At 55.9% G+C, this 57,671-nt stretch carries 45 protein-coding genes (2 of these 45 running past the window's edge); 25 read left to right on the forward strand and 20 right to left on the reverse strand.

The annotated features are described in order from the left end of the window. The 5 genes from hpt to VNX88_00500 form a co-directional block, all read left to right on the forward strand. On the forward strand, window positions 1–551 hold the 3' portion of the coding sequence (gene hpt, locus VNX88_00480; GenBank protein HWY67102.1) for a hypoxanthine phosphoribosyltransferase. It extends 4 nt beyond the left edge of the window; 551 of the gene's 555 nt are visible here — the last part of the coding sequence; its start codon lies beyond the left edge, outside the window; it ends in the stop codon at window positions 549–551. Between the two features lie 20 nt (window positions 552–571). Further along, entirely contained in the window at window positions 572–1,297 is a 726-nt protein-coding gene (gene deoC / locus VNX88_00485) for a deoxyribose-phosphate aldolase (GenBank protein ID HWY67103.1), read from the forward strand. 152 nt (window positions 1,298–1,449) lie between these two features. Beyond that, window positions 1,450–3,243, forward strand: a complete 1,794-nt coding sequence (locus VNX88_00490) for a SpoIIE family protein phosphatase (GenBank protein ID HWY67104.1) — start codon at window positions 1,450–1,452, stop codon at window positions 3,241–3,243. Window positions 3,244–3,531: 288 nt separating this feature from the next. Further along, entirely contained in the window at window positions 3,532–4,818 is a 1,287-nt protein-coding gene (lysA, locus tag VNX88_00495) for a diaminopimelate decarboxylase (GenBank protein ID HWY67105.1), read from the forward strand. Between the two features lie 372 nt (window positions 4,819–5,190). Next, window positions 5,191–5,523: a hypothetical protein gene (locus VNX88_00500; GenBank protein HWY67106.1), complete on the forward strand. Its 333-nt coding sequence runs from the start codon at window positions 5,191–5,193 to the stop codon at window positions 5,521–5,523. A gap of 63 nt (window positions 5,524–5,586) precedes the next feature. Here VNX88_00500 and VNX88_00505 read toward each other — a convergent pair whose 3' ends face one another. After that, window positions 5,587–8,784, reverse strand: a complete 3,198-nt coding sequence (locus VNX88_00505) for a carboxypeptidase regulatory-like domain-containing protein (GenBank protein HWY67107.1) — start codon at window positions 8,782–8,784, stop codon at window positions 5,587–5,589. 313 nt (window positions 8,785–9,097) lie between these two features. Here VNX88_00505 and pnuC point away from each other — a divergent pair, with 313 nt between their 5' ends. Beyond that, window positions 9,098–9,688, forward strand: a complete 591-nt coding sequence (gene pnuC / locus VNX88_00510) for a nicotinamide riboside transporter PnuC (protein ID HWY67108.1) — start codon at window positions 9,098–9,100, stop codon at window positions 9,686–9,688. Further along, window positions 9,685–10,215 (forward strand): ATP-binding protein, encoded by a 531-nt coding sequence (locus VNX88_00515; protein ID HWY67109.1) that lies wholly within the window; start codon window positions 9,685–9,687, stop codon window positions 10,213–10,215. The genes pnuC and VNX88_00515 overlap by 4 nt, the downstream gene beginning before the upstream one ends. A gap of 386 nt (window positions 10,216–10,601) precedes the next feature. Here VNX88_00515 and VNX88_00520 read toward each other — a convergent pair whose 3' ends face one another. Together VNX88_00520 and VNX88_00525 are read right to left on the reverse strand one after the other, a co-directional pair. After that, the gene (locus VNX88_00520; GenBank protein ID HWY67110.1) at window positions 10,602–11,474 is read right to left on the reverse strand and encodes a hypothetical protein; all 873 of its coding nucleotides are present in this window, start codon (window positions 11,472–11,474) and stop codon (window positions 10,602–10,604) included. 148 nt (window positions 11,475–11,622) lie between these two features. Continuing rightward, complete coding sequence (locus VNX88_00525) at window positions 11,623–12,321, reverse strand: hypothetical protein (protein HWY67111.1); 699 nt, start codon at window positions 12,319–12,321, stop codon at window positions 11,623–11,625. Window positions 12,322–12,676: 355 nt separating this feature from the next. Here VNX88_00525 and VNX88_00530 point away from each other — a divergent pair, with 355 nt between their 5' ends. The 3 genes from VNX88_00530 (at window position 12,677) to VNX88_00540 (ending at window position 20,422) form a co-directional block, all read left to right on the forward strand. After that, window positions 12,677–15,655: a POTRA domain-containing protein gene (locus VNX88_00530; GenBank protein HWY67112.1), complete on the forward strand. Its 2,979-nt coding sequence runs from the start codon at window positions 12,677–12,679 to the stop codon at window positions 15,653–15,655. A 14-nt stretch (window positions 15,656–15,669) separates the two neighbouring features. Next, a complete protein-coding gene (locus VNX88_00535) occupies window positions 15,670–19,695 on the forward strand; it encodes a translocation/assembly module TamB domain-containing protein (protein ID HWY67113.1) in 4,026 nt (1,341 codons plus the stop codon). Window positions 19,696–19,852: 157 nt separating this feature from the next. Further along, window positions 19,853–20,422 (forward strand): DinB family protein, encoded by a 570-nt coding sequence (locus tag VNX88_00540; protein ID HWY67114.1) that lies wholly within the window; start codon window positions 19,853–19,855, stop codon window positions 20,420–20,422. 98 nt (window positions 20,423–20,520) lie between these two features. Here the strand turns inward: VNX88_00540 and VNX88_00545 are convergent, their stop codons facing one another. The 4 genes from VNX88_00545 to VNX88_00560 form a co-directional block, all read right to left on the reverse strand. After that, window positions 20,521–20,982, reverse strand: coding sequence for a nuclear transport factor 2 family protein (locus tag VNX88_00545; protein ID HWY67115.1), 462 nt, complete (start codon window positions 20,980–20,982; stop codon window positions 20,521–20,523). A 107-nt stretch (window positions 20,983–21,089) separates the two neighbouring features. Further along, complete coding sequence (locus VNX88_00550) at window positions 21,090–22,847, reverse strand: DUF885 domain-containing protein (protein HWY67116.1); 1,758 nt, start codon at window positions 22,845–22,847, stop codon at window positions 21,090–21,092. 139 nt (window positions 22,848–22,986) lie between these two features. Further along, a complete protein-coding gene (locus VNX88_00555) occupies window positions 22,987–24,090 on the reverse strand; it encodes an NAD(P)-dependent alcohol dehydrogenase (protein ID HWY67117.1) in 1,104 nt (367 codons plus the stop codon). A gap of 182 nt (window positions 24,091–24,272) precedes the next feature. Continuing rightward, window positions 24,273–25,166: a GntR family transcriptional regulator gene (locus VNX88_00560; protein HWY67118.1), complete on the reverse strand. Its 894-nt coding sequence runs from the start codon at window positions 25,164–25,166 to the stop codon at window positions 24,273–24,275. Between the two features lie 180 nt (window positions 25,167–25,346). Here VNX88_00560 and VNX88_00565 point away from each other — a divergent pair, with 180 nt between their 5' ends. The 5 genes from VNX88_00565 to VNX88_00585 all read left to right on the forward strand — a co-directional run bounded on the left by VNX88_00565 (window position 25,347) and on the right by VNX88_00585 (window position 31,068). Next, window positions 25,347–26,093 (forward strand): sterol desaturase family protein, encoded by a 747-nt coding sequence (locus VNX88_00565; GenBank protein ID HWY67119.1) that lies wholly within the window; start codon window positions 25,347–25,349, stop codon window positions 26,091–26,093. A gap of 6 nt (window positions 26,094–26,099) precedes the next feature. Further along, complete coding sequence (locus VNX88_00570) at window positions 26,100–27,257, forward strand: alpha/beta fold hydrolase (GenBank protein HWY67120.1); 1,158 nt, start codon at window positions 26,100–26,102, stop codon at window positions 27,255–27,257. A gap of 18 nt (window positions 27,258–27,275) precedes the next feature. Further along, window positions 27,276–29,150: a DUF2339 domain-containing protein gene (locus VNX88_00575; protein ID HWY67121.1), complete on the forward strand. Its 1,875-nt coding sequence runs from the start codon at window positions 27,276–27,278 to the stop codon at window positions 29,148–29,150. Continuing rightward, complete coding sequence (locus VNX88_00580) at window positions 29,147–30,355, forward strand: DUF3999 family protein (protein HWY67122.1); 1,209 nt, start codon at window positions 29,147–29,149, stop codon at window positions 30,353–30,355. The genes VNX88_00575 and VNX88_00580 overlap by 4 nt, the downstream gene beginning before the upstream one ends. A gap of 245 nt (window positions 30,356–30,600) precedes the next feature. Further along, complete coding sequence (locus VNX88_00585; GenBank protein ID HWY67123.1) at window positions 30,601–31,068, forward strand: VOC family protein; 468 nt, start codon at window positions 30,601–30,603, stop codon at window positions 31,066–31,068. Window positions 31,069–31,151: 83 nt separating this feature from the next. On the opposite strand, the gene VNX88_00590 is transcribed toward VNX88_00585, so the two are convergent. The 5 genes from VNX88_00590 to VNX88_00610 form a co-directional block, all read right to left on the reverse strand. Further along, window positions 31,152–32,546 (reverse strand): efflux transporter outer membrane subunit, encoded by a 1,395-nt coding sequence (locus VNX88_00590; GenBank protein ID HWY67124.1) that lies wholly within the window; start codon window positions 32,544–32,546, stop codon window positions 31,152–31,154. Between the two features lies 1 nt (window position 32,547). Then, a complete protein-coding gene (locus VNX88_00595; protein ID HWY67125.1) occupies window positions 32,548–35,742 on the reverse strand; it encodes a multidrug efflux RND transporter permease subunit in 3,195 nt (1,064 codons plus the stop codon). A 3-nt stretch (window positions 35,743–35,745) separates the two neighbouring features. After that, entirely contained in the window at window positions 35,746–36,984 is a 1,239-nt protein-coding gene (locus VNX88_00600; GenBank protein ID HWY67126.1) for an efflux RND transporter periplasmic adaptor subunit, read from the reverse strand. A gap of 394 nt (window positions 36,985–37,378) precedes the next feature. Then, on the reverse strand, window positions 37,379–37,972 hold the full coding sequence (locus VNX88_00605) for a tetratricopeptide repeat protein (GenBank protein ID HWY67127.1): 594 nt from the start codon (window positions 37,970–37,972) through the stop codon (window positions 37,379–37,381). A gap of 57 nt (window positions 37,973–38,029) precedes the next feature. Continuing rightward, complete coding sequence (locus VNX88_00610) at window positions 38,030–38,968, reverse strand: chromate resistance protein ChrB domain-containing protein (protein ID HWY67128.1); 939 nt, start codon at window positions 38,966–38,968, stop codon at window positions 38,030–38,032. Between the two features lie 124 nt (window positions 38,969–39,092). Here VNX88_00610 and VNX88_00615 point away from each other — a divergent pair, with 124 nt between their 5' ends. The 3 genes from VNX88_00615 to VNX88_00625 all read left to right on the forward strand — a co-directional run bounded on the left by VNX88_00615 (window position 39,093) and on the right by VNX88_00625 (window position 41,956). Next, window positions 39,093–40,406, forward strand: a complete 1,314-nt coding sequence (locus VNX88_00615; protein HWY67129.1) for a cysteine desulfurase — start codon at window positions 39,093–39,095, stop codon at window positions 40,404–40,406. A gap of 133 nt (window positions 40,407–40,539) precedes the next feature. After that, the gene (locus tag VNX88_00620) at window positions 40,540–40,977 is read left to right on the forward strand and encodes a chromate resistance protein ChrB domain-containing protein (protein HWY67130.1); all 438 of its coding nucleotides are present in this window, start codon (window positions 40,540–40,542) and stop codon (window positions 40,975–40,977) included. A 160-nt stretch (window positions 40,978–41,137) separates the two neighbouring features. Beyond that, the gene (locus VNX88_00625; GenBank protein HWY67131.1) at window positions 41,138–41,956 is read left to right on the forward strand and encodes a DUF1259 domain-containing protein; all 819 of its coding nucleotides are present in this window, start codon (window positions 41,138–41,140) and stop codon (window positions 41,954–41,956) included. 18 nt (window positions 41,957–41,974) lie between these two features. Here the strand turns inward: VNX88_00625 and VNX88_00630 are convergent, their stop codons facing one another. The 5 genes from VNX88_00630 to dnaX form a co-directional block, all read right to left on the reverse strand. After that, window positions 41,975–43,414 carry a glycoside hydrolase family 30 beta sandwich domain-containing protein gene (locus tag VNX88_00630; GenBank protein HWY67132.1) on the reverse strand — a complete coding sequence of 480 codons (1,440 nt, stop codon included), beginning with the start codon at window positions 43,412–43,414 and terminating at the stop codon, window positions 41,975–41,977. A gap of 43 nt (window positions 43,415–43,457) precedes the next feature. Then, window positions 43,458–43,676, reverse strand: a complete 219-nt coding sequence (locus VNX88_00635; protein ID HWY67133.1) for a hypothetical protein — start codon at window positions 43,674–43,676, stop codon at window positions 43,458–43,460. 296 nt (window positions 43,677–43,972) lie between these two features. After that, window positions 43,973–44,572: a recombination mediator RecR gene (recR, locus tag VNX88_00640; GenBank protein ID HWY67134.1), complete on the reverse strand. Its 600-nt coding sequence runs from the start codon at window positions 44,570–44,572 to the stop codon at window positions 43,973–43,975. Between the two features lie 33 nt (window positions 44,573–44,605). Further along, on the reverse strand, window positions 44,606–44,905 hold the full coding sequence (locus VNX88_00645) for a YbaB/EbfC family nucleoid-associated protein (protein ID HWY67135.1): 300 nt from the start codon (window positions 44,903–44,905) through the stop codon (window positions 44,606–44,608). Between the two features lie 18 nt (window positions 44,906–44,923). Then, window positions 44,924–46,813 (reverse strand): DNA polymerase III subunit gamma/tau, encoded by a 1,890-nt coding sequence (gene dnaX, locus VNX88_00650; GenBank protein ID HWY67136.1) that lies wholly within the window; start codon window positions 46,811–46,813, stop codon window positions 44,924–44,926. 108 nt (window positions 46,814–46,921) lie between these two features. On the opposite strand from dnaX, the gene VNX88_00655 reads away from it, so the two are divergent. From VNX88_00655 to VNX88_00675, 5 genes are all read left to right on the forward strand, one after another. After that, entirely contained in the window at window positions 46,922–48,592 is a 1,671-nt protein-coding gene (locus VNX88_00655; GenBank protein ID HWY67137.1) for a ribonuclease J, read from the forward strand. A gap of 47 nt (window positions 48,593–48,639) precedes the next feature. Beyond that, complete coding sequence (locus VNX88_00660) at window positions 48,640–49,602, forward strand: threonine/serine dehydratase (protein ID HWY67138.1); 963 nt, start codon at window positions 48,640–48,642, stop codon at window positions 49,600–49,602. A gap of 77 nt (window positions 49,603–49,679) precedes the next feature. Then, window positions 49,680–50,639 (forward strand): signal recognition particle-docking protein FtsY, encoded by a 960-nt coding sequence (gene ftsY / locus VNX88_00665; protein HWY67139.1) that lies wholly within the window; start codon window positions 49,680–49,682, stop codon window positions 50,637–50,639. Between the two features lie 6 nt (window positions 50,640–50,645). After that, a complete protein-coding gene (gene ribD / locus VNX88_00670; protein ID HWY67140.1) occupies window positions 50,646–51,818 on the forward strand; it encodes a bifunctional diaminohydroxyphosphoribosylaminopyrimidine deaminase/5-amino-6-(5-phosphoribosylamino)uracil reductase RibD in 1,173 nt (390 codons plus the stop codon). A gap of 19 nt (window positions 51,819–51,837) precedes the next feature. Continuing rightward, window positions 51,838–52,476, forward strand: coding sequence for a riboflavin synthase (locus VNX88_00675; protein ID HWY67141.1), 639 nt, complete (start codon window positions 51,838–51,840; stop codon window positions 52,474–52,476). 24 nt (window positions 52,477–52,500) lie between these two features. Here VNX88_00675 and VNX88_00680 read toward each other — a convergent pair whose 3' ends face one another. Then, entirely contained in the window at window positions 52,501–52,737 is a 237-nt protein-coding gene (locus VNX88_00680; protein ID HWY67142.1) for a hypothetical protein, read from the reverse strand. A gap of 49 nt (window positions 52,738–52,786) precedes the next feature. Here VNX88_00680 and VNX88_00685 point away from each other — a divergent pair, with 49 nt between their 5' ends. Continuing rightward, window positions 52,787–53,302, forward strand: coding sequence for an acyl-CoA thioesterase (locus VNX88_00685; GenBank protein HWY67143.1), 516 nt, complete (start codon window positions 52,787–52,789; stop codon window positions 53,300–53,302). A gap of 156 nt (window positions 53,303–53,458) precedes the next feature. Beyond that, window positions 53,459–56,440 carry a preprotein translocase subunit SecA gene (gene secA, locus VNX88_00690; protein HWY67144.1) on the forward strand — a complete coding sequence of 994 codons (2,982 nt, stop codon included), beginning with the start codon at window positions 53,459–53,461 and terminating at the stop codon, window positions 56,438–56,440. Between the two features lie 12 nt (window positions 56,441–56,452). Here the strand turns inward: secA and VNX88_00695 are convergent, their stop codons facing one another. Beyond that, window positions 56,453–57,172 (reverse strand): tetratricopeptide repeat protein, encoded by a 720-nt coding sequence (locus VNX88_00695; GenBank protein ID HWY67145.1) that lies wholly within the window; start codon window positions 57,170–57,172, stop codon window positions 56,453–56,455. 132 nt (window positions 57,173–57,304) lie between these two features. Further along, window positions 57,305–57,671 carry the 3' portion of a PBP1A family penicillin-binding protein gene (locus VNX88_00700; GenBank protein ID HWY67146.1) on the reverse strand. Its footprint extends 2,249 nt past the window's final position, so only the last 367 of its 2,616 coding nucleotides appear in the window; its start codon lies off the right edge, out of view — the gene reads right to left on this strand; its stop codon occupies window positions 57,305–57,307.

Genomic DNA, 57,671 nt, shown 5'->3' on the forward strand with positions numbered 1-57,671 from the left:
CCGCTGCAACGATTCACACAGGACTGGAAATTCTCTACACGCGCGATCAGATTTCCAAACGGGTTGCCGAGATGGGCGAGCAGATCTCGCGAGATTTTGCCGGACAAAAAGTTGTCCTGGTCGGAGTGCTCAAAGGAGCAACGATCTTCCTCGCTGACCTGGCTCGCTGCATTAGTCTCGATGCGACATTCGATTTCCTGTCCACTTCAAGTTACGGCAAGGGCCATCAACAAAGCGGCGAAGTCCGCCTGCTGAAGGACGTTGACCACTCCGTGGAGGGCCAGAACATTATTTTGGTGGAAGACATCCTCGACACAGGACTGACGTTGAGTTATCTGCGCAGAGTTCTGAGCGCGCACCAGCCGAGAAGTTTGAAGATCGCCGCCCTGCTCGACAAACCGGCGCGGCGGATCCAGAAGATCGACGGTGATTACATAGGCTTTACGATTCCAAACAGATTCGTCGTCGGCTACGGACTTGACTATGCAGAGCGCTATCGCAATCTGCCGGACATCTGTGTGATTCCACCCTCCGCTCTGGGTGACGAGTGAGTTAGAATCGTATTTCGGTCATGCCTATTGAGATTTCGGAAGCGCCACAGATCGCGGTAGCTCCGGCGCAAGCGGATTGGCAACGCCTGGCTGCAATCCTCGATCACACTCTTCTCAAGCCAGAGTCCACGAATGCAGAAGTAGAACGACTTTGCCGTGAGGCCTTGGACTATGGCTTCGCTTGCGTAATGCTGAATCCAACTTACATCGCCCTGGCATCCTCATTCCTGGCTGGAACTGGAGTGAAGATCGGATGCGTCGTTGGATTTCCCTTTGGCGCCAATACCACTAATGTGAAGCGGTATGAGGCTCTGGATGCCATACGCTTGGGAGCCCATGAAGTCGACATGGTGATGAACATTGGGGCACTCAAATCTGGTGATCGCGTGCGTGTGCAAGCGGACATGCAGGGGATGGTGCAAATCGCTCATGACAACGGGGCCATACTGAAGATCACCATCGAAACCGCATTGCTCTCCCTGGAAGAAAAAATCTTGGCCTGCCAGCTCGCAGTGGCGGCCGGTGCCGACTTCGTGAAGTCGAGCACGGGATTTTCTCATGCAGGGGCAGTGCCAGCCGACATCTCCCTCATGCGCGGGGTGGTGGGCGAGAAGCTCGGAGTGAAGGCTTCTGGCGGAATTCGCACCTTTGAAGACGCTCAGACCATGGTTGAGGCTGGTGCGAACCGAATCGGAACCAGCTCAAGTGTCTCCATCGTAGAGTCCGCTCGCACGAAATCCGTCTAGGCTCTCGTCTCCACACCCCGCTCGCGCGCACTTCTGCACACTTCGCTGCATAGACGGCGACCTGAGACGCATCTCGCGCTATCATCGAATGCTGCATTATGAGTTCCACTCGCACAAAGTCTCCCGCACAGAATGCGCCAGCTGAGGCGACAATGCCAGCTGCTGGGAATGGTGCGCCCGTGCAGGACAAGCTGGCCCCGAGCGCTGCGATCGTGGGAAATGCCGCAGCCATCTCCATGCGGCTCGAGAATTTTCTTATCGAGGTTGCCGACACTCTCAATAGCACCCTCGAGATGGACAAATTGTTGGGACGAGTGGCTGAGCTGGTTCGCCAAGTCATCGACTATGAGATCTTCGCCATCCTCCTGCTGAATGAACGCACACAGGAATTGCGCATCCGGTTCCAGATTGGGCATACACCCGAGACAGAGCGTCTAAAGATAAAAGTCGGTCAGGGCGTCACCGGGATGGCCGTTGAGCGACGCAGCTCGGTTCTGGTCGACGATGTCCGCAAGGAGCCGCGGTATATCAACGCCGATCCAATCGTCCGCTCGGAACTCGCAGTGCCGCTCATCGCAAAGAAGCGCGTGATCGGCGTGATCGATATCCAGGCAAGCAAGGAAGGTTATTTCACCGACGAACATAACCGCATCCTCACGATTGTCGCTTCGCGAATCGCCGCCGCGATCGAAAATGCGCGCTTGTATACCCGGGTAGCACGGCAGGCGCAAACGCTGACAGTTCTGAACGAGATCAGCCGCGAACTCACGTCGATTCTTAACGTCGATCAGTTGTTCAAGCGAATCGGTGAGCTGCTCACGCGCGTGATCGAATACCAGATGTTCTCCATCCTGCTCGTCGACGCCGAACGCGCTGTGCTCGTGCACCGGTTCTCGCTGCGATATCAGGAGAACATCCACCTCAAGCACGACATTCCCCTTGGACGGGGGCTAGTGGGCTATGCGGTTCAAGAGAAGACTGCGGTGTTAGCCCCGGACGTGAGCAAAGATCCACGCTACATCCAGCTCAATCCGGAAACACGCTCGGAACTTTGCGTCCCACTGCTCTACAAAGGGACTGCGATCGGCGTGCTCGATCTTGAGAGCACTCGCCGCAACTACTACAACGAGGATCATGTACGCACCCTCACGACACTGGCTGGACAGATCGCAATCGCGATCGAGAATGCACGACTCTATGAGCGCATCGCGCGCGAAGAACAGAGGCTGGAGCGTGATCTCTCCATGGCGCGCGAGATTCAGATTCGGTTGCTGCCGCAAAGTCTTCCACGGCTCAAGTCTGCTGATATCGCGGCTAAATTCGAGCCCGCGCTGATGATCGGCGGCGACATGTTTGATTTTCTCGAGTACAGCGGCGATCGCGTGGCGCTGGTGCTTGGGGATGTAAGCGGAAAAGGTGCGCCCGCTGCTCTTTACGCAGCGCTAGTCAGCGGTCTTCTGCGATCGACAGCATCGTTGGAGCCACATCCGGCGCAAATGCTCTCCGCGATCAACCTATCGCTGAACGAGCGTAGGATCGAAGCTCAGTATGTCAGCCTCGCCTACGCAGTTTGGGACGACGATTCCCGCACAATGACGTTCGCCAACTCCGGCCTTCCGCGGCCTTTTCTTTGCAAAAATGGGATCATCAGCCGCATTGAGAGCACGGGACTGCCTCTCGGCTTGTTCGAGGAAGCGGATTACGACGAGGTGACTGTCCACGCTGAGTCAGGCGATGTCTTCGTTCTGGTAAGCGATGGAATTCTGGACGCAATCAGTGCCTCCGGCGAACAGTTTGGTCCGAAGCGCGTCGAGGAGATCGTACAAAAGAATTGCAGCATGCAGCCAAACGAACTGGTGCAATTGATCTTCGATGCCGTCGATACGCATCGCGGCACTCGCGCAACTTTCGATGACGAAACCGTATTGGCCGTGAAGGTGAGATAACGCGCCAGAATGGGTTTTCCAGTCGTCTTGTTCGTTGCGTACCGTTCTTCTTGGATTGTCATCCCTCGCGCCGCTGCGACAATTCTCATCATCGAGAACGTTGTTTTTGCGGCGCGGGGGATCTGCTGTTTGGAGAGTGATCAAAAAGCAGATCCCCCAGGCCGCTGCGACGTTGCTGACATCCGAAACAACTATGCGGCGGCCTGGGGGATGACAGTGTCTATATAGTTCGGAACAAGTGATGAACCTTCTGCATCTACACTTACTCTGAAAGCGATCTATCCAACCTTGAAGATTCCACAACGTCCGTTCCACTATCGCGATCATCCCAATAGCGGCACAGCAGAACTCTTCTGCGACGAGCTGCCGCTTGCCGCCCTGGCCGAAAAGTACGGAACCCCGCTGTACGTGTATTCCGCTACGCACATCGCTGATCGCTTCAAAGCATTCACCTCAGCGTTCCGGCGCATGCCACACACCATCTGCTACTCGGTAAAGGCGAACTCAAATCTCAGCATTCTGAAAATGCTTGCCAAAATGAAGGCGGGATTCGACGTAGTCTCCGGAGGAGAGCTCGAACGCGTGATCCGCGCCGATAAGAGCGCCGTGCGACGAGTGGTGTTCTCAGGCGTGGGTAAGACCCGCGACGAAATCGATCTTGCATTGAAATCGGGAATTCTGGTCTTCAACGTGGAGAGCGAGAGCGAGCTGGCCGTCTTAGCAGAGCGCGCGGCTGCCTTGAAGAAACGGGCGCGCATGGCTTTACGCGTGAATCCAGATGTCTTTGCGGAGACTCACCCTTATATCTCGACGGGGCTGCGCGAACACAAATTCGGCGTGCCCATTCAAAGAGCGTGGGACCTCTACTCGGAGGCAGCTCGCTCCAGGTGGCTTGAGGTGGCAGGCGTGAGCGTCCACATCGGATCCCAGATTCTAAGCGTGGAACCATTCATGGCAGCGATGAAACGCGTGGCCGATCTAGTGCGAGAACTCCAGAGCAGCGGGCACGATGTTCGTTATGTGGACGCCGGCGGGGGTCTGGGAATCTCTTATTCGCCACAAACGGAATTCGACTTCGAGGCAAGAGTTTCTGATTATGCCCAGGCGCTACTGCAAGGACTCGATGGCCTTAAGGTGCATATCCTGCTGGAACCAGGAAGGACGATCGTCGGACCCGCCGGAGCACTGCTTACGCGCATCATTTACGTCAAACAAAACGGCGCCAAGCGCTTTATGGTTACCGACGCTGCCATGAACGACCTTCTGCGTCCTTCTTTATACAAAGCACACCACGAAATCGTGCCGGTCCGTCAGCAGCAGAATTCGAGCAAAGGCGTGTTCGATGTTGTTGGTCCCATCTGCGAGACGGGAGACTTCTTCGCCCACGATCGCGAACTGCCGGAAGTAGCCGAAGGCGAGCTGCTGGCGATCCTCGACGCTGGCGCTTATGGAATGTCGCTCAGCTCCAACTACAACACCCGTACCCGCCCTGCAGAGGTGCTGGTGAAAGACAAGTCCGCAAAACTCGTGCGCAAGCGTGAAACAATTTCCGATCTGCTGAAGCCTGAGTTGTGAGCACGAGCTAACAAGAAGAGCAAAAACTCACGCGGATAAACGCGGATTCTGCGGATGCACGCTGATTTTCAAAATGCTCGGGGCAGCTCCGCTCACCACGCGTTCAGGAATGGAAGACAATCATGAAGCTCGCACTCCTGACGTAGTTCCATTCCAAAACAATCTGCGTAAATCCGCAGAATCCGCGTTTATCCGCGTGAGCCTTTGCTCTTGGTTTTGCGTTTTGCCCTCGGCCGAGAATGTTCCGGCAGCTCGCGTTCGTCTCCAACTCCCTGTTCTCGCGCCTCATCCAACAAAACAACAATTAGCATTCGACAACACCGGCCGACGTTCACGCGCATGGACCGTTGTTTGTTTCGGGAGGGATCTCAAATGAAGCAGCCCAAATGGGTTCTTTCAAGTATGTTGCTTGCAGCGATCAGTCTGCCAGCACAAAATTTCGAAGGCGCACGGCTCGTGCAGAACTCGCAACCAGTCGTCTCGCCAAGTCATTATTATCTTGAGACTGCCGCTAAAAAGACAGTGCCGAAGCGGCGTTCCAAAAAGAAATCTGCCATGATCGTTGGGGGCTCGGCCCTGGGTGGCGCCGCAATCGGCGGACTCGCCGGCGGCAAGAAGGGTGCGGCAATCGGGGCACTCGCTGGCGGCGGAGGCGGTTACGTGTACGACCGCAAGAGCCAGAAGAAGCCTGTAATTCCAAAGTAGCTCACGCTCGCACAGCAAAAGAAAAGCCCGGTCCCAAGGGGACCGGGCTTCGTCTTACGTATCTCAGAAAATCATCTTTGCCGCGAATTGTAGCTGCCGTGATGAACCAGAGTCTCCATTCGGGAATCGAGTAGAGCTGATCACCCCGAAAGTGTTTCCAGCGCTTGTTACTGCAGTACGGTTCGGGTTGCCGAAGTTGGGATGATTGAAGAGATCGAACGCTTCCGCCCGAAGCTCCAGGCGCAGACGCTCTGTGAGTCTCGTTGTTTTTGCCAAAGAAAAATCCAGGTTCTTGAAGTCTGGACCGAGGACGGAATTTCGTCTCACATTCCCGAAATGATAGATGTTCACGCCGTTAACCACTTGAACTGGCAACGCGAATGAAGATCCCGAAGCGCACGCACCGAAACGAGGATCACATATCGGCGACAGCCACAGGATATTGCCAGCCTGCGTACCAGAGGTAATGATCTGGTTCACAATCGACACCGGAGCGATCTGATCTACCCGGTTTGTCGCAACGCCAGTAAACAAAGTGGACGAGCCCACGGGAATTCCACTTCCCGCCGGCCCAGCAATAGGAGCACCCGCCAAAATATTCAACGGGTTTCCGGACTGCAGTGTGAGGACGCCACTCACGCGCCAGCCTTCGACCAGCCGATTGGCCTTGAACGGCAGTTCATACAAACCGGTAAAGACGAAGCGGTTGCGTGCGTCGAAGTCCGACAGACCATAGTCTTGCCGAACGCTTAAACTGTTCTCGGGTACCGCTGCTCCGGTTTGCGAGGCATAGTCCAGAGACTTTGACCAGGTATAGTTCGCCGAGAACTGTAATCCTGCGGCGAGCCTGCGCGTGCCTGTGACCCACAGAGCGTTGTAGTTAGAGTTTCCGTTGCTAACTCGGTCGGTAAGCGAAGTTCCAAGCGTAAGGTTGGGAGCTATCGGACTGTTGGCGGCAACGCTAGGAAAGGGCCGTGACTGTGCACCGGTAGATGTATTGGTGTAGAACGGCTGGTTGAGGTTGATGTTCTGCCGCAGGTGTGTTCCCTTCGACCCAAAATATCCAATCATGACTGCCGTCGAAGGTGTGATCTCCTGCTGGATGTTGAAGTTGTAAGACTGAACGTAAGCGTTTTTATAATTCTGGTCAACGGTGCTCACGGAGGCCCCACTGGCTGCCGCGTCAGATGCCAGAGTTGCGAACGTCGTGAACGGTTTGGCTGTAGTTGTAGAAAAACGCGACGCGGTTGCAAATGGGGGATTGCCGTTCAATTGTAGAGGTAATGGCTGGTCGACTGCCCAACCGTACCCAGAACGCACAACCGTCTTCCCGTTGTGAAACACATCCCAGGCGAACCCTAGCCGCGGTTCAAAGTTCTTATTGTTTTGTTGATAAAGCAACGGTAGGGCGCTGGTGCCGACTTGGACGAGCGTGGCGGTCGCGGGTAGGAATTCGCTTTGTCGGTTGTCCTTCTCGAATGGCGTCATGTTCCATTCGTACCGCAGGCCAAGTTCCAGGGTGAGATACGAAGCTACCTTGTAACTGTCCATCGCGAAAAAGCTAAGGGCGCGTTGAATGACGTGCGGACTCACATCGCCGCCGTTTGTGTATAGGCTAGCGTTACCATTGATAAAATCCGTTGGGTTACTGAACTGAACAAATCCTATGTCGTGGCTAAAGGTTCCATTGTCATTTACCTGGCGGCCTTCCCACCCGAACTTGAAACTGTGCTTGGCGCGTAGATACGTGACGCTATCGCTCAGTACGGAGGTGAGATCGCCACGTCCCTGCGGGAATCCCGATACGCCACCAAAGTCCAATCCAATGGATTGAACGAATATCTCAGGGATGCCGACCGGGCCGCTGCGGCCATTGTTGATTCCGAACTTCGTAGGATCCAGATTGTTCACTGGCTGGAACGTAATATGGATGCGGTTGAAACCGAGCCTGGCTTCATTGACCACGTTAGGACTAAACACATGGCTCTCGTTTAGAGTGAACAGTTGACGCCGCGCTACGCGCTGATCCCCATATCCTGGGACAGTGCTACCGGCTCCGGCATCGGTCGGTTCAGTCCGGACGTCTTTCTGTAGTGCGTAATAGCCGTGGACTCGGTCTTTGTCGCTCACGTTGTAGCTAATGTCGCCAGTCCATTGGTCGAGTTTCACTGGTGCAGATGCCGAACCTAGGAACTTCGAACCCGTGGAATCATTGGCTTGCGGAATCAGCGGAACCAATTGCCGCACCGTCGCGTCGGAGGAAGCCAGCGCCGCGTTGCGCTGGGCTGCGTTGAGCACGGTTGTACTCAGAGTGAGTCCTTGTCGTTGCCGCAACCCTTCGTAGGCGCCGAAGAAAAACAGTTTGTTCTTAATAATCGGACCGCCGACAGCTCCACCAAAATTGTTCCGAATGAACTGCGATTGCTGCACTCCGACTTTATTGAAAAAGTTTCGCGCATCGAAGTAGTTGTTGCGCATGAAATCGAAAGCTTCTCCGTGGAACTGGTTCGTTCCTGAGCGGGTCGCCATATTCACAATCGCGCCGGAGTTGCGGCCCTCATCTGCGCTGTAGGTTGAGTTATCAACCTTGAATTCATCAAGTGTCGAGATCGCTGGCTGAAATGTGATCTGGCCGTTGCCCATGTCGGCTAGGTTGATGCCGTTGACCATGAAGTTGACCGTATCTTCTCGCTGCCCAGCAGTATTGAATGCCAACGAACCTTGTCCGCGAATTGGCTGAGCTAAGAAGCCGTTTGACGGCGGGGTAACAGAGCCAGGAATAAGAAAGCCCAGATCGACGAAGTGGCGGCCATTCAGCGGGATCTGCTGCACGTTCTTCGGATCCATAACTTGGCCCACTGTCATCGTCGTCGATTCAACAACCGGAATCTCACTCTCAACGGTAACCACCTCGCTCGCCTGAGCAATCTTCAGCTGAAAGTTCTGTACACTGGTTCGTCCAACTTCAAGGATCAGGCTCTTTGCGCGCTGTCGTTCCAAACCTGAGGCCTGGACTTCCACGTCATATGTGCCAATCGGAAGTGCCGGAATCCGGTAATTTCCACTCGAATCCGTTTTCGCGGTTTGCGAAACCGAAGTCGCGGTGTTCGTCACCGTTACCGTCGCGCCGGGTATCACCGCCCCGCTCGGATCGGTCACCTGACCCTGCACGGTCGCCAGCGTCTGCCCAAAGACGTTGCCGGCAGTGAGTAAAGCGACTCCGATAGCGATGAATCGAAGAATGCTGGAGAGCCTTTGCATGTACCGTCTCCTGTATCGGTGGATCTCTTGAATACCACCGGGATGAGTTTTTGATTTTGTCGAGGAACAGCCAACTGCTTATCAGCAAACTCCCTACCAATCACGAATCGCTATAACTTATTGATTGCGATGGACTAACTTTCTGCTGTCATTCTGAAATATTACAAACGGGACTCGTCTACAAAATTCAGGAGCTTCGAATTCCAGTTTTGGGACGAAAATACAGGAACGCTTCTACCCTCCTCAAAATCCGTCCCTAGGCCGTCCGCGATTCCCCTCCCATCGATCGGATGTTAAGCTGCCTACCTGTCTCATGAATTGGACCGAGCTTCTGGGTTTTGTTACCGGAGCCATCTGTGTCTGGCTGCAGGTGAAGGAGAACGTCTGGAACTGGCCCGCAGGCATCGCCAATAACATCTTCTATGTCGTCGTCTTTTGGCGCTCCGGCTTATACGCGGATTCTCTGCTGCAGTGGTTTTATATTTTGATCTCGATCTACGGGTGGTGGAACTGGCTGCGGGGTGGGACAGCCCAATCGCGTTTGAAAATAAGCCGTACTTCGCGAGTGGGAATGCTCGTTTACATCGCGCTCACCGCCACGGGAACCGTGCTCTTTCAAGAGCTGTTACGCCGATACACCAATAGCACGGTTCCACTATGGGATGGGCTCACGACCGCAATGAGTCTCACCGCTCAGTACATGTTGACTCGGAAAGTCGTTGAGAACTGGTGGTGGTGGATCGCCGTCGATGTGATCTACATCGCGCTTTACAGTTACAAGCGGTTGTATCTCACGAGCGTTCTCTACGCCATCTTTCTGGGAATGTGCATCGTTGGCCTGCGCCAATGGCAGCTAAGACTGTCGCTTCGCCAAACCCTAAGCGGCAAAGAAGTCACGGCATGATCAAGCGAGTAGCGATTGTCGGCGCCGAGTCCACAGGCAAGACTACGCTTGCTCAGGAATTGGCCGCGCATTTCAAGACCGTCTGGGTTCCCGAATACGGGCGTGAGTACACCGAAGTCAGGGTCGGGACTGAGGCCATCTTCGATTACAAGTGGAGCAACGAAGAATTCGTTCTGATCGCGCGTAAGCAGATAGTCCTCGAAGATCAGTTGGCGAAAGGCGCGAATCGCGTACTCATCTGCGATACCGACGTGCTTGCAACCTGCATCTGGCAGGAGCGCTACATGGGAGCTTGCTCCGAGGAGGTCGCGAGGATCTCCAGCGAGCGTCACTATGATCTCTACCTACTTACCGACTGCGATATTCCCTTCACGCAGGATGGACTGCGAGACGGGGAGCATCTGCGCCAGTGGATGACCAATCGTTTTCGCGATGAACTGGATCGCCGGGAGCTGCCGTGGATCTTGATAAATGGCAGCCGGGAGCAACGTCTCCGCATGGCCATCGGTGCGGTCGAGCAGCTGTGATGTGTTGGTTCTGTGGAACAGGCCTCATTGGGGTGGAACCCAATCCACTTTTCACGGGTTGAAAAAAACGTCGTCACAATTCGCTGATGTTCCCTGTTATTTTTTTGAATCCTGGGCGAAACACCACTAAGTGCTTGCTGAAGGTTGGGTTAGGGAGAAATCCACAGAACTCCCTGTTATTTCCCTGCGTTACAGAAGAATTTGCGAAATTTGGGCAGAATTCGACGATTTCGCGACCGCATTCAAAAATTCCCTTGTTATTGTCGCTGTTCCACTGGTTTTTCGCTTTGGCTGATGCATTTTCTGCAGTAGAGCGGAGGTCTCCGGAGCCTTGAAAAAAGGGGCGCCATCCACCCGATGGTTTGGAGACAATCAGAGGAAAAGGGCTAAGGCTGAATTCGAGCCAGTTCCTTGCGATACAAGTCGTTCCCTGGAAATTCACGCGACAATCCGGCAAGGAGATCACGAGCAGTGCTCCGATCTTTGTCGCGGAGAGCTGCAACAGCCAGCAGCAGACGCGCGAAAGGGGCGAAGTAGTGCCCCTTCTCCGCCGTGAGACGTAGCTTATCCAGTCCCTCGGCTTTGTCGGTTTGCGCGCCACCAAGGTGCAGGATCCAGCGGATCGGAGCGGGGTTGAGGCTCAGAAGATAATTTTCTACACCGATAGCGAGGTAGGCGTCGTAGTAGGACGGATCGGCCGCCAACAGCCTCTCTGCCATCGCCCGCGAACTCTTCGTATAGCTGAGCGCCAGGAGATTTTTCTTCTCGATCATGGCCGTGTAGTCGCTACGCAGGCCGTTGATCATGACCAGTGAAAACATAGCGTGGAGGTCATTCGGCGCGGTGGTCAAGCGCCGGCCTGCGATTCGATCGCCACGTTGCAATTCATTCTCAAACGACGTTTTCACTGACTCGTCCGGCGAGAGCTTCGGACGCTTCTCGAACTTGTCATTCTGAGTAAAGAGATCGAACTCCAGAATCTTCAGCCGATTGAATTCCGCAAACAGATACGCCGCGGCGTTCGAGACTGGCCCCATGGGATCGTCGGGATGAGCTTGCTCCCATCGCGCGAAGGTTAGGTGGGCGCCCTCGAAGTCAAGGTTGTACATCTGCTGAAAGCCGCCGTTCAGGTCAACAGCCGGTGCAGAGTCAGCGGCGAGAGAGGCGCTTACCAGGGAGAGCACAACAAAAAATAAACACGAACTGCTCTTCAGCGAGCGCGCCAGAGCCCAACGTGATTGCGCACAATTTTTCCTCAAACGAGTGGCAGCTCAATTGATGCTACAGGTGTGAACCGAGGAAGGAAAGTAAAGTTGTGTTACCCCTAAAGATACACAGGGAACAAGCGGCGCCATTCGCTCCAGCGCATTCGTGAGAGCTGCGCCGGGGCGAATCTGCGTTATAGCTCTAGATACGAGGGATTGTGGAGTTTGTCGTCGAAGAACAGTTCGTCGAATTTGTTCCCGTCGTTGAGCTTGTTCCGGTCGTGCCGCTGGTATTACCTGGAGTGGAAGAGCTGCTGCCAGATGTTCCCGTATTTGGAGTGGTTTGAGAACAGTTGGTCGTACCCGCTACTCCTGTCGTAGCGCCCCTAGTTCCGGCTGTTGAGCCCGTGCTCCCCGTGGTCATCGTCGTGCCCGTGGTTCCGGGAGAGCCAACCGAGCTTCCCGTCGATCCGGTTGTGCCGGTTGTACCAACCCCGGCAGCTGTACCAGCGCTACCTGTGGTGCTGGGCAGGGTAGCTGCGGTTCCAGTCGCCGTGCTCGGAGTCGTCATTGTTCCGGTCGTCCCGGCGCTTCCTGCGGTGTTCTGATTCGCGGATGTCGATCCAACTCTGCTCTGGCTGTTTCCCGTCGTGGCACTGTTTGGACTTGTCGTAGTTGATTGTCCCGCAGTGGTAGCGTTCATCGGACCCGCGCCTGTACCCGTCGGACCTGCGGCCGTGTTGTTCTGCGAACCCACCATACCCGTGCTGTTTGTTGTTGTGTTCGGACCAGCGCTGGTGCTGCTTCCGCCCATTGCCGATCCACTCGATCCGGCTGTTTGCGCTCCTGCCCAGGCAAAGGCCACGAGCAAAACCGGAGCCGCTAACCATGTTCGCGTCATGTGTTGGAATTCCTCTCTGGTTGATAGTGGAGCTTCGGGCAGTTCTGCCCGCGTTTAGAAAATTGAATGCTCACTTAGAGCCTGTCGGAGAGAACGATTCCCGAACCAGGAATCAATAACTTACAGAGACTCGATTATTTGTAAGTTGTTGATTCTTCGTTCGCAAAAATCTATCTCCGACAGGCTCCTTATTTGATCCGATTAATTCGATTCAATCGTCGAAGCGACCAGATGCTTGAAATCGAGTACTGCTGATCTGAGGTAGATCGCGCCGCTGACCAGCCGAACCCACGCCCTGAACCAGTATGGCGAGCGTGAGACAAACACTGAGCTTCTCCCCTCATCTCACAGAGTCGTGCTCGCTTCCGGCTATTCAGGCTGGCGCTATCGATGCGCAGCCCTGTTCGATCTGATCCTCTGCGCCACTTTTTTCTGCGCGCAAACCGGACCGACCGCCACTCCGGCGCAAACACCTCACACTTCGCAGCAAACGAAGGAAGTCCTCCCTTCCTACGAAGGACAGAACGTTTCTTCAGTCGAACTCGCTGGACAGCCCGACCTCGACACAGAGAGTTTGCTGCCATTAGCCGCGCAGAAGCCGAACCAACCGTTCTCGCAAGCCAAAGTCGATGAAACCATCGCTGCGTTGAAGCAGACGAGACGCTTTCACGATGTCCAGATCCAGATCCGCCCTGAGCCCGCAGGAGTACGCGTCCTCTTTGTCCTCGAACCTGCCGTCTACTTCGGCGTGTACTCATTCCCTGGAGCCGAGCAGACGTTTGCATATGCGCGCCTGCTGCAGGTTGCCGCATATCCTCCGCGCGGACCTTATACGTCAGTCGATGTCGCTACGGCACAAGAGGCCTTGGAACGGTTTCTACACCGCGAAGGATATTTCCAGTCTCAGGTGAAGACTCGCGTCGTAAGTGACAAGGTCCACGGCCTCGCGAATGTGTACTTCGACACTGTGCTCGGACGCAAAGCGAAATTTGGCACCGTCACGCTCACCGGCGCGACACCGCAGGGCACGGCCCTTCTCCACTCAAGAGTCCAATCTTTCAGGGCCCGGCTGCGGAACGCAGCGATTCGCACGGGAAAGACCTATTCCCTCAAGACTCTGCAGAACGCTACCAACTATCTGCAAAATTCACTCATGAGTAAGGATCGCCTCGACGCCAAGGTGAAACTGATCTCCGCCAATTACGACGCCGGCACCAACCGCGCGAACATCACCTTCAATGTGCAGAGTGGACCGTTCATTCATGTGCAAGTTGAAGGCGCGCACGTGTGGAGTTGGACCAAGAAAAAACTGCTGCCGGTTTATCAGGAGGTCGGAGTCGATCCCGAAATCATTCAGGAAGGGCGCAAGAACCTGGTCTCGCACTTCCAGTCAAAGGGTTACTTCGATGCAAAGGTGAACGTCACAACGCAGGCGCGGCCGGACGGTGAAACGATTCTCTATCAGATCACCAAGGGGCCGCGACACAAGGTAAAAGATGTTGATATCGCCGGCAATCAGAGCCTCAAAGAAGATGAACTACGGTCGCATGTCCCGGTGAAGAAAGCTCATATTCTCTCGCACGGCAGCTACAGCGAGAACCTAGTTCATACCAGCGTCAAGAACCTGCAACGCGTTTACCAGGCGAATGGTTTTAGCGACGTTAAGGTGACTCCCGAAGTTGACAACGAAGCCGGAAATATAGGGGTTACCTTCCGCGTGGTTGAAGGCGAACGCGACATTGTGGAAGCGATGCACATCGAGGGTATCGACACGCAATCGCTTTCAGTACTTGCTCCTAAAGGACTGAATCTGGCAACGGGCAAGCCGTACTCACAAACTTTTGTCCAGGAAGATCGCAACACTCTGATGTCGAACTACCTGAAGCTCGGCTACCTCAACGCCAGCTTCCGCCAGACCGCTAAGCCGCTGGATAAGGACAAACATCGGCTTGAAGTGACTTATCTCATCGAAGAAGGTCCACAGGTAAGGACTGCGAGCGTGGTCACCCTCGGTCGCGGCGAAACGCAACAGGCGGTGATTAATAAGGCCGCTCCGATATCGACCGAGGCTCCTTTGCGGGAAGACGACATGCTCACCAACGAGACCCAACTCTACAACCTCGGAGTGTTCGATTGGGCAGAGATCGATCCGCGGCGCCGCATCACGACGCAATCACAGGAAGATGTTCTCGTGAAAGTCCACGAGGCGAAGAAGAACGACTTGGTTTATGGCTTTGGCTTTGACGTTATCAACCGCGGCGGCAACATTCCCAGCGGGACAGTCGCCGTGCCAGGACTTCCCGTAGTGGGACTCAACAAAAACTTTAAAACCAGTCAAAAAACGTTCTATGGTCCGAGAGCCCTGATTCAGTACACGCGTAAAGACCTCTGGGGCAAAGCCCAGACCATCAGCTTCAACGCTCTGGGTTCGCGACTCGATCAGCGCGGGCAAATCGCGTACACCGATCCATATTTTCGCGGAAGCAATTGGGCATCGAGCTTCAACATTGGTGGAGAGCACGACGCGCAAAATCCAATCTTCACTTCCGTTATTGGGCAGGCAGGATGGCAACTGCAACGTGCGCTGAATCAGGACAAGACGAGGAACCTGTTCCTCCGCTATAACTATTCGCAGACCGGCCTAACCGAGTTACTCATTCCCGATCTGGTACCTCCATCGGATCGGCACGTGCGTTTGTCCACACTGTCGGCCGTGTACGTGCGAGATACGAGGGATTTTCAGCTCGATGCTCACAAGGGCATCTACCAAAGCTTTGAGACCCACTTCAATCCATCGTTCCTGGGCTCGAACTTCAATTTCGGTAAGTTTCTGGCCCAGACCGCTTATTACAAGAGCATCACGAAACAAAAGATTGTATGGGCGAACAGCGTTCGCTTCGGATTCGCGGAAGCGTTCAGCGGACACGTTCCCCTCAGCGAGACCTTCTTCACCGGCGGTCCGAATACCCTGCGAGGTTTCGCTCTGAACGGCGCTGGACCGCAGCACGTAATCCCTGCTTGCGGGAATCCTAGCGATCCGAGTACGTGCTCGAAAATCACGGTTCCGGTTGGCGGCAACCAGTTGTTCCTGGTCAATTCCGAGTTCCGCATCCCTGTGCCGCTGAAAGAGGGACTTGGCATAGTTCCCTTCTACGACGGTGGCAATGTATTCCGCACGATTGGCTTTCACGGGCAATACACAAACAGCGCAGGACTGGGATTTCGCTATGCCACGCCCGTAGGCCCGATCCGCGTGGACTTCGGTTACAACTTCAATGCTCCTCTTGGAGTCAAATCATGGCAGTACTTCATCACCATCGGGCAGGCATTCTGACGGGAGTCTAGGCATTGAGCGCAGCGCCAAATTTACCCCCTTATTACCACGAGCCGCCTGAGAAACCCCGGCTGGTTGATCAGCCTGCACGCCGCAGACGTTGGAAGAGAGTAGCTGCCTGGACAGCGGGTATTCTCCTGTTCCTCATCCTCGCGGCAGTGCTCACGGTTTATGTCCTGCTGCGCAACCCTTCCGTTCATCAATACGTACTGCGGACCGCTCAAGAGAAGATCACGGCCGCTTTGGGCTCTCAGGTCCGAGTACGCGATTACGCGCTGAACTTCAATGGCATTTCGCCGAGCCTCGACCTTTACGACGTCGTAGTGAACGGAGCCAATCCGTATCCGACTCCGCCGTTGCTTACGGCCGATCATCTCCATGCCGGCATTCGCATCGTGTCGTTGGTCAGTAAGACCTGGTACATGGATGACGTTACGGTCAATCATCCGGTCGTCCACCTGTTCGTCGACGCCCATGGCACCGACAATCTGCCGCAGACCAAGAGCAGCGGGCAAAAGAGCAGTACCAGCATCTTCGACCTGGGAGTTCGGCACGCGCGGGTCGATAACGGAGAGGTCTACTACAACAATCGCAAGAGCGTGATGAATGCGGACCTGCACGACCTGAACTTTCAGTCTGCCTTCGATCCCGCGCAGAAGAAATATTCAGGCACGCTGAGCTATAAAGACGGTCACCTGAACCTCGAGAACTTCAATCCCATACTGCACGACTTGAGTGCACAGTTCGACGTGACTGCCCAGGAGTTCAAGCTAACGAATGCAGCGCTAAACAGCGGCAACTCGCACTTCATTCTCAACGCAACGCTCACTGACTTCGTCCATCCGCACCTGAATGCCACCTATCAGGCAGTGCTCGATGCCGGGCAGATCCGCAAGACCTTGAAAAATGCTTCCCTGCCAATCGGCATCTTGCAGGCAGATGGATCAGTTGAATACCAGGCAAAACCGGACGCGCCGATGTTGGCGCTGATCGTTGTCGATGGTGGACTGTCGAGCCGTGCACTTCAAGTTGTTACGCCGACGCTGCGCACCAACGTCCGCAACATCGCAGCGCGCTACACAGTTCGGCAGGGCAACTTGGAAGTCAAAAACATTTATGCCAGCCTGCTGGGCGGCGAGCTAACCGGCAACTTGAAGATTCGCGATTTGGTGGGCAAATCACAATCGCATCTGGTGGCCGATCTTCGAGGAGTCGACGTAGCCGAGCTGAAGTCGATGATGAACTCGCCGGCGCTCAAGCAAGTGGCGCTTAAAGGCAAGATCAATGCCAATGCCGATGCCACGTGGGGACGTACCTTCGACGATCTGGCGGCAAAGACGAATGCAACGGTGAAGGCAAGCATTGCTTCGGCGAATGGTAATGCGCCACCGGTTCCGCTCGACGGTGTAATTCATGCAAGCTACGTGAACGCGACAAAATTAATCGCGTTAAAGGACAGCTATGTTCGCTTGCCGCAGACTTCGCTCAATCTGAACGGAACCGTAAGCGATCGTTCCGCGTTGCAGGTACGTCTGCAATCGAACGATCTGCACGAACTTGAGAACATCGCCAATCAGTTCCGTGCCCCTGGATCACAGCCGTTCGGTCTTGCCGGCACCGCCAGCTTTAATGGAACTGTCCGCGGATCGATGGCCGCTCCGCACTTAAATGGAGCGCTTAACGCCAGCAACTTGCAGGTGCACGGCACACAATGGAAGCTGCTGCGGACGAATGTCGACGCCAGTACGAATTCCGCAAGCCTTCGCAATGGTGAACTCGTTCCTGCCGACAAAGGCCACATAACCTTTGATCTGAGTACCGGCTTGCGTAACTGGGCATTCTCGAACACCAGCCCCATCCAAGTTGCGCTGAACGCCAACAATCTGAACGTTGGAGAGCTGGCGAAGGCGGGCGGAGTTACCACGCCCATTAAGGGAACGCTGGCGGCAAATGTGGCGGTACATGGCACGGAGTTGAATCCGATCGGTCAAGGAACAATTAATTTGACCAACGCTGAGATCGCTGCAGAACCGATCAATTCATTGAATGTCAATTTCAATGGCACGGGTGAGGTGGTAAACGCGAAGCTTGCGGCGCGTATCCCCGCCGGAAACGCTAACGGCAATCTTGTCTATTACCCCAAGACTCAAGCCTATGACCTGAAACTGCAGGCGCCCAGCATTCAGCTAGCGCAACTGCGGACCGTGAAGCAGCGAGGGATGAATCTGTCCGGAGTGCTGAACCTGGTGGCCAACGGACACGGAACGGTTCAGAATCCGCAGCTTACAGCTTCATTACAAGTTCCCGAACTGGTGATCGATAAGCAGACAGTAAACGCGATCGCTCTAAATGCGAACGTCGCCAATCACGTTGGAACCTTTGATTTGAATTCGCAGGTACTCGACACCTCAATCCGCGGTCACGGAAAGGTTAATCTCACCGGCGATTATTACGCGGACGCGACGCTGGACACGCAGACGATTCCTCTCGCAACAATTGTTGCCGCTTATGCGCCTGCACAGGCCGGAAAGCTTTCTGGACAGACGGAGCTACACGCGACTTTGCGTGGCCCGCTGAAGGATAAGAACCGAATCGAAGCGCACGCGCAGATTCCGATGCTCAACATGAATTACACGAACACCGTACAGATCGCGGCGGTGAGCCCGATTCGTGTTGATCTGGTGAACGGCGTTTTGTCCCTGCAGCGTGCGCAACTACGCGGCACCGGAACCGACCTCGCTTTTCAGGCAACGGTCCCGATGAACAATCCCAACGCACCGGTTTCCCTGCTGGCGCTCGGCACGGTGGATCTGAAACTCATCGAGCTCTTTGATCCCGACGTCGTTACGTCCGGGCAGCTCAAGCTGAACGTCAATTCTTATGGAAACCGTGCAAATCCCGACGTGCAAGGACATATCCAGGTAATCAACGCTGGATTTGCCGGCGGCGATATCCCACTCGGATTGCAAAATGGGAACGGCGTACTCACGCTTACAAAGGACCGCCTCAATATCAACAGCTTTAAAGGAACGGTTGGCGGGGGAGAAGTTACAGCCAGCGGAGGCGTGGCCTATCGACCGGCATTGAACTTCAACCTGGCCCTGGCTGGACGCGGTATTCGCCTGCTTTATCCAGATGGAGTGCGTACCGGCTTGGGGATGAGCCTCACGCTTACGGGAAATCCGAATTCCGCGCTGATCAATGGGCAGGTCCGCATAAACCAGCTTTCCTTCGCTCCTGATTTCGATCTCATGGAGTTTGTCGGTCAGTTCTCGGGGGACACCGTTCCCGCTCCCGCCCAGGGTTTTGCCGACAACGTGAAACTCGATATCACTGTAGCGGCCACGAATGGCATTAATCTCACCAGCCGCACGTTGACCCTGGATGGAACGGCGAACCTCGAAGTTCGCGGTACAGCAGCCGATCCCGTAATTCTGGGCCGGCTGAACCTCACGGGCGGCGATCTCATATTGCAGGGCAACCGCTACATTTTGGAAGGTGGCACGATCGATTTCGTGAATCCTTATCAGACGCGGCCGGTCGTGAACGCTGCCATAAGCACCACGATCCAGGAATACAACATCATGATGCGCTTCGATGGACCGGCGGACCGTCTGCATACGTCCTACACATCGGTTCCGTCGCTGCCTCCTTCGGACATCATCAATCTGATCGCGTTCGGCAAGACCACGGAAGCCTCTGCTGCCAATCCGACCCCTGTCGGCAGTTTGGGCCCCGAGTCGCTGGTGGCGTCGCAGGTGAGCAGCCAGGTGACGAGTCGGCTGGAAAAAGTGGCCGGTATATCCCAGCTGACGATCGATCCCGAATTGGGAGATAACCAGCAGAACCCGGGCGCGCGGGTTGCTATTCAGCAGCGCGTTACGGGCAACCTCTTTGTCACCTTTGCCACTGACGTTACCGAAACGCAGGACATGACGATCAGAATGGAGTATCGAGTAAGCCCCAGAGTTTCCTTAAGTGGCACACGCGACCAAACCGGCGGTTTCGGATTCCTCACCAAGATTCACAAGAGCTGGTAGACCTGGCCTGCTTCCTGACATGCGACTCATTGACGCGAACGGCACGAAGTGAGTTCCGAGAACTAAGACCAGAACCTCACCTGCGCACACATCCTGCCTACAATGAGAGATCGTTGACTCTCGAAGAGGAACGTCTTGGGATACAAGGGGAACGATCATGGAAGACGACTCGCAGCACATAGTAAGCAAAGTCCCAGTCTGGTTTGACCGGAAGTTTGAGTTCACCTTTCCTGTGGAACAGTATCCGAACCTTTGCGTTCGACTGCGGGGCACTCCGGTACGGCTGGAAGAGATGTTACGCGGCGTGTCGCGCGATGTGCTGGTCCTCAAGCCCGACGATAAGTGGTCGGCCCAGGAGCACGCGGGACATCTGCTCGATTTGGAGTCTCTATGGGTGGCGCGTGTCGATGACTTTCTTAAAGGTGGAGACACCCTCACCGTCGCGGACTTAACCAATCGCAAGACGCACGAAGCTAACCACAATGCGCGGCCCTTGGCAGAGATTTTGGCTGAGTTCCGCAGAGCGCGGCTCCTCTTCGCGGATCGTTTGGAGAAGTTTGAACCTGATCTCTTTACGCGCTCGATGTTGCACCCGCGTCTGAAGCAGCCCATGCGGCTCGTGGATCATTTGTACTTCGTTGCCGAGCACGACGACCATCACATGGCGACAATCTGGGAGATGATCAGAAAAGTAAAGGTGCTAAATCGGGAAGAGCAGACAGCCTAAGAAATCTGAGAGGCCAGGCAGCCGGAAGCTGATCGCTTTTGCGAACTATCAGCTTCCGTTGTGACTGCCATCGAGCTTTTGCGATTTCAGACTAGCGGCTATGGAGCGGGAGCAGCGGCTGTTTCCTGGTGGAAGGCTCCGAGCCATTTGCCGTTCTTCTTGACCCAGAGACTGGCAGCATACACGGAAGGTGGCGTCTTCTGGCCGCCGCAGGTTGCGTCAGATTCTGCTTTATAGGTGAGCAAGGCCATGTCTTTGTCGATCCAATCTACTTTCATGTCACCCAGCGCGTAGCTCTTCACGTCGCATGGGTTCTTGGTCATGAAATCCACGGCTTTATCCTTGCCCTGAGTTATGCCGCCGGGATCGACCATTACGGTGTCGTCGGTGAGGTGCTGCTTGAAAGGCCCCATGTCTTTGTTCTTCCAGGCCTCCCACAACTGCTTCTCCGCGCTGGTCAGCTTCTGCTCCACGTCGGAGTTCTTGCCCTTCGCTGCCTGAGAAAATCCCAACGTCCCAAACGCCAACAATCCAACAGCCACAACTACAAGTCTTTTCATTTGATCTCTCCTTGGAATGTGTACGCGTTTTACTCTTCGGTGCTGGTGGTGTCAATAAAGGGTGCCATCGGGTTAGAAGCATTCACTACGGGTCTCTCAAGCGCGCCTCACTTTGATTTTTGTTCCGCGATCCACTTGTCGGTGCGAGCTTCGAGAAGGTCCAGCGGGAGGCTTCCGCCATTGAGCATTTCGTCGTGGAAGGTGCGGATATCAAACTTGGGACCGAGTTCCCTGCGGGCGCGCTCGCGGAGTTCGAGGAACTTGAGCTGGCCAATCTTGTAACTGCAAGCTTGTGCGGGCCACGCAATGTAGCGATCGGTCTCCGACTGGATGGTGGGCTCATCGACTGCGCCAGACTTTCGCATGAACTCGACCACCTGATCGCGCGGCCATCCTTTGGCGTGAATTCCCGTATCGACGACGAGACGCACGGCGCGGAAGAGCTCCGACGACAGCCTGCCGTAGTCCGAAGCGGGATCCTGGTAGAAGCCAACTTCTTTACCGAGTTGCTCTGCGTACAGTGCCCATCCTTCGGTGTACGCATTGAATCCCAGTCCCTGGAGCCGAAACTTGGGGAGACCGGTGAGCTGGCGCTGCACCGACTGCTGCATGTGATGTCCGGGGATGCCCTCGTGGTAGGCAACTGCCTCGTCGTTGATGAGTGAACGATCAGCAGAGTTGGACGTGGCGACGACAACGCGCCCAGGCCGCTTGCCGTCCGGAGTGCCGGAGACGTAGTGAGTTGCTGCCGCTGCCTGAAAAGCGGGGATCGGTTCCACAGTTACGGCCGACTTCGGCATCAGCGTGAATAGCTCCGGGAGTTTCGGCTGCATCTGAGCGATGTAGTGGCGGAAGTCATCGACGATCTGCTCGGAGGAAGTGGGCTTGTATTTGGGATTGGTTTTGAGCGAGTTCCGAAACGACACGAGGTCCGTGAAGCCTTCCTTCTTGGCGATCACCATCATCTCGGCCTGAATGCGGTCGATCTCGCGTAGACCGAGCTGGTGTATTTCATCCGCGGTCATGTGAGTGGTGGTCCGGCCGTAGATGTCGTTTTGGTATCTCTTCTCTCCATCAGGCAGAGAGGTGACAGAGAGAGTAGTGCGGCCTTGCGGTGCGTATTCCGTGCGGATGAAAGCGGCGAAGGTCTTGTAGGCGGGGATCACGTCGGTGTTCACTGCATCGGTGATCTGCTGCGTCAACCTTTTTTGGTCTTCAGCGGAGATGCTCGCCGGATACTTCTTCGTCGGGAGCAGAAACGGATTGGCGTCGATAATGCCCTGACACTGGATTGGGACCTTCTCCAGAAGAAATCGGACCGGCATCAGCTTGTCCTTCATGCCGGCACGCATGACTTCGGTTGTCTGGCTCAGGACGCGTGGAATCTGGTGCAGGCGCGCGATGTAGTCCTCGTAATGCTTGACGGAGTCGAGCGGCACGGAAAGTGGAAGATCCGCGAGTGACGTATGGACGCCGTTAAATTGGCTGATGGGCATCTCGTACTCTTTGAGCTCGAAGTCCGCAATCCGCTGCTGCAGGCCGCGCACAAGCAGGTCGTGCGAAAGCTGGTCCTGATCGGAGAAGCCTGCAGTCGAGATGGACTGAAGTCGCGCATAAAAGCTCTCGGTCGTCTTCTCGCGCTGGACAATGGCGGCGAGTGAATGGTCGGCTAGCTTATCGTTGTAACGGTAGTCGCCGAAAGCGGTTGCCCGCTCAGGAAATTCTCGAAGGTCGGACTCATACTGCTCGTCGAAAAGAGCATTCTGCGTCGCGATACGCTCGGCAACCGGCGGAAGCTTTTTGTCTTGTGCAAAGGTGGAAACAGCTAGGGCGATGAGGAGAAGTAATCGCTGTGGAAGGCGCATAGGCCCGTGTAGCGTACCAGAAAGCAGGGGGGCCTCACGAAGCAAAGCGATTCGGCTGCCACACTCGTTCAACCGTATCGAGGCACGGCACAGCTAACGCCGTGCCCGATACGAATCCTCGCTATGGATCAACTCGACCCTACTTTAGTGAAGCCACATCGATAACGAAGCGATACTTCACGTCGCTCTTCAACAGGCGTTCGTAGGCTTGGTTGACCTGTTGAATCTTGATCAGCTCGATGTCTGCGGCGACGCCGTTGTCTGCGCAAAAATCCAACATCTCTTGCGTCTCGCGGATGCCGCCGATAGCGGAGCCAGCGAGGCGGCGGCGCTTCATGATCAGAGAAAAGCTATACACTGCTGCGGGTTTCTCTGGTGCTCCGACTAGCGTCATCGTGCCGTCGAGTTTCAATAAATTGAGAAGCGCGTTGAGGTCGTGGTCCGCGGCGACTGTATCGAGAATGAAGTCGAAGCTGCCGGCGTGTTTCTGCACTTCGGCTTCGTTCTTCGAAATCACGACTTCGTCGGCGCCCAGGCGGATGGCGTCAGCTGTTTTGTTTGGCGATGTGGTAAAGAGGACCGCGTGGGCTCCGAAGGCTTTAGCGAATTTCAGGCCCATGTGGCCAAGACCGCCAAGACCCACGATGCCTACCTTCTGTCCTTTACCAACCTTCCATGTACGCAGTGGTGAAAATGTAGTGATGCCGGCGCAGAGAAGGGGTGCTGTGCGGGCTGGATCCAAACTCTTGGGCACGCGCAACACATATGCTTGATCGACAACGATGCTATCGGAGTAGCCTCCATAGGTAACGCCTCCGAGAATTTTGTCTTCGCCGTTGTAGGTCAGCGTCAAGCCAACTTCGCAGTACTGCTCCTCTCCGGCACGGCAGGCCGAGCAGGTACGGCAGGAATCGACCATGCAACCAACTGCGGCAAGGTCACCTTCCTTGAACTTCTTCACAGCGCTGCCAACGGCCACCACGCGGCCAACGATTTCGTGTCCGGGGACGCAGGGATACACCGTCGGCATGACCATCTGCCATTCGTTGCGAACCTGATGCAGGTCGGAATGACAAACCCCGCAGTAGAGGATTTCAATCTGGACATCTTGAGCGCGCGGGGAGCGACGTGGGATGGTATAAGGCGCCAGAACACTGGACGCACTTTGTGCGGCAAACGCTTTCGCGGTGAAGGTTTGTGGCTTCTCGGTTTGGATGGCGGGCATTTGGGCTACTTCAGCCATAACTTACTCCTCCTTATGGAACTGGTTGGGAATAAAGAAACTTGCACCGGATGAGTCGACGCGAGATGTGGAGCTACCTTGCCATGATATGCCAGCCAGCCAATTCGGTGCAGATTTGTGGGAGGAAATTCAGGAGCCAGGAGCGCATGGAACGAACAAGCTACAAATTGCACAAAACCCGATCAGAGTCCGACCGTCGTCTCAACCACTGATGCGAGATGATGAAGGCATTCGTCGGCAATCAGATGGTAATGAATCTTCTGTCTGCACTTCACCATCGACACCGCTATGGAGTCGCAGAACACAGCGTCCATGCCGCGCAGGTCCACGTGAGACCTTTCTTGAAGTAACAAAGCTCGGAACGTGTGCCGCCGGGCGATCGCTGGAGCAAACACGCCTCGTGCCGTCTTCAACAAGCTCTCACTGAAGGACGCCACTGCAATGATAGATGGCTTCTCCAATCGGCGGATGAAATCGAGATGCTCATCGGCGCTGGAATACACAATCGGCACGCAAGGCCGGTTTCGAGGAACAAATTGCTTCAGGTCTTCGATGATGTGGCTCGGAGCAAATACCTGAGCTCCGACTGCCAACCCGGGGTTGCTCATAAACTCTTCGAGAGAACAAGCCTCCACCGGAGAGTTAAGGGTTTGGTGGGCCTCCTGGGAGATAACTTCACGAAGACCAGCCTCCTGCTCCACCACGAGAATGTGATCCGGCGGCTGGGCGAGTAGACGTTCACGGACTCGTTCTGTCAACTGCTGCAGCGAATAGCCCATATCCTTCGCGCGTTGAATGCTCTCATTAATGAGGTCGTCGAGATTGGAAGGTGGGCTCAGACCAGGAACTGCACGAGTTCCTACAACGAGCTTGCTGCCACGCTGCCGCGTCAGCCACTCTCGATGAACGAGATCCTGATAGGCCTCACTGACCGTGTTGTAGTGAACCTTCACTTGACGGGCAAGAGCTCGGACACTCGGCAACTCCTGGCCGGCGCGCAACTGTCCAGTCGTAATTAAGACAACAATTTGCTCGGCGAGTTGTTCCCGCAGCGGGACATCACTATCTTTGCTCAGCGCAAATCCTCATTTGCCAGATCAGGAATTCCTGCCCGTTAATTCATCTCCACAACTTCGCTGTTTGAGGCGGCTGTGACAGGTTTGCAATCTGTCATAGTCGTTGTTGTTCATCCAGAATTCTCTCCGTAAGCTCGGGATGTTGAGATTAGCACTCGCCGTAGACAGGGAGGAGAAATCATGATTCCGATAATGATTATCGTCATGGCAACAATCTTCTTTTTCATCCTTGAGCGGGTGCTTCCAGGACGAGAATTGCCCGAGGCCCCGGGCTGGTTCGCTCGAGCCGCTCTGATAAATGCCTGCCAGTTGGGAACCGTCGTGCTGGCGGGTGTGGCTTGGGAGCGATGGATGCAGCGATGGTCGCTATTCCATATCTCGGACTGGATGTCTCCCCCGGTGCAAGGCTCTCTGGGCTGGTTTGTCGGCACTTTCGTCTTTTACTGGTGGCACCGGGCTCGCCATGATGTTGATTTCCTCTGGCGAATTTGCCATCAAGTCCACCACAGTCCAAGCCGAATTGAGTTGCTGACGGCATTCTACAAACATCCGCTTGAAATCGCAGTAGATTCAATGATTGCGAGTGCCTTGATGTTTTCCCTGTTAGGAGCATCTCCCGAGGGAGGCACATGGTTTAACGTTCGCAGTGCTCGGCGAATATCTCTACCACAGCAACCTCCGCACTCCGCATTGGTTCGGGTACTTCATTCAGCGGGCCAGAACATCATTCCATTCACCATCAACTTGATGTTCACGGCTTCAACTATGCCGATATCACGTGGTGGGATCGTCTATTCGGCACGTTCAGGGACACGGACCAGTTTGCCGCGCAGTGCGGATTTCCTGATGGGCATGAGCGAAATCTGCGTCAAATGCTCGTCTTCCGGGATAGTTATTAACGATTGCCTTTGCAAGAATTCCTTATAAGTGTCTATGCGCCGACATCTCCTACGCCGGATTCTAATTGCGGGCACCATTGGATATCTACTTTTCTCCATAGCCGGAGGGATTACCCTCGCCGAGCTCCAACTTCATCCCTGGAAACGCAGACTCTCGCACGGCGACGAGGCAGCGATATTTATTCGTGCCCGTTATGGAACGGCGCTTGAAAACGTTGAGATCACTGCGCGGGACGGCATTGTGCTCAAGGCGTGGTATGTGCGGCCGCACAATGCGAATGGACGCGACATACTCATGCTGCACGGCGTGGCCGACAACCGCGAAGGAGTCGCGAGTTTCGCCGCGCCGTTCCTCGAGCGTGGATATAGCCTGCTGCTTCCCGATTCGCGTGCTCACGGTGAAAGCGGAAGCGCGCTTGCAACATATGGACTGCGGGAGAGCGACGACATCCATCGCTGGGTGGACTGGCTCTACACTAGCCGGCAATCAAAATGTGTTTACGGATTTGGTGAGTCCATGGGCGCCGCTCTCGTGCTCGACAGCCTTACGGCTGAAGACCGCTTCTGTGCCATTGTCGCCGAGTCGCCATTCTCATCGTTTCGCTCTGTCGGTTACGAACGCGCCGCGTGGTATGTGAGAGCTCCAACCTGGGTTGGACGCACGCTGCTGCGTCTGCCAGTCGAAGTGGGAATGGACTACGCAAAGCTGCGCTACGGCCTCGACTTCGATAGCGACAGCCCGGCAGATGCGGTCCGTCGCTCCTCCACTCCGGTTTTGCTTATACACGGCGCCGACGATATCAACATTCTTCCGCGCCACTCCGAGCTGATCGCCGCCCAATCCCCCACGCACGTAACGCTCTGGGAGGTTCCGGGAGCCACTCATTGCGGGGCGTCGTCGATGCAGCCTGAGATGTTCTGGAACAGGGTCCTCTCGTGGTTCAGCAGCCATTCCGAAAGGGCCTCCGGAAAAGCAGCGATAAGCTTGATACGACCTTCTGAATTGGGAGCAAAACGAGCAAGAGTGGGACAGGCAAACGCAAGGAGCCTTGGCATAAACGCAGACTTGGAATGGCGCGCCCCCCTTCGTAATTTGAAAAGCCTCGCTTTCCCGCTACCCGATGCTGGGTTACTTAAGTGCTTGATTACATTGGTGCGATGTGCCCGGGAATCTGTCCTGACCGGCGTTTGAGTGCGATAGTTTACCGTTATGGCTGATCCGCAGGATGAACTCGTGGCCTTACGCGCGCAAATGAGTGCGCTTACTGCGCGCCTGTACCACGTAGAGCAAAGACTCGGCCTTGACTCCGACCCGGCGCGGGAGGCTCCCGGCTTGGTTCGCGAGACCGCTCCCGCGCCTCCCTACCGTCTGGCTCCGCCCTCTCCTCCTGCCGCTCGCGCGTTGGAGCCAATTCCAATCGCGCCGCCGGCGTTCACCAACTTTTCCGCCGCCCCTGAAAAGGACGAAGACGAGCTCGAAGGCCAGATTGGGAAGCTCTGGCTGAACCGAATTGGGATTGTTGCCATCCTGATTGGAGTCTCGTATTTCATCAAGTACGCCTTCGACAATGGCTGGATTGGCCCAGCGGGCAGAATTGCGCTGGGGCTGTTGGCGGGGATTGCGCTTATCTTGTGGAGCGAACGCTTCCGCGCGCGGGGCCATGCCCCATTTTCTTATTCTCTTAAGGCCGTTGGAATTGGCACGCTGTATCTATCGCTGTGGGGCGCATTCCAGGTGTATCACCTGGTGCCTTCTGCCGCCGCCTTCGTGGCGATGATCCTGGTCACAGGTGCAACGCTGACACTGGCTCTCACGCAGGACGCGGAGATTCTCGCCGCCTTCGCCATGATCGGCGGATTCAGCACTCCAGTCCTGCTTTCCACCGGACAGAATCACGAGATCGTTCTCTTCTCTTATATATGTCTTCTAGACCTGGCGATGCTTGCCATGGTACGAGCGAAACCATGGCGCCGTTTGCTGGTGGGAAGCTTCACTGGGACAGCGATCCTCTACGGCGGGTGGTTCTTTTCGTACTACACGAGAGACCAGCGCGCTGTTACGACGCTGTTTACCTTGATCTTCGCCGCAATCTTTGCCACCATTCCTTTGCTTACGCCGCTTACGCGATCGCGGTGGCACGCCGGCTTTTCCATAACTCTGACGCTGCTTCCGCTGGTGAATGCGGCAGCCGTCTTCCTGTGTCTCAACGCGATGTATGAGAACGCGACGCTCACCTGGTTCTCGTTGGCATTGGCGGCGGCCTATCTGCTGCTGAGCAGCCAGTTCAAGCGGCGTGTCGGCAGTGAGCCCGACGTAGTGAAGACAATCAACCTGCTGCATGTAGCAATCGCCGTCGCGTTCATCACCATCGCAATCCCGCTGAAGTTGAACTCGCACTGGGTCACGCTCGGTTGGCTGGTTGAGTCTGCGGTGCTGCTGTACATCTCAGTGCGGACGAAAACAAATTTCCTACGCTACTTTGCCGCCGTTACGTTGTCTCTGGGAATTATTCGTCTGCTCGTTTGGGATAACTTCCGCGTGGAGACGCTGATCTTCAATGCACGCTTCGCCACATATCTGGTGGCAATCGCGATTCTCGGCGGCATCGTTGCTGCAGCCAGCCGCTTCGCCAGCGAGCGCGAACGGCCTGCGGTTCGCGTTGCTGGTATTCTGCTGAACCTGCTGGCGCTGATCGCGCTCACTCTGGAAGCGTCGGACTATTTTCTCCGGCAAGTCAGCGGGCTCTATCAGATGCACGATAACGCGGCCGCCACATTTCATCAGCTCAATCTGGCACGCAACTTCAGCTATTCCCTTATCTGGCTTGCTTATGGCGCGGGACTCATGATGTTCGGCTTCCGCAGACGCTCGGCGTTCGTTCGCTGGCAGGCGCTAGTGTTGATCGCGTTCACCATCGGCAAGGTCTTCCTCTTTGACGTGTCGGAGCTGCAGCAGGGATATCGCATATTGAGCTTTATTGCCTTGGGAGCGGTGCTGATGGGAATCTCGTACGTTTATCATCGCGACTGGCTCAACCTCGGAGCGAGCGCGACGGCAAAATCGACCGAGGCGCCCTCTGCATGAAGATGATTGTCACGCCCCTCGTCTTTGTTCTCTTGCTCGTCCCTTCGGCCTCTCATTCGAGGTACCAGCGTCCGGTGCAAGTCTCGGCTAGCGGACAAAACTACGTTGCTGTCGACGAAGCCATCTGGAACCATGCGCGGCGCGACCTGGGCGATCTCCGACTCGCCTCAGCGGATGCCGAGATTCCTTATGCGTTCGTGGTCCAGCGAGGCAGCTCCGAGGAGCAGCGCACCGAACTTTCCGTTCTGCAACAGTCGAGCGTCGGAGGAAAGACGCAGTTCCTCATCGATATGTCCGGGCTGGCGGAGTATGACCATGTGCAACTAAAGCTCGCGACCAGAAACTTTGTCGCGCATGCGCACTTGGAGGGAGCGGATGATCCGCATGCACGCGCCTGGGCCGGGTTGGGAGGCACAATCCTCTACGATCTTTCTAAGGAAAGTCTCGGATCGAACACAATGCTGCGCATTCCTCGTGCTACCTACAAGTATCTGCGCGTGACGATCGACGGTCCGGTCGCTCCATCCGATGTTCAGGCTGCGACCTCCGAGATGGCGGAGGAGCATCCCGCCGTGTGGCGCGATGTGAGCAGCACGCCGGCACAAGCACAGTCGGGCAAAAACACAGTATTTACCTTTGTCGTCGCCGACAGAATCCCCATTGAGCGCGCGGTCTTCAGCATCGCGGCATCTCCAGCGACAAACTTTCGGCGTGATGTTGAGATTCGAGACGAAAAAGACAACTGGTTGGGGTCAGGTGACATTGAACGCATTCACATGGTGCGTGGCGGGCAAAAGGTCGACTCCGAACATTACACGGTAAGCTTTTCCGGAACTGGGCATAGCACGATCAAAGTACTAATCCACAACGGAGACGATCGTCCCCTCAACTTTGCCGGCGCACGTCTCGAACAATTGGAGCGGCGCATCTACTTTGACGCTCCCGGTCCAGCCCAGCTCGTGCTCTACTATGGCGACGAGAAGTTGACTTCGCCTGTTTACGATTACGCCAAGCTGTTCCAGCAGAGTAAAACTCCGACTGCTACCACGCTACGATCAGAGGCCCCGAATGTAGCATTCACCGAGCGCCCCGATAAACGACCGTGGACTGAGCGCCATCCCGTAGTGTTGTGGATCGCCATCATCGCCGCAGTCGTCGGACTGAGCGCAGTCGCGCTGCGTTCTATGCGCACAGCAACTGCTTAGGCTTCGCCCAGGAGCAAGCGTAACCGCAGTGAAGGCTCAAGCAGCGACGCCGCCTAGCCCGCAGGGGCAGATGCAGGACAAACTTCCCGGATTCATAACCATGGAGTCGCTAGAGTCGCTCTGAACTGCCGGGACGATTTTTTCTCCATCACATGTCGATTTCCAGAGGGCCGCACGTCACAGATATGCGCGACAGATGACATCGCGCAAGCAATCGATCTTTGAAGCCTTTAAAGGAGATAGTGATGAAAAATAAGGTAAGAGCAGTTCCCGACGGCTACAACACAGCTACCCCTTACCTCACCATTCGAGGTGCGGCGAAGTCCATCGACTTCTACAAGCAAGCCTTTGGCGCTAAAGAACTCTTTCGAATGCCGGGTCCAGACGGCAAGATTATGCATGCTGAGATCCTGATTGGGGATTCTCACATCATGCTCGCCGACGAATCGCCCAAAGCCGAAACGAAGTCGCCGCAGACGTTGAACGGCAGCGCCAGCGGCATCTTTCTGTATCTCGATGACGTCGATGCATCGTTTAAGCAGGCGCTTAAGGCAGGCGCGAAGGAAACTCAGCCTCTGGAAAACATGTTTTGGGGCGACCGCTTTGGCAAACTCACTGACCCATTTGGGCACAGGTGGATGCTGGCATCGCACATCGAAGACGTATCTCCTGCAGAGATGGAAGAGAGAATGGCTGCGGCTGTCTCGAAGTAGTCCTGATGGCTAAGCAGTAGTTCGCGCGGCGAGTGCCGGGCGACTTCGTGGCGCCTTGAAGCACTCGCCGCTTCGATGAGAAGCTATTGCTGCCAGCCTCCACCCAAGCCCTTGTAGAGCTGAACCAAGGACAACATTTCGTTAAGTTGAGCTTGTACAAGGCCGAGTTCGGCGGTGAAGTAATTCGTGTCGTTAGTGAGCACTTCCAGATAACTGGTGGCGCCACCTGTGTACCGCAGATGCGAGAGACGAGTCGCATCCTGCGCCGAATCGACAAGGAGCTTTTGCTGCTCGCGAAATTCCTGGGTCTTGCGATACGCAATCAGCGAGTCGGAGACATCGCGGAATGCCCCTTGAATGGTCTGCTGATAAAACAGCAGGCTCTCCTGCTGTCGGGCTTCGGCGAAGCGGACGTTCGACCGCAACCTGCCCGCTGTGAAGATCGGCTGTGCCAGAGTGGAACCAAAGGTCCAGAATCCCGCGGGACCAGTGAACAGGTTGGTCAGCGCCGAACTCTGGAATCCCGAACTTGCGGTAAGAGAGATCTGCGGAAAATACGCCGCTCTCGCCACGCCGATTTGAGCGTTGAAGGCGATCAGCTCCTGTTCGGCCTGGCGAATGTCGGGCCGCCGCTCCAGCAATGAAGAAGGAAGGCCCGCAGGAACCGTGGGAGGGTGGTACTGTTCCGTCAGTTGCTTGCCGCGCGGAACCGGACCCGGGTTGTTTCCCAAAAGGATACTGATGAAATTCTCTTCCTGCTCAATCTGCTGTTCCAGGAACGGGATCTCCGAGCCCGCCGTGAACACCAGTTGTTCGGCTTGACGCACGTCAAGCATGGACGTCGAACCGCCTTGGGCTAGCAAGTTGGTTAAACGAAGCGAGTCCTGGCGCGATGCCAGCGTGCGCCGCGAAATATCAAGCTGCAAGTCGAGCGCGCGCAGTTGGAAGTAAGCGCCCGTGAGATTCGCAATCAGCTCAGTAATGATCTCGCGCTGAGCCCACTCGCTCGCTACGAGACTCGCACGCGCGGATTCCGTAGCCCGGCGAAATTTTCCCCAAAAATCCAATTCCCAATCGAACTCCAATCCAACTCGATTCGTGTTTGTATCGATTGGAGGAAAGATTCCCTGGCGGGAATTGCGCAGGTTTATCGCTGACGCGTTGCCGGACACGGTGGGAAACTGATCGGCCCGCGTAATGCCCAGTAGCGCCTGCGCTTGGAGAACGCGAGCGGCCGCGCGGCGAACATCGTAATTCTGTTGAAGCGCGGTCTTGATGAGTTCCTTTAGCTGATCATCCTGAAAAACGTCCCACCACTTTTCATCCGCGAGTGACTTAGCGTCTGTTGTCGCGGCTTGATCCGGAGTGAGTCCGCGATAGACCGTTGGAGTGTTGATGGTGGGCTTCTTGTAATTCGGGCCAACAGCACACCCCGAAACAAACACCACTAGCAGCAGGGGAAAGACAGCACTCTTCATGCTAATCATCTCCTGCTCGCGCGGCTCGCATCTCAACCACGTCAGCCGGGGCCTTTGGCCTGGATCGGGACACCAGGAAGAACATGGCGGGAATGAAGAAGATCCCAATCGCGCTCGCCGCCAGCATTCCGCCGATGACGGTCGTTCCCATGATCTGCCGTGCCACCGAACCGGCTCCTGTCGCCGTCCACAAAGGGACGCATCCGAAGATGAACGCGAGGGAAGTCATAAGAATCGGGCGCAGACGGAGTCTCGCTCCTTCCAGGGCTGCATCGACCAGAGGTTTGCCTTTGTCGTGCTCGTCCTTGGCAAATTCGACGATCAGAATGGCATTCTTGGCGGCCAGACCGATGAGCATTACCAGCCCAATTTGGGAGTAGACGTCGCTTTCGATCTGGACCATGTAAGGCGGATAGAAGGCGCTGATCAGTGTGCGGCGAAGCCAGAGAACCAAAAAGGCTCCGAACACAGCGACTGGCGTACTCAGCAGAACGCTGAGCGGCAACGTCCAGCTTTCATACAATGCCGCAAGAATCAAAAACACGAAGAGCAGTGAGAGTCCGAAGATCACGCCCGGAGGCACGCCCTGCTGTGCCTGCTTTTCCTGAAATGACATTCCCAGATAGTCGTATCCCATTTCGGCAGGCATAGTCTGGGTAAAGACTTGCTCCAGGGCCGCCATTGCCTGGTCGGAACTGTAACCTGGCGACGCGTTGCCGTTGACTTGCGCGCAGCGAAAGAGGTTATAGCGCATGGTGAATTCGGGTCCGGGGCGCGCTTCAAACCTGGTGATGGCAGAGAGCGGAACCATAGTTCCGCCTCGGTTCTTGACATAGAACTGGCCCACGTTCTCCGCGTTGGTGCGGTAATCGCCCTCCGCCTCAATGTAGACCTGCCACTGCCGTCCAAAGCGATTGAAGTAATTGATGAACAATCCACCCATGAAGGCCTGAACCGTGCGGTACACGTCGTTGATGGCGACACCCTGTTTGATCACCTTGTCGCGGTCCACCTCGATGAATTGCTGCGGGACGCTGCCCAGGAAGGTGGTACTGACACTCGCGATCTCCGGACGCTTCCGGGCTGCGGCAAGGAATGTATTCAGGTTGGACGCGAGGAATTGGATGTCCTTGCCGGCACGGTCCTCAAGAACAAATGTAAATCCACCTGAAGTGCCAACGCCGGGAATGGCCGGTGGAGAAAAGTCAAAAGCAATTCCCTCCGGAATCTGGCTGAGCTGGCGATTCAGCTGCGCCTTGATGACTTGAAACTGCTCTTCCCGGCTCTTTCGCTCATCCCACGGCTTCAGCGTGACCCAGAAGAAGGCGTTGTAAGTAGAACGCGTGAAGCTAAGCAGGCTAAAGCCGACAACGCTCGTCGTGGACTCGACTCCCGGAGTATTTGCCAGGATGCTCTCAATCTTTCGCGCCACACGCTCCGTTCGCTCAGTTGAAGCCGCGCTCGGTAGTTGCAGGTTTATGTATAGATATCCCTGATCCTCGTCAGGAAGAAAGCTGGATGGCACTTTGTGACTGAAGAACGCAGCGGCAGCCCCAAAGGCTGCGAGCATCGCCAGGGCGAAGACGGACTTACGAATGAGGGCTCCACAAACTTTGACGTAACGATTCGTGGCGCTTTCAAACATGCGATTGAACCAGTCAAAGAACCTTCTCAACAGACCTCGGCTTTTCTCTCTGGGCCGCAGCAGCAGCGCCGCCAATGCCGGACTGAGGCTGAGGGCGTTGAACGCGGAGATGACCACTGAGATGGCGATCGTGATCGCGAACTGCTGATAGAGCCTTCCGGTGATTCCCGGGATGAAGGCCGTAGGTATGAAGACCGCCGACAACACCAGCGCAATTCCCACTACAGGACCGGAGATCTCTTCCATCGCTCTCAGGGACGCATCCTTCGGCGACATGCCGTCCTCGATGTGTCGCTCCACCGCTTCCACAACGACGATGGCATCGTCGACGACCAGGCCGATCGCGAGCACCAGACCGAAGAGCGAGAGCGTATTGATGGAAAATCCAAACAACGGAAAGAAGACGAATGTGCCCACCAGTGAAACGGGCACAGCCAGCAGCGGAATAAGCGTGGCTCGCCATCCCTGCAGAAAGAGAAAAACGACAAGGATTACCAGCGCAATCGCGATGACCAGAGTGAGGATGATCTCCTTAATTCCCTGGACTACGGATCGCGTCGTATCGAGCGCGATGGCGTAATCCATATCCTGGGGGAACCGGGTTTTCAGCTCGCCCATTAGTTTATTGACGCCGTTTGCGGCGTCGACTGCGTTCGATCCGGGAAGTTGATAGACCGCGACTATGGCACTCGGATGCCCATTCAGGCGCCCCGCCACCGTGTAGTCCTGCGCTCCGAGTTCGATCCGGGCTACGTCTTTCACGCGCACCACGCCACCATCCGGTGACTCGCGGACCACAATCTGCCCGAATTCCTCTGGAGAGGTGAGCCGTCCCTGTGCGAGAACCGCATAGGCGAACTGCTGTCCTGAAGGGATCGGCTCTCCACCAACTTTTCCTGCTGGGTTGACTGTGTTTTGTGTTTGAACCGCATTCACGATTTCTGGAACGGTGATTGCCAATTTGGCAAGCTGATCCGGCTTGACCCACATACGCATCGCGTACTGGCCCGCGCCAAAAACCTGGACTTGCCCAATTCCCCGTGAGCGCGTAATGGGATCGACAAGGTTGATGTATGCGTAGTTAGCGAGGAACTTCGCATCGTACGTGCCGCGGGGCGAGTTCACCGATATCAGCATTAGGGGCGCCGTTACCGATTTGCGCACAGTGATTCCGAAATTGGTAACGTCGATCGGGAGCTGCGATGCGGCTTGCGTTTCCCTGGACTGGGCGAGAATTAGATCGTTGTTTGGATCGGTCTTTACGTCAAAGTTCACGATCAACGTTGTCTGCGAATTTCCGGTCGCATTCAACGAGTACATGTAGTTCATGTTGTCCACTCCGCTCATCTGCTGCTCGATAGGAGTGGCTACCGCTTGCTCGAGAGTCTGCGCGTCTGCGCCTACGTAGGTGGCTAGTATCTGAATTTCGGGCGGAGCGATATTGGGAAACTGTGCGATCGGCAGACCGATAATCGTCACCGCACCGACGATGACGGTCACGATGGCAATAACCATGGCGACGATAGGACGATTGATGAAGAACTTCGACATGACCTACTTCCCTTCCGCGGTGGCCGTCGCAGGCATCACTTTCACTGCGACTCCCTCTCTGGCTCGCTGCACGCCCTCAGTCACAACTCGCTCGCCAGGTTTCAGGCCGTCTTCAACAATCCACAGGTCCCCTGTACGCTCTCCAACCTTCACTGTCCTAATGCTGACGGTGTTGTCCGCTCCGACCACGGCTACCTGATACGTGCCTTGAAGCTCCGTCACAGCCTTCTGCGGTATCAGCAGGGCTCCCGGCCTGATGTAGCTGATGAAGCGGACGCGGCCGTACTGCCCGGGACGAAGAACGTTATCCGGATTGGGAAACAGACCAGCCAGTCGGATCGCTCCTGTCTGCACATCGACTTGACGGTCCACGGCAAAGAACTTTCCTCTTTTGGGATACGTGGATCCGTCAGCAGTGATCAACTCCAAGTCGAGCTTTTTTTGTGTCCGCTCTCGCTCTGCTGGAGTTGGGTTGCGTTGAACAAAAGCAAGGTATTGCTGCTCGTTTACAACGAAGTAGGCCTTGATGGGATCGAGCTGGGAAACAGTCGTGAGAAGCGTCTGCGGTCCGACCAGATTCCCTACCTGTCCGGTCGCGATTCCAGCTACGCCGTCAATGAGAGAGCGAACGTTCGTGAACTCCAGGTTGAGTGATGCCTGCTCAATGGTCGCTTTGTCGGCCTGCACGGTCGCTCTGGCGGCTAAGTTCGCCTGGATGTCGTTGTCGAGTTGACTCTGTGCAATAGCTTTTTCGCGTGCGAGGGGAGTGTCGCGCTGCACGTCCAGCTGCGTCTTCCCGAGCTGGGCTTCCGCTTGCGCGAGCTGCGCCCTAGCCTGGTCAAGCACCGCCTGGAATGGCCGGGGATCGATGTTGAACAGCACTTCATTCTTGCGAACCAAAGCACCTTCCCGGTAGTTCTGCTTGATGAGATAGCCGGAGACTTGAGGCTGGATTTGCGCATTTACGTAGCCATCCAGTGTTGCAATGTACTCGTGGTAGATCGGGACGTCGCGTTGAACGACCTCAGCGACCTGGACAGGCGTAGGAGGAGCAGGGGCTGCGGAAACACTCTTCGTTCCGCATCCTGTCGGCAATAGCAGAAGGCAAACAAGGCAAGCGAGCGTACACCATTGCGTGCAGTAGCTCCCTCCCACGCTCTGGCGCCAACCCCACCTTCCGGAGGTTCCCAGCATCATTGACGGCCTGGTCGAGTGGTTTAAACGATGAGCTTGACCCTGCATAAACTTCTCCTTGGTCTTTCTGGCTCTTTGGATCAGAGCGCGACCTGGATTCGGACACGCCCGCCGGAGACACAATCGATATCGGGACGTATTCTCAGTCCGGTAGGCCGATCATTCTATTCCGCGGGACGAACGGGCGACATTAATCTGTGTAACCCCATTCGACCCGAATCTGAGTGTAAGCGCGGCCTATGCAGTTTCTAAAACGACCATCAGGCTGGCATCACACCATTGAGGGCTTTTGGGCTACCTCTTTCCCGCGACGCAAAAATACCGCAATGGTGGTACGCGGACGCGGTTGATTCACTGGCGTGGATTCGTGGAGGCTCCAACCAGTCTCATAAAAAGCACTTTCCGTTGCCAACGCGGGGTGGGATTAATCCTCCCGTCAGACTCAGTGTCTCGGGTCCGCCACGCTGCTCGTCTGAGTCAGCCGCTGCATGGCTTTCAACGAGCGTTCCGCATATGGGCTGGATGGTTGCTGGTCGGCGCACAATCGATACTCCCCCAACGCTTCGTCCGTATGATTCATCTTCTCCAGGCACAGCGCTAACTCGAACATCGCCTTGCTATCGTTAGGGTTGTATTCAAGCGCCTCGCGAAAGCGTGACTCTGCGGCACGGTAGTTGCCGCGATCAAAATAGAGTTCGGCGGCTTCTCGACTGACAGCTCCTTTACGCTCTGCAGTGTGTGGAGGCTGCGGCTTCTGAGGCGGAGAAGACCAGCAGGCATGGAAAATCGAGTTGATGCAGTTAGGCGCAAGTCTCTTAAGAGTTCGTGTAACCGGGTTGCCACTTTGAGTCGTATCGGGTGGAGGAGGGTCGGGGGCAACCACGTCGGGAGGCAGCGGCGGTGGATCTGGATTTGGCTTTTTGGGGGCCGTGGGTGGACTCGCCGAACTGTTTCCCGGATTGGGAGTCTGCCCGTTGCCGGACAGGAGCGCTAGAAGTACGAGGAGCAACATCGCGCTGGCATGACGATGCAGCATGGCACACCGGCAGACATGTTACTCCTATTGGCAAGCGCGGAACCTGCATTGATTCAGTTACTGCATACTCCGGTAAAGACCCTCGAATAACTCCATGCCGCGCTTCAGCAGTTCGTCGTCATCGATGGATTGTTCTGCCCAACCAACCAGCACCGCGTCGACAGCCTGGCCTTCCGAGCGTCCGAATTTATCGTCGCGCAGGTCAGCGTCGTGAACAATTTGTGCAAGGGCAAGTATTTTTGAATCGCGCACTGCGAATTCTTTGCAAAGAGTTTCAAAAGTGCAGCGATCTTCCTTGTGCGTAAAACCAGTCCCGTCGAAGCTGTCGAAAGGAATTGCGTCTCGCAGCTTGGCTGGCTGCGCCGAGAAGACAAATCTCGCTCCCGGATCGATAAACTTCCTGATCAGCCAGGCAGAGGAAACACGATCGATTCCGGGACGAGGCCGAGTGACCCAGGTCTTATTCTGAAACTCAGATTTGCGAACGATTGCACCGGGCTTCGCCTTCGACGTGCCTCCCATGGCGCGTTGCACGAGATCCTCCGCCCTGTAACGTAGAGGGCTCCGAAAAAAATCGATTGATGCAATTTCGTCCAGCCTCCGGCGGAGCTTCGCCAGTTGCAAACCAGCCCCCCTTTCCTGCTTCTCGCGCTGAAGCTTCTCTAGCTGCTGGATTAGCTCCTGATAGTCACGCGAACGCGCTTCGCTGAACCTCTTGATCAATTCCGAAGCTGGAAGATCGTCAATGGTCTGCACCTGGATTACAGATGCTTGCCCTTTGTAGCCGCGGATCGCAGCAGCAAGCCATTCGAACTGCTCCTGATTCTGCCGATCATGCGGGAGCAGGTATCCAGGCGGGCCCAAAGGCATGGCCCCGATTCGCTTCAGTCGGCGCCAGACCTCCACCCGCTCACTAGTTCGTTTCGAGGGCAGAGAGAAGACGAGAAGGAGCCATTTATCGCGACTCGAGACCTGCCGTTTCATTTGACTTGTCACGGACTTCTTCACAAATTCAGGCCCTCTGATTCGCCCCTTTCCGTCATCCGCCCTGCCATTCTTGACATCTCTAATCCTTGAGAGTAATACATATTACTTGTTTGGTTATATGTGTAACACCGATATGAGTAGGCGTAAATTTCTCCAACTGGGAGCCTGTTGCGCTACAGGGTTCGTGGGCGTGCAATACACAGACGCAGGCTCTTGGCATGACCAACAGCTCGACGCTGGCATTAAGTCGCACTTTCCTGTGTTGCAGAAAAGGGTCAACGGCCATCCACTGATTTATTTCGATACGGCGGCCACAGCACAAAGGCCGAAAGAAGTCATTGACGCTATCACCCAGTTCTACAGCCGGGAAAACGCCAATCCAGCTCCTAATCTCCATTTCCTGGCAAGACAGTCCTTCGAAGCTTATGAACACGCCAGGGCGAGCGTCGCAACCTTCATCAACGCCGCCGACGCTTCGGAAATTGTGTGGACACGGGGGACCACAGAGGCCATCAACTTAGTCGCGGCAAGCTGGGGAGAAGCCAACATTCATCGTGGCGATGAGATTTTGCTCACGATCGCCGAGCATGCCTCCAACATGCTTCCCTGGCAGCTCCTGGCGAAGAGAAAAGAAGCAAAGGTCCGCTACGTTGATGTGCTGGAAACTGGGCACATCGACTTGGAGTCATTGAAAGCCAAACTCACGGAACGTACGAAACTGGTGTGCTTCTCGCACGTCTCGAACGTACTGGGAATCGTGAATCCGGCTGCCCAGATGTGCCGCATCGCCCACGATGCCGGAACAAGAGTCTTGATCGACGCGGCCCAGTCTGTGCCTCATATGTCCGTTGATGTTCGGCAACTCGATTGTGACTTTCTGGCATTTTCAGGCCACAAGATCATGGGGCCCATGGGTATCGGGGTTCTGTGGGCGCGGAGGTCTATTCTCGATCAGATGCCGCCCTACCAGGCCGGCAGCAATATGGCCCACGCGACCGCGACGGAGGAATGGGAGTATTCCGAGGGCGCACGAAAATTCGGAGCCGGAACCCCAAATGTCTCAGGACCGGTGGGACTGGCGGCGGCCGTCGACTTCATTAGGCGCGTAGGCTATCGCAATATGTGGAACCATGAGCAGCAGCTTACGGCTCGTCTCCAGGAGCGTTTTGCAGCTCAAAAGGGCGTGCGTGTCTTGGGCGGGACTGAGATGCAAAACCGCATCTCTCTTTTTTCGTTCACGCTGGACGGAGTACCTGCAGAAGATCTTGCCCGCAAGCTGGACCAATATGGAATTGCGATTCGCGCGGGCGATCTTGCAGCATTTCCACTGCTCCAGAGATTCGGCATAAAGCAGGCCGCGAGGGCTTCACTCTATATTTACAACACCGTCGGAGAGATCGACGATTTCGCGCGCATTCTGGGCATGTTGGCTCAAGAGGCGAGCTAGGAAAGCAATTCTCATGTCGATTCGGGCTGGGTTTGGGTTCGGCGAGGATGTCTGCTGGTCTTCAGTGAACCGCCGCTTGCGCGAAGGACCACAAGTTCCAGACATGCTCAGATCCCGCCCTGAAAGGTTGAAAATGAGATGGATTACTCGCCACGACGTGAAGGTCGACCGGGTGGCTTGTCCGTGGCTGATCAAACGCTTCGTGGATCCCGAGGCAGAATTTATTTTTGTCGCAGAAGATGAATTGCTGGCGACGGCAGCGCGGCTGAGCGCGATCCCATTCGATGCGCCGAGCCTTGCGGCCGTGAAGCTTAACCATCGCGGTCAATGTTGCACATTTGAAGCTTTTATCGAGGACTACAAGCTCACCGATCCAGCCCTGCGTCGCATGGCACTTATCGTTAGAGGGGCGGACATAAGAGGACAAGAGCACGTCTCGGCGGAAAGCCCTGGCCTACGTGCGATTGCTCACGGCTTTGCGCTCTCGGGAATCAATGACGAAGAGCGGCTCAAGCAGGAGTTTCCGATATACGACGCCCTCTACCATTACGTTTGCCGGCAAGCGCGTTGAGCGTCTCACGATTTATCTTTAGTTCGTCGATCAAAGCCAAAGGAGTTTTCGTCCCATGTTCCGCTTCGTAAGAAACACAATGCTTTTGTTCGCGACCGGCTGCTTCCTTTTTCCCTCAATGCTGCTTTTCGCACAGGAAATGCCGACAGACTATTAGGCTGTGCTGAGGTTCCTCGATCGGAAAGGCGACTTCAAAGCAGGAGTTCTAAAAGTGAACATTCCCCGCAATGATTTGAAGATGACGATTCAGGGAGTCTCCACACCGACTCCCTTGGGATTCGGCGGGTGGATCGCCTTGACGAAGGGAACCGGCGGCTCGGATGTGATGATGGGCGATCTCGTACTCTTGCAGGATGAGGTGAATCCGGTGATGTCCGCTTTGCTGGACAACGGAATCGACGTCACCGCGCTGCACAATCATTTCTTCTGGGATGAGCCGCGCGTGTACTTCATGCATGTGCACGGGATGGGAAAGGCTGACGATCTCGCCCATCGCGTCAAGCCGGGCCTCGATCTTATCGGAAAGGTCACTCCGGCTCCGGTTTCGCCTTTCGCCACGAGCGGTACCCAGCTGAATGTCGAAAAGCTGGCTACCATCGTTGGACATCAGGGTGAGCAAACGGGGCCCGTTTACAAGATTACAGTTGGCCGCGACGACATCGCTATGAAGGATCACGGTGCTGTTATGAACGCACGCATGGGACTCAACACCTGGGCTGCGTTTACTGGCACGCAGGAGGACGCTGTGATTGCCGGCGATATTGCCATGCTTGAGAACGAACTAAATCCTGTGTTGAAGACGCTTCGCAAGAATGGCCTCGATGTGGTCGCGATTCACCATCACATGACCGAGGAGCGCCCGCTTGTAATCTTCCTGCACTACTGGGGAAGAGGAAACGCGGAGAAGTTGGCCGCTGGATTTAAAGCGGCTCTCGACCAACTCGGCCATGCCGCGCCTTCGCACGGCATGGGACAGTGAGATTGCAAAAGGAAACTGCTACGCCGCTCTCCAGCTCAGGGTAACGATGGAATCCGGAGCCAGTGTGACGCGAGTTGCCAACTTCCCGAAACGGACTTCGATATCCTGAGCTGAATTAGCAGCGTTAGTAAGCACCAACGCGTAACTGCTGTCAGAATTGGCGACTGCGACGTGATTTACTCCAGATGCTTCACTGTGTGAGTCGATCACGACTGCGTTGCGCTGAATGTGGCGCGAGAAGTGTGCAAAGCCCCAATACTGACCGCTGCGCGTAACTTCATGAGTACCGGAATGAACCGTCACTGCGCCACCGCACGGAAATGGCCCGATATTCGGCTTCCCTTGTTCGTCGAGCGCAACATTCCAGGCAATGATGCAGCGCATCCCATTGCGAAGAATGCCCGTAAATGTACGGCTCCATTTGGACCAGTCGGTCAGATACTTAGGATCGGTAATGTCTGGACCACCCTCGGTCCAGTACATCTCGGCATCTGGATGGGCCGCCGCCACCTTGCGTACCAATTCGGGAGTCCCCAAGTATCCGTGCCAGGCAATGGAATTCGTGACTTTGCTCACTTTCTCATCGTCAAGTTGGCAGATCGCGCGTCCCCAGAGGTTGTAGTTGTGGTCGAGCAACCAGATCCTGGTCTTTAATCCCGCGCGTTCGATGGCGGGGCCGAGCATTTGGCCAACATACTGCACCTCGGCCTCTTGCGGAAAGAGACATGCCGGCATCCGACTGTCCTGATCGGTATCCACTTCGTTCTGCGGAGTCACGGCGTTCACCTCGACTCCTTCGGCCAGGTACGCCTGGAGAAACCTTACGATGTAGTCAGCATAGGTCTTCAAGTAGTGCCGGCGAATGGTACCGCCCAGCATCGAATTGTTGTCTTTCATCCAGCCGGGCGGACTCCACGGTGAGCCGAGTAGAAACAATTGCGGGTTAACTTCCCGGGCAGCGCGCAAGACCGGAAGGATGTATTCGCGGTCATGCTCGATTGAAAACCTCTTCAATTCGGGATCGGGCTCACCTTCATCGTAGCTAAAGACATTGCGCGAGTAGTCACTGGAACCAATGCAGACTCGACACACACTGAATGCCATCTCCTTGCGGTTAAACAGTTCGTTCAGCAGCTCTCCACGTGAGGATTGCGGCATTTGGCTCAGCACATAGCAGGCCGCGTCGGTAAGAGCTGCACCGAATCCCACAACGGGCTGCGCTTTCTCTGCAGGGTTGATTACGACCGCCGCATTGGATGGCGCGCCAGACGCAGATGTCCAGCGCAGTTGCGACGCTGGCGCATGACGGCGAGTAGCATCGGTGATGAAAACATCAATCTCCGGCTTCGGCGCCGGCACATCGGCAACGATGACATCGGCGACAGCAAGCTTGCTGCCTAGTAAGCCGCAAGCAGCGGAAGCAGCGGCCTTCTCCATGAATTCCCGGCGGGTTGGCATAGGAAGCGATTTTACAGGTGAGGCTGTGGACGGGAGTGTTGATTTAAGAAATCTTCGTTGCCGGTTCCAACGTACCGATCAATTCAACATACTCGTCGGTGGCGCGCTGGAGATTTTCGGCGAGATGACTGCGCAGTTTTATGTCGATGTCTTGCTGTATTGGCAGTTCCAGATAGGCGAAGAGCGCCTTGCGGGCGTCTTCCATTCTCTTCTCCGCCTGCTTCACATCCTGGAGCGTGCTCATGGACAGCGATTGTCTCATTGGCGTCAACTCATCATGGCCGACTCGGGGGCCAATGCAGGCCGCAGAAAAACGGTCGTCATGCGGCGAAGGTTCCCTGATACTCTCCTGTTATTTTTTTGAACCTTTTAGGAAACGGCGTTAACTGCTCGGCTGATAGTGGCTTACGGAGAAATCCACAGAAATCCCTGTTAATTCCCTGGTTTTGAGCGAAATTTTCGTATTCTGGGCAGAATTCGATGATTTTAGCGTTGAATTCGAAAAGCTTGCTGTTTTTATCCCTGTTCCTTGCTATGCCTGCAGGATTTTCCGCCGCCTTATAGCTCCCGGCGCCCCTCGATCGCCTTGGCCATGGTTACTTCGTCGGCGTATTCAATGTCGCTTCCGGCGGGAATGCCGGTGGCGATGCGGGTCAGCTTTACCGGGGAGCTCTTGAGCATGCGCGAGATGTAGGTCGCTGTAGCTTCGCCTTCGACTGTGGGATTCGTAGCGATAATGAGCTCGTCGATCTCGCCGCGATCCACGCGCTTGGAGAGACTGGTAAGCCGCAGGTGTTCTGGTCCTACTCCGTGCAGCGGAGAAAGGGCTCCGTGCAGCACGTGATATACGCCGTTGAAGCTCCGCGTCTTTTCGATTGCGGCAATATTCGTGGGCTCCTCCACTACGCAAACCAGACGCTGGTTACGCGTTGCGCTGCTGCAATAGACACAGGGATCGACATCAGTGATGTTGTTGCACACTGAGCACAGGTGAAGGCTGGCCTTGACTTGGCGGATGGAGTCGGCCAGCAGTTCGGCGTCTTCGTCACTGGCGCGCAGGATGTGGAAGGCGAGACGCTGCGCCGTCTTGCCGCCGATCCCCGGCAACTTCTTGAGTTCGTCAATGAGCCGCGCCATGGGCTCTGCAAATTTCGACAACTGGTCCTCTGATTTCGCTTCGGCTGTAGTCGATTAGAACGGCAGGTTCATGTCGCCTAGCATGCCGCCGAGGGTCGATTGCACCGTGGTATCCACTTTGCGGGAAGCTTCATTCACAGCGGCAGTAATCAGGTCCTGGAGCATCTCCACATCGCCCGACTTCACCGCTTCAGGATCGATCTTTACCGAAAGCAACTGCTTTTGCCCATTCATCGTCACGCTAACCGTGCCGCCTCCAGCAGAAGCCTCAACACTGGTTGCGCGCATCTTTTCCTGGATCTCTTGCGATGCGCGTTGCGCCTGGGCCAACAATTCCTTTGGGTTGAATTCCATTCTTGAGGAATCTCCGATCTATTTCTTTTGACGAAGATCGACCACTGTGCGCACTTCCGCTCCAAACTTCTCCTGCATGCGCCGCACCACAGGATCTTCAGCAGCCCGCTGACGAGCTCCGCCGGATCCATTGCTGTGGCCATTTGCTATGCGCTCGATTGGAGCATTCTGAGACATGCCTCCGCCGGAGACGTTCAACTTCATTACTCGGCCGCAGAGTCGACTGGCCTCCTGCGTGAGTAGGCGCTTTGCCTCGGCACTTACGCTGAGGTCGATTACCTTTTCGGAGAGCGGCAAGCGTAGATTGATCTGATTGCCCTCTAGACCCCACTCGCCACGTGCCAGCAGATCGGCGGCCGTGTCCTGGCTTTGCGCTTCGAGCACCGAGATCAACGCGGAGCGCAGCGTCTCTACAGAAATCTCCTGCTGAGTGACCGCAGATTCCGCGATTGGCTGGGGAACTTCTTCCAACGCGGTTGCGGTCGAAATCACCGTGTAGCTCGCAGTGGATCCGTCAATCGAACTCACCACCGACATCTCCGGTTCGGAGCTCCGCACTTTGCGCAACCTGTCAGCTTCGAAGGGGGACACGCGTTGTTGACTCTGCGGCGAAGCTCCCCCACTGGATGACCCAAACGGTGATGCGGAGGCTGATCTCAAGCCACCGCTCAATGGCGCAGGTCGCGCCTCAGAAATCTTTGGAACAGCCGAGAGAGAGGCGCGTGCAGGTTGAGTGACCGTTGTTGCTCCGCTGGTCGCAGTCTGGCTCAGGAACTCTTCGAGGGGGAGCAGACGAATTGCATGCACCATCTTCAGCATGCCGAGCTCAAGGTGAAACCGCTGCTCCTGTCGGTAGCCCAGCTCGTCGTGCGTGCGAAGGATAATGTTGAGAAAGCGGGTAAGGTCTTCCTCGGAGAACAGCGCCGCCGTACTCGCGACCTTCTGCCGCTCGTCGGATGAGATTTGCAGCAGCGATGATTCTCCGCCCGCCACCTTCGCAACCAAAGCATTTCGCAAGAAACGAACAAGCTGCTTGGCAAAGTGCGACGGACTCTGCCCTTCGGTCATTAGCCGGTCCAGGAGCTTTAACAAGTCCTCGCTCGAACTGCGGTGCACGCACTGCATGGCCTGCACGAGAACGTCAGACGAGACTGTTCCCATCAGCCCGCGAACTTGCGCCGCAGTCAGCTTTGCATCCGAGCCGCCTTCGAAGACGGCGCAGCAGGCGATGGCTTGATCCATGATGGAGAGCGCGTCGCGCATCGATCCATCACCGGCCTCCGCAAGAGCGGCTAGCGCATCGTTTTCCGCGCTGATGTTTTCTTGTGTTGCGACATCGCGGAGCTGGCGCACGATCTCGTCGAATCGCACTGCGTGAAAGCTGAAGTGCTGGCAGCGCGAGCGAATCGTCTGTGGAATGTCCTCGGGCTGCGTGGTGGCCATCATGAAAACAATGTGGCTGGGCGGCTCTTCCAGAGTTTTCAGCAGCGCATTAAAAGCAGCATCGGTAATTTGGTGGGCTTCGTCGAGAATGTAGATCTTGTAACGATCGCGAGCGGGACGATAGCGCACGGCATCGCGTAACTCGCGAATCTCGTCGATACCACGATTCGTCGCCGCATCGATTTCGATCACATCTACAGAGCTTCCTGCGCGGATCTCCTGGCAGGAGTCGCAAACGCCGCACGGCTCTGGAACCGGCTTATCCGTCGAGCGGCAGTTGAGCGCCATAGCCAGAATGCGCGCAACCGTGGTCTTCCCGATGCCGCGATGTCCACTGAAAATGTAGCCGTGCGCGATTCGCTGCTGGGTAATCGCATTCTGCAGCGTGCGGGTTACATGATCCTGCCCGATTACATCGGAAAATTTCTGTGGCCGGTATTTGCGGGCGAGAACCTGATAACTCATGGCGGGACCTTGTCGATTATACCTACGGTAAGAACTAGCTGAATGCCGAGCGCTGAATGCTGCGTGCTGAGTGTCTGCACGATTTTGTGTGCTAGCATCGGAGCTTCCATGACTGCGGGCAAACTTCAGGTCGTGCCATTAGGCGGGCTCGGCGAGTTCGGCATGAACTGCATGGCCCTGCGCTGGGGCGACGACATCATTGTGATCGATGCCGGTCTCATGTTCCCTGAGTCTGAGCTGCTCGGCGTCGACATCGTTGTTCCCGACATCACTTACCTGCTCGAGAATCGGGACAAAGTTCGCGCCATCCTGCTCACCCACGGCCATGAAGACCACATTGGCGGATTGCCGTGGATTCTCTCTGAGCTGAACATTCCGGTGTACGGCACGGAATTTACCCTCGCCCTCGTGGAAGGCAAGCTGGAAGAACACGAGCTGCTCGACTCTGCACAGCTCAACGAAATCACGGCGAACGAGCGCTTCCGTATCGGACCGTTCCTTATCCATCCGGTGCGCGTCACTCATAGCCTCGTGGATTGTGTGGCCCTTGCAATTCACACTCCGTTGGGAGTCGTGATTCATTCCGGCGACTTCAAGGTCGATCCCACGCCTACGGATGGCAAGCTGTTCGACCTCCATCAGTTCGCGGAGTATGGCAAAGAAGGCGCGCTACTTTTGCTGCAGGATTCGACTAACGTCGAGCGCCCAGGCTACACGCCGAGCGAGCGCGCGGTGCGTCCGCGATTTGAGGAAATCTTCACGCGCAGCAAGCGGAGGCTGTTCGTCTCCTGCTTCTCATCTTCTATACATCGGATCAAGCTCGTGGCGGACATGGCCTTCGAGCACGGACGCAAGCTGGCTCTGGTCGGTCGCTCCATGAATGAAGCTACTGAGATCGCGCAGGACCTCGGCTACATCCATATTCCCGAGGGAACGCTCATTAATCCTGGACAGATTCGCGATTTCGCTCCGGAGAAGGTTTGTGTGCTGATCAGCGGCACGCAGGGCGAGCCCATGTCTGCCTTGTCGCGCGCGGCTGTAGACAATCATAAGCACGCGAAGATCGAGCCGGGCGACACAGTCGTTCTGTCCTCGCGCATCATTCCAGGGAACGAAAAAGGGATCTATCGCATGATTGATCACCTTTACCGCCGCAACGCTCACGTTATCTATGAAGATGGTTCTGGTTCGCCCGTGCACGTAAGCGGACACGCCAGCCAGGAAGAGCTCAGGCTTCTGATTAATCTTGTTCGCCCCAGGTACTTTGTGCCGATTCACGGCGAGTATCGTCAACTTAAGCGCCACGCGGAGCTTGCCGCTTCAATGCACGGTGCTGTAGGCAGCGTGACGATGCTGGAAAGCGGCGAGGTCCTTGAGATCGACGAGCTTGGTGCGCGGAAGGCTGGAAAAGTAACGGTCGGCCGCGTCTGCATTGACTCCGGCTCAGCCAGCGACGTGGTAGAGGATCTCGTGATTCGCGATCGTCGCCACCTAAGCGAAGACGGCATTGTGCTGCCAGTAATCGCCATTAATAAGTTGACCGGCAAGGTGGAATCGATTCCCGAAATCGTGATGCGAGGATTCGCCGCCGCAGGCGCAGAGAACGGTTTTCTTGCGCAGGCTCGCGAAGTGATCAGCCGCACACTTGAACAGTCGAGCCAGGAAGAAAAGGCTGACTACGGTGTGATCAAAGAGAAGATTCGCCAGGACCTTAAGCGTTACATCAACAAGAACACCAGTCGTCGCCCCTTGATTATGCCGGTCATCCTCGAAATCTGATGCAATGTCTTTGGACTGCAATACACAAACTGTAGAGAGCAAGCGTCTTGATCACCCTCGAAAAGATTCAGCAAGCCCAGGAACGGCTGCGTGGAATCGCGCTACGCACGCCGTTGCAACGCGTTTCATTCCGGGAGGGCGAAGTTTATCTCAAACCGGAGAACCTTCAACCGATTGGCTCATTTAAGCTACGCGGCGCCTACAACAAGATCGCGACGTTTTCTCCAGGACAGCGTGAGCGCGGAGTCATCGCCTACTCCAGCGGAAATCATGCGCAGGGGGTTGCCTATGCAGCCCGTGCGATGGGTTGCCACGCCACCATCGTGATGCCCGACAACTCTCCACAACTCAAATTGGAGAAGACCCGAGCTCTCGGAGCAGAAATCGTGATCGTCGGCCCGTCGAGCGACGAGCGCAAAGCGCGCGCTGAGGAACTCGCGCAACAAAAGGGATACGCTCTCGTGCCTCCCTACGACGATGAAGCCATCATCGCCGGGCAAGGCACAATGGGCTTAGAAATTCTTACCGACTTGCCCGAGACCACTAGCGTGTTGGTTTGTGTGGGCGGCGGAGGCATGATCAGCGGAATCGCTGCCGCGGTGAAGAACATGCGGCCGAGTCCAAAGGTTTATGGAGTGGAGTCAGAGCTAGGCGCCAAAGCCAAAGCCAGCTTCGAAGCCGGCGAGCGCCTCGCCTTCCCTGCCGAGGAAACTACCCGCACCATCGCCGACGGCCTCCGCACGCAGAGCGTCGGCGAGTGTAACTTTGAACATATTCAGCGCTACGTGGACGGATTTATCAGTGTTAGCGAAGACGAAATCCGCGAAGCCGTCCGCCGCCTCGCATTCGACGCGCACTTAATAGCAGAACCCAGCGGTGCGGTTCCGCTTGCAGCAGTACTGTTCCACCGAAGTGAGTTCCCTTCTAGCGGCAAGACGGTAGCAATCGTCAGCGGAGGAAACATCGCTCCGGAGATGTTAAAGCAGATCCTGACCGAGCCGAGTTCCTAAATAACCCCCCACGTATAATCAACTGTTACCGCGACAACTCTGCACCATCCTGAGAAGTTGATGTCGCGCTCGACCTGATGATCCAGACCCTGTTCGGCAGCCTCGACGAGGAAAAAAACAAAAAGCCAGGCTTCCTGGATCGCATGAAGGAGGCGGTCTCGCGCACGCGCGAGAACCTCAGCGATCGCATCGAGGAGATCGTCGCTTTCAATAAAGAGATCGATGCCAATACCCTCGACGATCTCGAAGCCACGCTGATTGCCGCCGACCTCGGGACGACGACCACACATGAGGTCCTCGAAGCGCTGCGCGAGCGCGCCACCCATAAGCAGATCGGCGATGTGAACGAACTGAAGCGGCTACTGAAGGAACAGATCGCGGGGATCCTTAACGGCGCATCGAATGTGCCGTTACGCCGAGTCGACGGTCCCGAAGTGGTACTGATCGTCGGCGTGAACGGTACCGGTAAGACGACGACAGTCGGCAAGCTCGCAAGTTTGCTGAGAAGTCAGGGCAAAACGGTTTTGCTCTGCGCGGCCGACACGTTTCGCGCTGCCGCGATCGAGCAGTTGGAGGTCTGGGGCAGTCGAACTGGAGTGGAAGTGATAAAGACTAAACCCGGCGGCGATCCCTCGGCTGTACTCTTCGACAGTCTGAGTGCGGCGAAGGCGCGGGGAACTGACTATGTGATCGTTGATACCGCTGGCCGGCTGCATACCAAGCAGAACCTGATGGCGGAGCTGGAGAAGATGCGCCGCACAGCGCAGAAAGTAATCCCTGACTCGCCGCATGAAACCCTACTCGTGATGGACGCAACCACCGGGCAGAACGGATTGCAGCAGGCGCGTCAGTTCACGCAATCTGCAGGCGTAACCGGAATCGTGTTGACGAAGCTCGATGGCACGGCAAAAGGCGGAGTAGTAGTTGCCATCTCGCGCGAACTCGGCGTTCCTGTTCGGTACGTCGGTGTAGGAGAGAAGGCAGGAGACCTTCTGCCATTCGATTCGCAATCGTTTGTCGATTCTTTGTTCGAATAAAGGAACATGCCTCAGCAAGACAACGAGCGCTTCATGCGTCGCGCACTGGAATTGGCGCGTCGAGGTATCGCGCTCGCCTCTCCTAACCCTCATGTTGGTGCGGTAATCGTAAGCTCTGCTGGGGAAATTGTCGGCGAGGGCTTCCATACTTATGACGGCTTAAAGCACGCAGAAGTGCTCGCAGCCGAACAGGCCGGAGAGCGCGCTCGCGGAGCAACTCTCTACTTGAATCTCGAACCTTGTTCGCACACCGGACGCACCGGGCCATGCGCCGACGCAGTAATCGCTGCCGACATCAAGCGCGTGTATGCTGCCATGCCCGATCCCAATCCTCTCGTTGCGGGCAAGGGATTCGAGCGATTGCGCACAGCGGGCATCGAAGTCCACACTGGTCTGCTCGAGTCTGAAGCCCGAAAGATAAACGAGGGATTCGCGAAGTACATCACCGCGAAAACACCGCTTGTTACGCTCAAGGCCGGGATGACGCTCGATGGCAAGATAGCTCCGCCATACACACCTCCGAGCGGCGAAGTCGGTTTGGGCGATGCAGCCGGTGGCTGGATAACCAGTATCGAAGCTCGCGCTCAAGTGCAAGAATTGCGTCACGCGTCCGATGCAATCCTCGTGGGCGTGAACACAGTCATCACCGACAATCCGCTGCTCACCGACCGTACAAGCTTGCCTCGACGCCGTCCGCTGTTGCGCGTTGTAAGCGATTCCAAATTGCGCCTGCCCTTGGACTCGCGTCTCGTGAAGACAGTGAACAACGACCTGATCGTCTTCTGCTCGTTCGCGGAAGAGAAGAAGCGTCGTGAACTTGAAGAACGAGGCATTCGCGTAGAACAAGTCAGGTTGGGCGCGCTCGACGGACGTCCCGACATCGCCGCTATCATTCAGCGGCTCGGAGAGTTGGAGATCACAAGCCTGATTATCGAAGGCGGTGCGCTCGTGAATTGGACCGCGCTTGCCGCAAATGTTGTCGACAAAGTGTTCTTGTTTTACGCCCCCAAAATTCTTGCCGGAACCGGATCAGTGCCATTCGCCAGCGGTCCAGGCTTCCCTCGCATCAGCGAAGCCGCCCGCGTTCGCTCGATTTCCCTGCATCGCTTCGGAGAGGATTTTGCAGTCGAGGGCTATATAAAAGATCCGTACGAAAGATTAGGATCTTCGACGCAATAGACGCGTTCTCAAAACGAAAATGTTCACGGGATTAGTTGAACAAACCGGGACAATTGCCTCGCTGGGCAAGGCGAGTGGAGCGACGCGCATCCGCGTCTCTGCGCCGGGACTGGCATCGCAATTGAAAGAGGGAGACAGCATCGCGGTAAGCGGAGTCTGCCTCACTGCGTTATCGCCTGACCACAACACCTTCGAGGCCGATCTTGCACAAGAGACCATCGCCCGCACTTCCCTCTCCTGCCTTGCTCCAGGAGCGCTCGTGAATTTGGAGCTACCCACTCCTGCTGGCACGCCGCTCGGAGGACACGTCGTTCAGGGCCACGTTGATGGCACAGGCAGGTTGGTCCTATTCGAGCTGACGGCTCCAGGTAGAGAGGATCGTTGGTTAGAGATCGAGATTCCGCAGAGCCTCACGCGCTATGTGGTTGAGAAAGGTTCCATCACTGTGGAAGGTATCAGCCTGACTGTGGCTGCCATCGCCGGAACTCACGTCACGATTGCCATCATTCCACATACGTATCAGGCGACCAACCTGCGAACGTTAAAGCCAGGCGATCCGGTCAACGTAGAAGTGGACGTGCTGGCACGTTATGCAGAGAAGCAGCGGCGAACGGCACGAAGCTGGACTGTCGAGGAGCTGGTCAGCCGAGGATTCTGACTCGCGCGCACTCGACGCGACGAATTACTTTTCCAGGTAATACTGCACTGAAGTCACGACTCGTACGGTCTTCATCACGCTGCTGTCCGCCATGTAGTTATAACCGCCATCCCCCACCTCTCCCGTTCCTCCTGACGGATCGCCAGGTGAAATTGAAAATACTCCCTGGTTCGCTTGGCGAATGGAGCGCACTTTGCCGCCAGAGTCCGATGCGAAGCGATCAGCAGCAGCGCGTGCGTTGCGTGTGGCTTCGGTGACCATGTCTTGAATCCCTTGAATCGTCGCACCATTCCTGCGACTCTAGACGCATATGGAAAGCCTTGACGGTCATAAGCAGCCGCGGCCAGTGTCGGACTCCATGTCGGAGATGGCCGAAGTGGTACTCCCCAACGATGCGAATCCTCTGAACAATCTTCTCGGCGGCAGGCTCATGCACTTTATCGACATCGCCGGCGCAATGGCGGCACACCGACACAGCCGCAGCTACGTTGTTACGGCTTCCATGGACCACATCGACTTCCTAGCTCCTGTGCATGTCGGCGACTTGCTCATTCTGCGCTCGTCGGTGAACCGGGCCTTTCATACTTCGATGGAAGTAGGCGTGAAATGTTGGGTAGAGAATTACATTGCCGGAACACGACGGCATATCGCGTCGGCTTACCTCACGTTTGTCGCGGTCGATAATCGCGGATGCCGCTTACCTGTCCCACCAGTCGTCCCTGAGACGGAAGAGGAGAAGCGGCGCTTTGAGGACGCGGGCCGACGCCGCGAATTGCGTAAGAAGGAGCAGGAGCGCAAAAATGCTAATCAGCTCGCTCGGGGATAGGCTGGTTTTAGCGTGAGGTTACCCCTGCGACCTGGGCAAATCCCCAGCATCCGATGTGTTAGGCTTTTCCATGGACCTCTACGCCTAGGGGCATCGTCTCTAGTGCAGTGAATTTGTGTCCCCGCCTCTGCCCAACGGGCCAAAGGAACAAAGCTTTTGATCGGACTTCTCATCTCCAAGGTTATCGGGACTAAGACTGAGCGCGAGCTGAAGCGCCTGTGGCCCATTGTTGCGCAGGTTAACGCACTGGAGCCCGCGATGCAGAAGCTCTCGGATGCCGAGCTTCGGGCCAAGACCGAGGAATTCCGCCAGCGCGTCAAAGAGTCGATACAACGGTCCGCGCCAAACGATGCAGATGAGCAGCCGGTCGAGCCGACATCCACCAAGGCCAAGCGCGATCCAATCCTGGAAGAGGCGTTGAACGAGGTTCTTCCCGAAGCCTTTGCCGTAGTCCGCGAGGCTGGAAGGCGCGTGCTGAACATGCGGCACTTCGACGTCCAGTTAATCGGCGGCACCGTCCTGCATCAGGGCAAGATCGCTGAGATGAAGACCGGCGAAGGTAAAACTCTCGTCGCTACGCTTCCGGTCTATCTGAACGCGCTCGCCGGGCGTGGAGTTCACGTAGTCACCGTGAACGACTACCTCGCCAAGCGCGACTCGGAGTGGATGGGCAAGCTATACACCTCCCTAGGGCTCTCGGTGGGCGTTATCGTCCACGACCTCGATGACAACGAGCGGCGCCAAGCGTATGCCGCCGACATCACCTACGGCACCAACAACGAGTTCGGCTTCGACTACCTGCGCGACAACATGAAGTTCGATCTGAAGGACTGCGTGCAACGTGGGCATCACTTCGCCATCGTCGACGAAGTGGATTCGATCCTCATCGACGAAGCGCGTACGCCTCTGATCATCGCTGGACAGAGCGAGGAATCGACGGACAAGTACTACAAGGTGAATCGAATTATTCCTGCTTTGGAAAAGGGTGAGGAGATTCAGAAGAGCCTCGAAGAAACGATCTTTACCGGCGATTACGCCGTCGACGAGAAACACCGGACGATTACCGTTACGGAACAGGGCTGGGAGAAGGTTGAGAAGATGCTCGGCATCGGCAACATCGCGGATCCCGAGAACTGGGGCTGGAAGCATCATGTCGAAACCGCCATCAAGGCGCACGTGCTCTACCGGCGCGATACGGAATATGTAATCAAAGACGGCGAAGTCATCATTGTCGACGAATTTACCGGACGCATGATGCCCGGGCGCCGCTGGTCCGATGGACTGCACCAGGCGGTTGAAGCCAAAGAAAACGTCAAAATCGAGCGCGAGAACCAGACGCTCGCGACCATCTCCTTCCAGAACTACTTCCGCATGTATACGAAGCTGGCCGGCATGACGGGCACGGCGGAGACCGAAGCAGCCGAGTTCGAGAAGATCTACAAGCTCGAGATCGTTGTAATCCCTACCAACAAACCGCTCCTGCGCTTGGAAAATCCCGACGTCGTGTATCGCACGGAGAAAGAAAAGTATTTCGCGGTTGCCGATGATATCCAGAAGGTAAATGCTGAGCAGCGTCCGGTGCTGGTGGGAACCACATCGATTGAGAAGTCGGAGAGGCTTTCGGAACTACTCAAGAAAAAGGGCGTGAAGCACGTTGTGCTTAATGCTAAATACCACGAGCGGGAAGCCGAGATTGTTGCTCAGGCAGGACGAATCGGATCCGTGACGATCGCCACCAACATGGCCGGCCGTGGTACTGACATTTTGCTCGGAGGCAACGCGGAGTTTCTTGCCAAACAGGAGCTACTAAAGAGGGGCCTGGCGCGTTCAGTTGGAGCAGCCGAAGGAGAGTTGGCACCGATTGCTGCCAACGCCAACCTTACGCGCTTCTACTATCAGGGGGCTGAGTACGAGGTTGAAATTCAGCACTGGCAGGAAGCACTGGCGCGGCATGAACGCGACATTCAGGCGGAGCACGAGAAAGTCATTGCCGTGAGCGGACTGCACATTCTAGGTACTGAGCGGCACGAATCGCGGCGTATCGATAACCAGTTACGCGGACGTGCTGGCCGCCAGGGCGATCCTGGCTCCTCCCGCTTTTATCTTTCACTCGAAGACGACTTGATGCGCATCTTCGCCAAGGAGTGGGTCTCGAACCTGCTTCAACGACTGGGAATGGAAGAGGGTGTGCCGATCGAATCCAAACTCATCTCGCGGCGCATAGAGGCAGCACAAAAAGCAGTAGAAGGCCAGAACTTCGAGTCACGCAAACACCTGCTCGAATACGACGACGTGATGAACAAGCAGCGCGAGGCCGTGTATGGTCTTCGCCATCAGTTGCTCGAGGGAATCGACCAGAAAGATCTGATCCTTGAAGACTATGTCTCGAGCATCGTCGGTGACCTGCTAGACCAATACGCGCGGCGTGAGCAGCACGCGGAGCAATGGGACACCACGGCGCTGAAACAGCAAGTGTTCACGCGCTTTGGCGTGGATCTTGCCACAGAAGGCGTCGATCCCGACAAGTTGAATCGTTCCGAATTGGGCGATGCGATCTTCGAAAAGCTCAAACAGCGCTATGAAGCCAAGGAGAAACTGATCGGCTCTGAGGCCATGCGCTATCACGAGCGCATGATCATGTTGAGCGTGCTCGATGGCCAGTGGAAAGACCATCTGCTCAGCATGGACCACCTCAAAGAAGGTATCGGCCTGCGTGGATATGGGCAGCACGATCCTTTGGTTGAATATAAGCGCGAGTCCTTCGAGATGTTCGAAGCGATGATGCAGCGCTTCCAGGAAGAGACGGTCCGTTATCTGTATCTCTTGCAGGTGATCGAATCGGGCCCGCCGCCGAGCGCTGGCGATGACGGCCTCACCATGGACGGAGTACCGTTTGATCCGAGGCGCCCGGTTAGTCCGCCTCCAAGCGGAAATGGGAACCGGCATCGCACAGCAACGTCGATGGACGACATGGAGCGAGAGTTCAAGCGCAAGAAAGAACGCGAGCTCCAGCAGGCACGCATGGCCGGCGGTGGTGAGCAGCTAGTTCAGCAACGACGCGTCGGAGAAAAGGTCGGGCGTAACGATCTCTGCCCTTGTGGATCGGGGAAAAAGTACAAGAAGTGTTGTGGTGCCTAACGCGCCCCCCACTTATTCCGGCAGCGGCATAGGACCGTGATTGAGTAGGCTCAAGAAGCGCGGATCCTTGCGGAAGCCTACGAACTCCTGATCCTTCTGGAAGTTCTCTGCAACCTTAAATCCTTCCTCCATCGCCTTCTTTAGGTACAGCAAACATCGGTCGGCATCCCCGCGTCCGGCGAACATCTTTGCCATCACATAGGAATAACGGGCGCGATCTTCCGGAGACGACATGTGCGCAGTGATCCCAGCCTGGGAGTGGCGCTCAAAGATTTCCGGATCCAGCGACAGCGCAGTCGCGTATTCCTGGCTTGCTTTGTCGTATTTTTTTGTAGCGAAATACGCAGTACCAAGGTTGCTATGGAAGCTGGCCGACTCCGGATTCAAAACGATCGCTTTGCGATAAAGCTTGATGGACTTGCCGTAGTTGCGCGTGTTGTAGTGGACCACTCCCAGATTGTTCGTGGCCTCGGGGTAGTGCGGATTGCCCTTAATCGCGCGCTCAAACATATGCTTCGCTTCGTTGAAGTGCAGCATCTGGAGCTGCGCAATCCCCTGTTTGTTGTAGAGCTGAGACGGGGAAGAACTCTTATGGATCGCCGCGTCGTAGTAGTCGATTGCGTCAGCATAGTACTTTTCGGCACGTAGGATGTCGCCACGCTGCTCGAGCTGAGCCTCAGTTGCGCTGGGTGACGGTGGTTCTATACGGCGCAATGCTGTTGGAGTCGTCATCGTAACTGACGAACTATCATTTAGAGGAATCTGAGTTTGCGCTGAGCAACAAGCGGCAGCGGTGAGTGCGAACGCGAAAGCGAACTGTGCACGAGACATCGTTGGCCTCCCAGGTCACTTCCGTCGCGGGTTCTACCTTGGTGCAGGCGGGGACGGCGAACTCGGCGGCGAATTTTGGTCCTTATTATCCCCCTTAATTGCCCCAAAAAGCTTCCCAAAAAAGCCCTTTTTCTTCTTCTCGTCCTCGGTACTTTGGGCCGTCTGGGACGACTGTACTACTGGTGGGGACGAAAGTGGCTGGGCTGCCTGCTGAGTAGGATTAGACACCGGAGGTGGCGCACTCGGATGTGGCCCTACCCCGAAGATCTTCTGGAAGAAATTTCGCTGGTCGCCGGCGGTCATTTCGCAGTTCTGGTTGGGCTCGGTGCCGACAATGAAGGCTGCATTGTAATCGTTTGGACAGACGGGGGTGGCTAGGTAATTCGTTACTTTATCGAGC

The organism is Terriglobales bacterium (assembly GCA_035567895.1).
Classification (GTDB): domain Bacteria; phylum Acidobacteriota; class Terriglobia; order Terriglobales; family Acidobacteriaceae; genus Gp1-AA112.

Bases quoted from the DNA above. Each gene is read 5' to 3' on its own strand.
- deoC (HWY67103.1), top strand. From the start codon at position 572: ATGCCTATTGAGATTTCGGAAGCGCCACAGATCGCGGTAGCTCCGGCG.
- VNX88_00490 (HWY67104.1), top strand. From the start codon at position 1,450: ATGCCAGCTGCTGGGAATGGTGCGCCCGTGCAGGACAAGCTGGCCCCG.
- VNX88_00500 (HWY67106.1), top strand. From the start codon at position 5,191: ATGAAGCAGCCCAAATGGGTTCTTTCAAGTATGTTGCTTGCAGCGATC.
- VNX88_00505 (HWY67107.1), bottom strand. From the start codon at position 8,784: ATGCAAAGGCTCTCCAGCATTCTTCGATTCATCGCTATCGGAGTCGCT.
- pnuC (HWY67108.1), top strand. From the start codon at position 9,098: ATGAATTGGACCGAGCTTCTGGGTTTTGTTACCGGAGCCATCTGTGTC.
- VNX88_00515 (HWY67109.1), top strand. From the start codon at position 9,685: ATGATCAAGCGAGTAGCGATTGTCGGCGCCGAGTCCACAGGCAAGACT.
- VNX88_00525 (HWY67111.1), bottom strand. From the start codon at position 12,321: ATGACGCGAACATGGTTAGCGGCTCCGGTTTTGCTCGTGGCCTTTGCC.
- VNX88_00540 (HWY67114.1), top strand. From the start codon at position 19,853: ATGGAAGACGACTCGCAGCACATAGTAAGCAAAGTCCCAGTCTGGTTT.
- VNX88_00545 (HWY67115.1), bottom strand. From the start codon at position 20,982: ATGAAAAGACTTGTAGTTGTGGCTGTTGGATTGTTGGCGTTTGGGACG.
- VNX88_00550 (HWY67116.1), bottom strand. From the start codon at position 22,847: ATGCGCCTTCCACAGCGATTACTTCTCCTCATCGCCCTAGCTGTTTCC.
- VNX88_00555 (HWY67117.1), bottom strand. From the start codon at position 24,090: ATGGCTGAAGTAGCCCAAATGCCCGCCATCCAAACCGAGAAGCCACAA.
- VNX88_00565 (HWY67119.1), top strand. From the start codon at position 25,347: ATGATTCCGATAATGATTATCGTCATGGCAACAATCTTCTTTTTCATC.
- VNX88_00570 (HWY67120.1), top strand. From the start codon at position 26,100: ATGCGCCGACATCTCCTACGCCGGATTCTAATTGCGGGCACCATTGGA.
- VNX88_00575 (HWY67121.1), top strand. From the start codon at position 27,276: ATGGCTGATCCGCAGGATGAACTCGTGGCCTTACGCGCGCAAATGAGT.
- VNX88_00580 (HWY67122.1), top strand. From the start codon at position 29,147: ATGAAGATGATTGTCACGCCCCTCGTCTTTGTTCTCTTGCTCGTCCCT.
- VNX88_00585 (HWY67123.1), top strand. From the start codon at position 30,601: ATGAAAAATAAGGTAAGAGCAGTTCCCGACGGCTACAACACAGCTACC.
- VNX88_00590 (HWY67124.1), bottom strand. From the start codon at position 32,546: ATGAAGAGTGCTGTCTTTCCCCTGCTGCTAGTGGTGTTTGTTTCGGGG.
- VNX88_00595 (HWY67125.1), bottom strand. From the start codon at position 35,742: ATGTCGAAGTTCTTCATCAATCGTCCTATCGTCGCCATGGTTATTGCC.
- VNX88_00600 (HWY67126.1), bottom strand. From the start codon at position 36,984: ATGCAGGGTCAAGCTCATCGTTTAAACCACTCGACCAGGCCGTCAATG.
- VNX88_00605 (HWY67127.1), bottom strand. From the start codon at position 37,972: ATGCTGCATCGTCATGCCAGCGCGATGTTGCTCCTCGTACTTCTAGCG.
- VNX88_00615 (HWY67129.1), top strand. From the start codon at position 39,093: ATGAGTAGGCGTAAATTTCTCCAACTGGGAGCCTGTTGCGCTACAGGG.
- VNX88_00620 (HWY67130.1), top strand. From the start codon at position 40,540: ATGAGATGGATTACTCGCCACGACGTGAAGGTCGACCGGGTGGCTTGT.
- VNX88_00630 (HWY67132.1), bottom strand. From the start codon at position 43,414: ATGCCAACCCGCCGGGAATTCATGGAGAAGGCCGCTGCTTCCGCTGCT.
- VNX88_00635 (HWY67133.1), bottom strand. From the start codon at position 43,676: ATGAGACAATCGCTGTCCATGAGCACGCTCCAGGATGTGAAGCAGGCG.
- VNX88_00645 (HWY67135.1), bottom strand. From the start codon at position 44,905: ATGGAATTCAACCCAAAGGAATTGTTGGCCCAGGCGCAACGCGCATCG.
- dnaX (HWY67136.1), bottom strand. From the start codon at position 46,813: ATGAGTTATCAGGTTCTCGCCCGCAAATACCGGCCACAGAAATTTTCC.
- VNX88_00655 (HWY67137.1), top strand. From the start codon at position 46,922: ATGACTGCGGGCAAACTTCAGGTCGTGCCATTAGGCGGGCTCGGCGAG.
- ftsY (HWY67139.1), top strand. From the start codon at position 49,680: ATGATCCAGACCCTGTTCGGCAGCCTCGACGAGGAAAAAAACAAAAAG.
- ribD (HWY67140.1), top strand. From the start codon at position 50,646: ATGCCTCAGCAAGACAACGAGCGCTTCATGCGTCGCGCACTGGAATTG.
- VNX88_00675 (HWY67141.1), top strand. From the start codon at position 51,838: ATGTTCACGGGATTAGTTGAACAAACCGGGACAATTGCCTCGCTGGGC.
- VNX88_00680 (HWY67142.1), bottom strand. From the start codon at position 52,737: ATGGTCACCGAAGCCACACGCAACGCACGCGCTGCTGCTGATCGCTTC.
- VNX88_00685 (HWY67143.1), top strand. From the start codon at position 52,787: ATGGAAAGCCTTGACGGTCATAAGCAGCCGCGGCCAGTGTCGGACTCC.
- VNX88_00695 (HWY67145.1), bottom strand. From the start codon at position 57,172: ATGACGACTCCAACAGCATTGCGCCGTATAGAACCACCGTCACCCAGC.